52 protein-coding genes (1 of these 52 only partly in view) are annotated in these 56,055 nt (G+C 72.2%); 25 read left to right on the forward strand and 27 right to left on the reverse strand.

Features of this window, described 5'->3' with window-relative positions; genetic code table 11:
• The 3 genes from ACWCV3_RS12825 to glgB form a co-directional block, all read left to right on the forward strand.
• Nucleotides 1-351, forward strand: a 351-nt coding sequence (locus ACWCV3_RS12825) for an alpha-glucosidase C-terminal domain-containing protein (protein ID WP_451222394.1), incomplete at its 5' end; no start/stop codon positions are given.
• 94 nt (nt 352-445) lie between these two features.
• On the forward strand, nt 446-1,840 hold the full coding sequence (locus tag ACWCV3_RS12830; RefSeq protein ID WP_451222396.1) for a maltokinase N-terminal cap-like domain-containing protein: 1,395 nt from the start codon (nt 446-448) through the stop codon (nt 1,838-1,840).
• Between the two features lie 158 nt (nt 1,841-1,998).
• Complete coding sequence (glgB, locus tag ACWCV3_RS12835) at nt 1,999-4,236, forward strand: 1,4-alpha-glucan branching enzyme (protein WP_451222670.1); 2,238 nt, start codon at nt 1,999-2,001, stop codon at nt 4,234-4,236.
• 52 nt (nt 4,237-4,288) lie between these two features.
• Here glgB and ACWCV3_RS12840 read toward each other — a convergent pair whose 3' ends face one another.
• From ACWCV3_RS12840 to ACWCV3_RS12855, 4 genes are all read right to left on the reverse strand, one after another.
• Nucleotides 4,289-6,562, reverse strand: a complete 2,274-nt coding sequence (locus ACWCV3_RS12840) for a HelD family protein (protein ID WP_451222398.1) — start codon at nt 6,560-6,562, stop codon at nt 4,289-4,291.
• Between the two features lie 123 nt (nt 6,563-6,685).
• Nucleotides 6,686-7,018: a thioredoxin family protein gene (locus ACWCV3_RS12845; protein ID WP_451222400.1), complete on the reverse strand. Its 333-nt coding sequence runs from the start codon at nt 7,016-7,018 to the stop codon at nt 6,686-6,688.
• A complete protein-coding gene (locus tag ACWCV3_RS12850; RefSeq protein WP_451222402.1) occupies nt 7,015-7,443 on the reverse strand; it encodes a MerR family transcriptional regulator in 429 nt (142 codons plus the stop codon). Before ACWCV3_RS12850 ends, ACWCV3_RS12845 begins: the two co-directional genes overlap by 4 nt.
• A 213-nt stretch (nt 7,444-7,656) precedes the next feature.
• On the reverse strand, nt 7,657-9,348 hold the full coding sequence (locus ACWCV3_RS12855; protein ID WP_451222404.1) for an MFS transporter: 1,692 nt from the start codon (nt 9,346-9,348) through the stop codon (nt 7,657-7,659).
• A 131-nt stretch (nt 9,349-9,479) separates the two neighbouring features.
• On the opposite strand from ACWCV3_RS12855, the gene ACWCV3_RS12860 reads away from it, so the two are divergent.
• On the forward strand, nt 9,480-10,094 hold the full coding sequence (locus tag ACWCV3_RS12860) for a TetR/AcrR family transcriptional regulator (protein WP_451222406.1): 615 nt from the start codon (nt 9,480-9,482) through the stop codon (nt 10,092-10,094).
• A 153-nt stretch (nt 10,095-10,247) separates the two neighbouring features.
• Here the strand turns inward: ACWCV3_RS12860 and ACWCV3_RS12865 are convergent, their stop codons facing one another.
• Entirely contained in the window at nt 10,248-11,669 is a 1,422-nt protein-coding gene (locus ACWCV3_RS12865) for a cation:dicarboxylate symporter family transporter (RefSeq protein ID WP_451222408.1), read from the reverse strand.
• Nucleotides 11,670-11,791: 122 nt separating this feature from the next.
• On the opposite strand from ACWCV3_RS12865, the gene ACWCV3_RS12870 reads away from it, so the two are divergent.
• Together ACWCV3_RS12870 and ACWCV3_RS12875 are read left to right on the forward strand one after the other, a co-directional pair.
• Entirely contained in the window at nt 11,792-13,402 is a 1,611-nt protein-coding gene (locus ACWCV3_RS12870) for a sensor histidine kinase (protein ID WP_451222410.1), read from the forward strand.
• The gene (locus ACWCV3_RS12875; protein WP_451222412.1) at nt 13,399-14,088 is read left to right on the forward strand and encodes a response regulator; all 690 of its coding nucleotides are present in this window, start codon (nt 13,399-13,401) and stop codon (nt 14,086-14,088) included. The genes ACWCV3_RS12870 and ACWCV3_RS12875 overlap by 4 nt, the downstream gene beginning before the upstream one ends.
• 72 nt (nt 14,089-14,160) lie before the next feature.
• Here the strand turns inward: ACWCV3_RS12875 and ACWCV3_RS12880 are convergent, their stop codons facing one another.
• Nucleotides 14,161-15,186 (reverse strand): ATP-dependent 6-phosphofructokinase, encoded by a 1,026-nt coding sequence (locus tag ACWCV3_RS12880; RefSeq protein ID WP_451222414.1) that lies wholly within the window; start codon nt 15,184-15,186, stop codon nt 14,161-14,163.
• A 246-nt stretch (nt 15,187-15,432) separates the two neighbouring features.
• Here ACWCV3_RS12880 and pta point away from each other — a divergent pair, with 246 nt between their 5' ends.
• The 3 genes from pta (at nt 15,433) to pyk (ending at nt 20,267) form a co-directional block, all read left to right on the forward strand.
• Nucleotides 15,433-17,523: a phosphate acetyltransferase gene (gene pta / locus ACWCV3_RS12885; RefSeq protein ID WP_451222416.1), complete on the forward strand. Its 2,091-nt coding sequence runs from the start codon at nt 15,433-15,435 to the stop codon at nt 17,521-17,523.
• The gene (locus ACWCV3_RS12890; RefSeq protein WP_451222418.1) at nt 17,520-18,728 is read left to right on the forward strand and encodes an acetate kinase; all 1,209 of its coding nucleotides are present in this window, start codon (nt 17,520-17,522) and stop codon (nt 18,726-18,728) included. The genes pta and ACWCV3_RS12890 overlap by 4 nt, the downstream gene beginning before the upstream one ends.
• A 108-nt stretch (nt 18,729-18,836) precedes the next feature.
• On the forward strand, nt 18,837-20,267 hold the full coding sequence (gene pyk / locus ACWCV3_RS12895; RefSeq protein ID WP_451222420.1) for a pyruvate kinase: 1,431 nt from the start codon (nt 18,837-18,839) through the stop codon (nt 20,265-20,267).
• A gap of 91 nt (nt 20,268-20,358) precedes the next feature.
• On the opposite strand, the gene ACWCV3_RS12900 is transcribed toward pyk, so the two are convergent.
• The 4 genes from ACWCV3_RS12900 to ACWCV3_RS12915 form a co-directional block, all read right to left on the reverse strand.
• Nucleotides 20,359-21,690 (reverse strand): hypothetical protein, encoded by a 1,332-nt coding sequence (locus ACWCV3_RS12900; RefSeq protein ID WP_451222422.1) that lies wholly within the window; start codon nt 21,688-21,690, stop codon nt 20,359-20,361.
• Complete coding sequence (locus ACWCV3_RS12905; protein ID WP_451222424.1) at nt 21,680-22,231, reverse strand: DUF6114 domain-containing protein; 552 nt, start codon at nt 22,229-22,231, stop codon at nt 21,680-21,682. Before ACWCV3_RS12905 ends, ACWCV3_RS12900 begins: the two co-directional genes overlap by 11 nt.
• A 205-nt stretch (nt 22,232-22,436) precedes the next feature.
• Nucleotides 22,437-23,078, reverse strand: a complete 642-nt coding sequence (locus ACWCV3_RS12910; protein WP_451222426.1) for a DUF6230 family protein — start codon at nt 23,076-23,078, stop codon at nt 22,437-22,439.
• 613 nt (nt 23,079-23,691) lie between these two features.
• Nucleotides 23,692-24,660: a tetratricopeptide repeat protein gene (locus ACWCV3_RS12915; protein WP_451222427.1), complete on the reverse strand. Its 969-nt coding sequence runs from the start codon at nt 24,658-24,660 to the stop codon at nt 23,692-23,694.
• Between the two features lie 223 nt (nt 24,661-24,883).
• On the opposite strand from ACWCV3_RS12915, the gene ACWCV3_RS12920 reads away from it, so the two are divergent.
• The gene (locus ACWCV3_RS12920; protein ID WP_451222429.1) at nt 24,884-25,534 is read left to right on the forward strand and encodes a TetR/AcrR family transcriptional regulator; all 651 of its coding nucleotides are present in this window, start codon (nt 24,884-24,886) and stop codon (nt 25,532-25,534) included.
• Between the two features lie 6 nt (nt 25,535-25,540).
• Here the strand turns inward: ACWCV3_RS12920 and ACWCV3_RS12925 are convergent, their stop codons facing one another.
• From ACWCV3_RS12925 to ACWCV3_RS12940, 4 genes are all read right to left on the reverse strand, one after another.
• Nucleotides 25,541-27,241, reverse strand: coding sequence for an acyl-CoA mutase large subunit family protein (locus tag ACWCV3_RS12925; RefSeq protein WP_451222431.1), 1,701 nt, complete (start codon nt 27,239-27,241; stop codon nt 25,541-25,543).
• Nucleotides 27,242-27,315: 74 nt separating this feature from the next.
• Complete coding sequence (locus tag ACWCV3_RS12930; protein ID WP_451222433.1) at nt 27,316-27,654, reverse strand: DUF3817 domain-containing protein; 339 nt, start codon at nt 27,652-27,654, stop codon at nt 27,316-27,318.
• A 68-nt stretch (nt 27,655-27,722) separates the two neighbouring features.
• Nucleotides 27,723-28,232 (reverse strand): MarR family winged helix-turn-helix transcriptional regulator, encoded by a 510-nt coding sequence (locus ACWCV3_RS12935; RefSeq protein ID WP_451222435.1) that lies wholly within the window; start codon nt 28,230-28,232, stop codon nt 27,723-27,725.
• 11 nt (nt 28,233-28,243) lie between these two features.
• Entirely contained in the window at nt 28,244-29,482 is a 1,239-nt protein-coding gene (locus ACWCV3_RS12940) for an MFS transporter (protein ID WP_451222437.1), read from the reverse strand.
• Nucleotides 29,483-29,556: 74 nt separating this feature from the next.
• Between ACWCV3_RS12940 and ACWCV3_RS12945 the strand changes: the two genes are divergently transcribed.
• Nucleotides 29,557-30,534, forward strand: coding sequence for a DUF5937 family protein (locus ACWCV3_RS12945; RefSeq protein WP_451222439.1), 978 nt, complete (start codon nt 29,557-29,559; stop codon nt 30,532-30,534).
• Between the two features lie 101 nt (nt 30,535-30,635).
• Here the strand turns inward: ACWCV3_RS12945 and ACWCV3_RS12950 are convergent, their stop codons facing one another.
• A complete protein-coding gene (locus ACWCV3_RS12950) occupies nt 30,636-30,929 on the reverse strand; it encodes an MTH1187 family thiamine-binding protein (protein WP_451222441.1) in 294 nt (97 codons plus the stop codon).
• Nucleotides 30,926-31,270, reverse strand: coding sequence for a DUF3817 domain-containing protein (locus ACWCV3_RS12955; RefSeq protein WP_451222443.1), 345 nt, complete (start codon nt 31,268-31,270; stop codon nt 30,926-30,928). Before ACWCV3_RS12955 ends, ACWCV3_RS12950 begins: the two co-directional genes overlap by 4 nt.
• A 199-nt stretch (nt 31,271-31,469) precedes the next feature.
• Here ACWCV3_RS12955 and ACWCV3_RS12960 point away from each other — a divergent pair, with 199 nt between their 5' ends.
• The 4 genes from ACWCV3_RS12960 (at nt 31,470) to ACWCV3_RS12975 (ending at nt 34,126) form a co-directional block, all read left to right on the forward strand.
• Complete coding sequence (locus ACWCV3_RS12960) at nt 31,470-32,102, forward strand: AIM24 family protein (RefSeq protein WP_031181249.1); 633 nt, start codon at nt 31,470-31,472, stop codon at nt 32,100-32,102.
• A gap of 1 nt (nt 32,103) precedes the next feature.
• On the forward strand, nt 32,104-32,754 hold the full coding sequence (locus ACWCV3_RS12965; protein WP_451222445.1) for an AIM24 family protein: 651 nt from the start codon (nt 32,104-32,106) through the stop codon (nt 32,752-32,754).
• Nucleotides 32,751-33,557, forward strand: coding sequence for an AIM24 family protein (locus ACWCV3_RS12970; protein WP_451222447.1), 807 nt, complete (start codon nt 32,751-32,753; stop codon nt 33,555-33,557). The genes ACWCV3_RS12965 and ACWCV3_RS12970 overlap by 4 nt, the downstream gene beginning before the upstream one ends.
• A 92-nt stretch (nt 33,558-33,649) precedes the next feature.
• Nucleotides 33,650-34,126, forward strand: a complete 477-nt coding sequence (locus tag ACWCV3_RS12975) for a MarR family winged helix-turn-helix transcriptional regulator (protein WP_451222449.1) — start codon at nt 33,650-33,652, stop codon at nt 34,124-34,126.
• A 190-nt stretch (nt 34,127-34,316) separates the two neighbouring features.
• Here ACWCV3_RS12975 and meaB read toward each other — a convergent pair whose 3' ends face one another.
• Together meaB and ACWCV3_RS12985 are read right to left on the reverse strand one after the other, a co-directional pair.
• On the reverse strand, nt 34,317-35,273 hold the full coding sequence (meaB, locus tag ACWCV3_RS12980; RefSeq protein ID WP_451222451.1) for a methylmalonyl Co-A mutase-associated GTPase MeaB: 957 nt from the start codon (nt 35,271-35,273) through the stop codon (nt 34,317-34,319).
• Between the two features lie 52 nt (nt 35,274-35,325).
• A complete protein-coding gene (locus tag ACWCV3_RS12985; RefSeq protein WP_451222453.1) occupies nt 35,326-36,525 on the reverse strand; it encodes an acetyl-CoA C-acetyltransferase in 1,200 nt (399 codons plus the stop codon).
• A 149-nt stretch (nt 36,526-36,674) separates the two neighbouring features.
• Between ACWCV3_RS12985 and mce the strand changes: the two genes are divergently transcribed.
• The 5 genes from mce (at nt 36,675) to ACWCV3_RS13010 (ending at nt 44,436) form a co-directional block, all read left to right on the forward strand.
• The gene (mce, locus tag ACWCV3_RS12990) at nt 36,675-37,115 is read left to right on the forward strand and encodes a methylmalonyl-CoA epimerase (protein ID WP_451222454.1); all 441 of its coding nucleotides are present in this window, start codon (nt 36,675-36,677) and stop codon (nt 37,113-37,115) included.
• Between the two features lie 207 nt (nt 37,116-37,322).
• Entirely contained in the window at nt 37,323-41,168 is a 3,846-nt protein-coding gene (scy, locus tag ACWCV3_RS12995; protein WP_451222456.1) for a polarized growth protein Scy, read from the forward strand.
• A gap of 145 nt (nt 41,169-41,313) precedes the next feature.
• Nucleotides 41,314-42,249 carry a cellulose-binding protein gene (locus ACWCV3_RS13000; protein ID WP_451222457.1) on the forward strand — a complete coding sequence of 312 codons (936 nt, stop codon included), beginning with the start codon at nt 41,314-41,316 and terminating at the stop codon, nt 42,247-42,249.
• A 208-nt stretch (nt 42,250-42,457) separates the two neighbouring features.
• The gene (locus tag ACWCV3_RS13005; RefSeq protein WP_451222459.1) at nt 42,458-43,585 is read left to right on the forward strand and encodes an ABC transporter ATP-binding protein; all 1,128 of its coding nucleotides are present in this window, start codon (nt 42,458-42,460) and stop codon (nt 43,583-43,585) included.
• Nucleotides 43,582-44,436, forward strand: coding sequence for an ABC transporter permease (locus tag ACWCV3_RS13010; protein ID WP_451222460.1), 855 nt, complete (start codon nt 43,582-43,584; stop codon nt 44,434-44,436). Before ACWCV3_RS13005 ends, ACWCV3_RS13010 begins: the two co-directional genes overlap by 4 nt.
• Nucleotides 44,437-44,449: 13 nt before the next feature.
• On the opposite strand, the gene ACWCV3_RS13015 is transcribed toward ACWCV3_RS13010, so the two are convergent.
• Complete coding sequence (locus ACWCV3_RS13015) at nt 44,450-44,782, reverse strand: ATP/GTP-binding protein (protein WP_451222462.1); 333 nt, start codon at nt 44,780-44,782, stop codon at nt 44,450-44,452.
• Between the two features lie 243 nt (nt 44,783-45,025).
• On the opposite strand from ACWCV3_RS13015, the gene ACWCV3_RS13020 reads away from it, so the two are divergent.
• Entirely contained in the window at nt 45,026-46,054 is a 1,029-nt protein-coding gene (locus ACWCV3_RS13020) for an LLM class flavin-dependent oxidoreductase (protein ID WP_451222464.1), read from the forward strand.
• Between the two features lie 113 nt (nt 46,055-46,167).
• Here ACWCV3_RS13020 and ACWCV3_RS13025 read toward each other — a convergent pair whose 3' ends face one another.
• Nucleotides 46,168-46,560, reverse strand: coding sequence for an SCO5389 family protein (locus tag ACWCV3_RS13025; protein ID WP_451222466.1), 393 nt, complete (start codon nt 46,558-46,560; stop codon nt 46,168-46,170).
• A gap of 298 nt (nt 46,561-46,858) precedes the next feature.
• Here ACWCV3_RS13025 and nucS point away from each other — a divergent pair, with 298 nt between their 5' ends.
• Complete coding sequence (gene nucS, locus ACWCV3_RS13030) at nt 46,859-47,530, forward strand: endonuclease NucS (protein ID WP_451222468.1); 672 nt, start codon at nt 46,859-46,861, stop codon at nt 47,528-47,530.
• 12 nt (nt 47,531-47,542) lie between these two features.
• Here the strand turns inward: nucS and ACWCV3_RS13035 are convergent, their stop codons facing one another.
• The 3 genes from ACWCV3_RS13035 to ACWCV3_RS13045 all read right to left on the reverse strand — a co-directional run bounded on the left by ACWCV3_RS13035 (nt 47,543) and on the right by ACWCV3_RS13045 (nt 51,641).
• Nucleotides 47,543-50,032, reverse strand: a complete 2,490-nt coding sequence (locus ACWCV3_RS13035) for an ATP-binding protein (RefSeq protein WP_451222470.1) — start codon at nt 50,030-50,032, stop codon at nt 47,543-47,545.
• 257 nt (nt 50,033-50,289) lie between these two features.
• Nucleotides 50,290-50,613, reverse strand: coding sequence for an STAS domain-containing protein (locus ACWCV3_RS13040; protein WP_135789822.1), 324 nt, complete (start codon nt 50,611-50,613; stop codon nt 50,290-50,292).
• A gap of 179 nt (nt 50,614-50,792) precedes the next feature.
• Nucleotides 50,793-51,641: a 3-hydroxyacyl-CoA dehydrogenase family protein gene (locus tag ACWCV3_RS13045; protein ID WP_451222472.1), complete on the reverse strand. Its 849-nt coding sequence runs from the start codon at nt 51,639-51,641 to the stop codon at nt 50,793-50,795.
• Between the two features lie 189 nt (nt 51,642-51,830).
• On the opposite strand from ACWCV3_RS13045, the gene ACWCV3_RS13050 reads away from it, so the two are divergent.
• The gene (locus ACWCV3_RS13050; protein WP_451222474.1) at nt 51,831-52,403 is read left to right on the forward strand and encodes a cob(I)yrinic acid a,c-diamide adenosyltransferase; all 573 of its coding nucleotides are present in this window, start codon (nt 51,831-51,833) and stop codon (nt 52,401-52,403) included.
• Between the two features lie 103 nt (nt 52,404-52,506).
• Here ACWCV3_RS13050 and ACWCV3_RS13055 read toward each other — a convergent pair whose 3' ends face one another.
• On the reverse strand, nt 52,507-53,043 hold the full coding sequence (locus tag ACWCV3_RS13055) for a hypothetical protein (protein ID WP_451222476.1): 537 nt from the start codon (nt 53,041-53,043) through the stop codon (nt 52,507-52,509).
• Between the two features lie 155 nt (nt 53,044-53,198).
• Between ACWCV3_RS13055 and ACWCV3_RS13060 the strand changes: the two genes are divergently transcribed.
• On the forward strand, nt 53,199-54,371 hold the full coding sequence (locus ACWCV3_RS13060) for a sensor histidine kinase (RefSeq protein ID WP_451222478.1): 1,173 nt from the start codon (nt 53,199-53,201) through the stop codon (nt 54,369-54,371).
• Nucleotides 54,368-55,003: a response regulator gene (locus tag ACWCV3_RS13065; RefSeq protein WP_451222480.1), complete on the forward strand. Its 636-nt coding sequence runs from the start codon at nt 54,368-54,370 to the stop codon at nt 55,001-55,003. Before ACWCV3_RS13060 ends, ACWCV3_RS13065 begins: the two co-directional genes overlap by 4 nt.
• Nucleotides 55,004-55,195: 192 nt before the next feature.
• Here ACWCV3_RS13065 and ACWCV3_RS13070 read toward each other — a convergent pair whose 3' ends face one another.
• The 3 genes in view from ACWCV3_RS13070 to ACWCV3_RS13080 are tightly spaced (at most 56 nt apart) and all read right to left on the reverse strand, a layout consistent with a single transcriptional unit that may run on beyond the window.
• Nucleotides 55,196-55,396: a hypothetical protein gene (locus tag ACWCV3_RS13070; protein WP_451222482.1), complete on the reverse strand. Its 201-nt coding sequence runs from the start codon at nt 55,394-55,396 to the stop codon at nt 55,196-55,198.
• The gene (locus tag ACWCV3_RS13075; protein ID WP_451222484.1) at nt 55,393-55,815 is read right to left on the reverse strand and encodes a hypothetical protein; all 423 of its coding nucleotides are present in this window, start codon (nt 55,813-55,815) and stop codon (nt 55,393-55,395) included. The genes ACWCV3_RS13070 and ACWCV3_RS13075 overlap by 4 nt, the downstream gene beginning before the upstream one ends.
• A 56-nt stretch (nt 55,816-55,871) precedes the next feature.
• On the reverse strand, nt 55,872-56,055 hold the end of the coding sequence (locus ACWCV3_RS13080; protein WP_451222486.1) for a sensor histidine kinase. 1,265 nt of this gene lie beyond the right edge of the window; 184 of the gene's 1,449 nt are visible here — the last part of the coding sequence; its start codon lies off the right edge, out of view; it ends in the stop codon at nt 55,872-55,874.

Consider the following 56,055-nt stretch of genomic DNA (forward strand, 5'->3'; position numbering starts at 1 on the left):
GTCGAAGCCTCCATGTCCTCGCCGTCCAGCCTGCTGCACTGGACCCGCCGCATGATCGAGATCCGCAAGCAGAACCCCGCCTTCGGACTCGGCTCGTACACCGAGCTGGTCTCGTCCAACCCGGCGGTACTCGCGTTCCTGCGCGAGTACGAGGACGACATCGTGGTCTGCGTGCACAACTTCTCGCGGTTCGCGCAGCCGACCGAGCTGGATCTGCGCCAGTTCACCGGGCGGCACCCGGTGGAGCTGTTCGGCGGGGTGCGCTTCCCGGCCGTCGGCGAACTGCCGTACCTGCTGACGCTGGCGGGCCACGGCTTCTACTGGTTCCGGCTGCGCCAGGACGCCGTTTAGGTGCGAGCGAGCGGGGCGGCCACCGGTTTCCGCCGCCCCGCTCGGGGCACCGTTCACTAACACCCCGACGACCCGGGGAAAGGACGTGACGCCCATGGCGGAAACGGTCACCCCCTCCAGCACGTCAGGTACCACGACCGAACTGCTCGAGTCGCTCGAACCCCTGCTGCGCGAATGGCTGCCCCGGCAGCGCTGGTTCGCCGGGAAGGGCCGCGCGGTCACCGGTTTCGACCTGGTGGCCGCCACCGAACTCCTGCCTCCTGAAGGCAGGTTGGGGCTCTACCATCTGCTCCTGCGCGTTCGCCAGCCACCTGTGCCGGGCGCTCCCGCGCAGCCCGGCGACTGCTACCAGTTGCTGATAGGCGTGCGCGAGGCGCTGCCGCCCCGGCTGGCGCCCGCGCTGATCGGCCATGTCGTGGACGGCCCGCTCGACGGGCGCACCGTCTACGACGCCCTGTACGACCCCCGGCCGGCCGAGGTGCTGCTGGAGGCTCTGCGCACCGGCGCCCGCGTCGGCGCGCTGAGCTTCGAGCGGGACCCGGCGCACGAGATCCGGGACCAGCTGGTGGCCCGGCTGATGACCGCCGAGCAGTCCAACTCCTCGGTGGTGTACGGAGATACGTTCATCCTCAAGCTGTTGCGCCGGGTCACCCCCGGCGTCAATCCCGATCTGGAGCTGCCGCTCGCACTGGCCCGTGAGGGCTGCGCGCGGGTGCCCGCGCCGGTGGCCTGGCTGCGCGCCGACCTGGACGCCGAACCGTACGTCCTCGCGGTCCTCCAGCCCTTCATGAACGGCGCGACCGACGGCTGGGATCTGGCCCTGCGCGAACTCGCCAAGGGCGAGGACTTCACCCGCGAGGCGCGTGCGCTGGGCCGGGCCACCGCCGAGGTGCACACCGCCCTCGCCCGCGCCCTGCCGACGGTCACCCTGGGACATGCCCAACTGGAGCTGATGGCGGGCGGAATGACCGAGCGGCTGGCCGCCGCGGTGCAGGCGGTGCCCGCGCTGCGGCCGTACGAGGCCGGGTTACGCTCGGCGTTCGAGGCGCTGGCCGACCTGTCCCGCGAGGGGCGGACCTGGACCGCGCAGCGGGTGCACGGTGACCTGCACCTCGGGCAGTGCCTGCGTTCGCCGGGCGACGGCTGGTCGCTGATCGACTTCGAGGGTGAGCCGTCCCGTCCGCTGGCCGAGCGGCGCATGCCGCAGCCCGCGGTGCGCGACGTCGCGGGCATGCTGCGCTCCTTCGACTACGCGGCCCACACCGCGAAGACCCCGGCGCCCGAGTGGGCCCACGCCTGCCGGGCCGCCTACTGCACCGGGTACGCCGAGGTCACCGGCCGCGACCCCCGTACCGACCCGGTGATGCTGCGCGCGTACGAGACCGACAAGGCGATCTACGAGGTCCTCTACGAGGCCCGGCACCGGCCCGAGTGGCTGGCGGTCCCGATGTCGGCGGTGCGCCGTCTCGCCACGCCCGACCTGTCTTGAGCCCGACCCGACCCCGACCGGGAGACTCGTCCGTGACGTCCAAGAAGCCAGCCGGCCCGAAGAGCAAATCCGGCAAGAAGCAGGCCAAGTCCTCGCAGGCGGCACCGGTGCAGCAGGTCCGGGCGAAACCCGGCAGGCAGGCGGACTCACCGGAGGACCTGCCCGCCGTCCCGAAGGCGCGTGGGCCCGAGGCGCCCGCGGCGCCTGCCGTGTCCGCGGCCCTGGACCCGGCCGACCGTGAGCGCCTGCTCGCGGGCACGCATCACGACCCGCACGCCGTGCTGGGCGCCCATCCGGTGCCCGGCGGGGTCGCCGTCCGGGTGTTCCGGCCGTACGCGGAGGCGGTCACCGTCGTCCTCGAGGACGTGCGGACGGAGCTGCGCGACGACGGGCAGGGATTCTTCTCCGGCCTGCTCCCGCTGACCGGCGTCCCCGCCTACCGGCTGCTGGTGTCCTACGACGGCACGGTGCACGAGACCGAGGACCCGTACCGCTTCCTGCCCACGCTCGGCGAGCTGGACCTGCATCTGCTGGGTGAGGGGAGGCACGAGGAGCTGTGGCGGGCGCTCGGGGCGCGGGTGCTCACCCGGCAGGGCGTGATGGGGACCCGGTTCGCGGTGTGGGCGCCGAACGCGCTCGGGGTGCGGGTCGCGGGCGGCTTCGGCTTCTGGGACGCGTCCGGCTTCCCGATGCGTTCACTCGGCTCGAGCGGGGTGTGGGAGCTGTTCCTGCCGGGGGTCGGGGAGGGCGAGCTGTACAAGTACGAGATCACCCGCCCGGACGGCTCACGCACCCTGCGCGCGGACCCGATGGCCCGCCGTACGGAGGTGCCGCCGGCGACCTCCTCGATCGTGGACGTCTCGCGCCACGAGTGGGGCGACGCTCAGTGGATGGCCCACCGCGCGGACCGCCCGGTGCACGCGGCACCCTTCTCGGTGTACGAGGTGCACCTGCCGTCCTGGCGTCCCGGACTGACGTACCGGCAGCTCGCCGAGCAGCTTCCCGCCTACGTGGGCGATCTGGGCTTCACCCACGTCGAGCTGATGCCGGTGGCCGAGCATCCCTTCGGGGGCTCCTGGGGTTACCAGGTCACCGGGTTCTACGCCCCGACGGCCAGGCTCGGCACGCCCGACGACTTCAAGTACCTGGTGGACAAGCTGCATCAGGCGGGCATCGGGGTGCTGATGGACTGGGTGCCCGCCCACTTCCCGCGCGACGAGTGGGCGCTGGCCGAGTTCGACGGGCGCCCGCTGTACGAGCACGGTGATCCACTGCGGGCGGCCCATCCGGACTGGGGCACGCTGGAGTTCGACTTCGGCCGGCGCGAGGTGCGCAACTTCCTGGTCGCCAACGCGGTGTACTGGTGCGAGGAGTTCCACATCGACGGGCTGCGTGTGGACGCGGTCGCCTCGATGCTCTACCTCGACTACTCGCGCGAGGCGGGCCAGTGGACGCCGAACGAGTTCGGCGGCCGGGAGAACCTGGACGCGGTCGCCTTCCTGCAGGAGATGAACGCCACCGTCTACCGGCGCTGCCCCGGTGTGGTCACCATCGCCGAGGAGTCCACCGCCTGGGACGGCGTCACCCGGCCGACCCACCACAAGGGCCCGAGCGGCTTCGGCGGGCTGGGGTTCGGGCTGAAGTGGAACATGGGCTGGATGCACGACTCGCTGGCGTACATGAGCCACGAGCCGGTGCACCGCAAGTACCACCACCACGAGATGACCTTCTCGATGGTGTACGCGTACAGCGAGAACTACGTGCTGCCCATCTCGCACGACGAGGTCGTGCACGGCAAGCGGTCGCTGGTCTCCAAGATGCCGGGCGACTGGTGGCAGCAGCGGGCCGGACTGAGGGCCTACCTGGCCTTCATGTGGGCCCACCCGGGCAAGCAGCTCCTCTTCATGGGGCAGGAGTTCGCGCAGGGCGCCGAGTGGTCCGAGGCGCACGGCCCGGACTGGTGGCTGCTGGACCCGGCCTACGGCGCCGAGGCCGAGCACCGGGGCGTACGGGAGCTGGTCCGTGACCTGAACACCGCCTACCGGGCGACCCCGGCCCTGTGGGAGCGGGACACCGATCCGGCGGGGTTCGAGTGGATCGTGGGGGACGCGGCGGAGGACAACGTCTTCGCCTTCCTGCGCCGCGACGCCGAGGGCGGCCCGCTGCTGTGCGTCGCCAACCTCTCCCCGCTGGTCCGCCACGACTACCGCCTCGGCGTCCCCGATGACGTCCCCGCCTGGCACGAGACCCTCAACACCGACCTCGCCCGCTACGGCGGCGGGGACGTCGCGTGCCAGGGCACGGTCAAGCCGGAGCCCCAGCCCTGGCACGGCCGCACGGCCAGCATCCGCCTGACCCTGCCGCCGCTGGCCACGGTGTGGCTGCGGCCGGCCTGAGACCCCGACCGTCCGGGGGCCTGGACGGCGGCGGCCCCCGGACGGACCACGGTCATCCCTCGAGCGCCGCCGGGACCTCACCCGTGTGCAGCACACCGAGGCGCTGGGTGGCGCGGGTGAGGGCCACGTAGAGGTCGCTGGTGCCGTGGGCGGCGGGGTCGACGACCAGCACCGAGTCGAACTCCAGGCCCTTGGACTGGCGGGCGTCGAGCAGGACCACGTTCCGGGTCAGGTCGGGCTCGCCGCCCGCCGTGACACCGTCCAGTCCGGCGGCGAGCGTCTCGTGCAGGGCGCGCGGGGCGATGACCGCGAGCCGCCCCTCGGCGGGGGTCAGCTCGGCCACCGCCCGCGCGAGGGCGCCGGGCAGGTCGCCGGAGGCGTCGCGCACCCAGGGCCGTACGCCGGTGGAGCGGACCGAGCTGGGCGGCTCGAAGTCCGGGTGCTCGGCGCGGACCACGGCGGCGGCCAGATCCATGATCTCCGACGGGGTGCGGTAGTTGACCCCGAGCCGGGTGTGCTCCCAGCGGTCCTCGACGTACGGCCGGAGGATCTCCGACCAGGAGCCGACCCCGGACGCCTCGGCGGTCTGCACCGGGTCCCCGACCAGGGTCATGGAGCGGGTCGGGCTGCGCCGCATCAGCAGGCGCCACGCCATCGGGGACAGCTCCTGCGCCTCGTCCACGATGATGTGCCCGAACGCCCAGGTCCGGTCGGCGGCGGCGCGCTCGGCGGCGCTGCGGTGGTCGTCCTCCTCCTGCCGCTCCGCGAACCGCTCGGCGTCGATGATGTCGTGCGCCGAGAGCACCTCGGAGGACTCCGGGTCGTCCTCCTCCTTGTCGTCGAACTCGTAGGTGCGGGACGCGTACGACACGTCCAGCACGCCCTGCGCGTACGCGATCTGCGTCTCCCGCTCCCGGTCGGCGCGGGCGCGGGAGAGCCTGTCGTCCTCGCCGAGGAGTTCGGCGGCCTCGTCCAGCAGAGGCACGTCCGCGACGGTCCAGGCGTGGGTGACCCGGCGGCGCACCGCGTCGGCGTCCTCGGGCGAGAGGTGGCCGTCGGGCTCGGCGAGGAAGTCCGCGACCAGCCGGCGCGGGGTGATCCGGGGCCACAACTGGTCGATGGCGGACCAGACTTCGGGATTCTCCGCGAGTTCGTCGCGGATCTGGGTGATGTCGGAGGGGTCGAGCAGGCTGCTGCCGTCGTAGGGGTCGGTTCCCACGCGCTCGGCGTAGAGGTCGGTGAGGGTGTTGAGGATGTGGCCCTCGAAGTGCTCGCGGGCCGTGTTGTGCGGCAGCTTGGCCGCGCGGGTGCGGTCGCGGGCGGTGGCGACCAGGCCCTCGTCCAGCATCAGCACCTCGCGGTCGTGCTCGACGGCGATCACCGGGTCCGGCAGGGCCTGCCGCTCGGCCACCACGGCGGCGAGCACGTCGGCCATCTCCGCGCGGCCCTTCACCACGGCCGCCTCGGGGGTGTCGGTGGCGGTGGCCTTCACGCCGGGGAACAGCTCCCCGACCGTGGCCAGCAGGACGCCGGTCTCGCCGAGCGAGGGCAGCACCTCGCCGATGTAGCCGAGGAAGGCCGGGTTGGGGCCGACGATGAGCACCGCACGGCGGGCGAGCAGGTCGCGGTGCTCGTAGAGCAGATAGGCGGCGCGGTGCAGGGCGACCGCGGTCTTGCCGGTGCCGGGGCCGCCCTCGACCACCATCACGCCCCGGTGCGGGGCCCGGATGATGTCGTCCTGCTCGGCCTGGATGGTCTGCACGATGTCGTTCATGCGGCCGGTGCGGGCGGTGTTCAGCGCGGCGAGGAGGACGGCGTCGCCGGTGGGGTCCTCGTGGCCGGTGCGGGTGTCGTCGCCGAGGTCGAGGATCTCGTCGTGCAGCGCGGTGACGGTACGGCCCTCGCTGGTGATGTGCCGGCGGCGGCGCAGACCCATCGGGGTGTGGCCGGTGGCCACGTAGAAGGGGCGGGCGACGTCGGCACGCCAGTCGATCAGGACGGGCGTGCGCTCGGCGTCCTCGCGGCGCAGCCCGATACGGCCGATGTGGTGGGTGGTGCCGTCGGCGAGGTCGATCCGGCCGAAGCAGAGCGAGCCGTCGACGGAGTTCAGCGCGGCGAGCAGCCCGGAGCGCTCGGCGACCAGGATGTCCCGCTCCAGGCGGGCCTGCTGGGGCTTGTCGCCCTGCGCGAGGGCGTCCTGGACGCCGGTCTCCGCGTCGCCGCGCAGCTCGTCCACGCGCTCGTAGAGTCCGTCGATGAATTCCTGCTCGGACCGCAATTCATCGTCCGGAAATTCGGTGTTTGACAATTCCACTCCCGCCCGCATATACTGTGCTCATCAGGTCCTGCACGAATTCTTCGAAAAGAAGTCGTGAACAGCCCAATATACCTAAAGAAATCCCCCGGACGCCAATGCCCGGGGGATTTCTTTGCTCGCGGCACCCCTTGTTCAGAGCAGGTCGGCCAGCTCCTCCAGCAGCCTGCGCTCGGGCCGGGCGCCGACCATGGAGCGCACCGGCTCACCGCCCCGGAACACCAGGAGGGTCGGGGTGGAGAGCACCTGGTAGGCGATGGTGGTGCCGGGATTGCGGTCCACGTCGAGCTGGACCACCTTCAGCCGGTCGCCCTCCGCGAGGGCGATGTCCTTCAGCACCGGCGCGAGCTGCCGGCAGGGCCCGCACCAGTCCGCGGTGAACTGCACCAGCACCGGCAGATCGGAGCCGAGCACCTCCGCCTCGAAATCTGCGTCCGTGACCTCGTCGAGACCGCTGATGACACTCAAGTCTTTCGCCCTCCCAGTTCGCACACGGGTTCCGGACCCCCCGGAACCAGCGCATCGGCGGCCAGCCCGGCCCGCGCCTCCTCGGCCCGCCGCAGCTCTCCCGCGACCGTCTCCCGCACCGCCACCAGCTCCCCGATGAGCCCGTCCAGCTCATCCAGCTTCCGCCGGTACACCGCCTGCGACGCCGGACACGCGTCCCCCTCCGCGTGCCCGGCCCGCAGACACTCCACGAAGGGGCGCGTCTCCTCCAGCCCGAACCCGAAGTCCCGCAGGGTGCGGATCTGCTTCAGCAGTGCGAGGTCCCGCTCGTCGTAGTCGCGGTACCCCCTGGCATCCCGCCGGGCGGACAGCAGCCCCCGTGTCTCGTAGTACCGCAGCGCCCGCACGGTCGTCCCGGCACGCTCGGCCAGCTCACCGATTCGCATGGCTGCGACGGTAGGGGGTGACGTGGGCGTCAGGGCAAGGCGGTCAGGCGGGGGAACCGGCCCTGAGGTGGCCGGAGAGCACCTGGAGCGATGTCCAGGCCGCCGCGTCGGTTCCGTCGCCCAGGGGGTGGTGGAGGGCCGGGCGCTGGGCGCACATGCGAACGTGCCGCTCCGTCAAGCCCTGGAGCGGCACGTCAGCCGAAGTCGCCGAAGTCAGCGGGTGATCGCCTCGGCCGGGGTCTTCTCCGGAATTTCGTCCGCCTCCTCGGAGGCCTCCGCCGCAGGCGAAGCCTCCCGCCCCGGCAGCAGCACCGCCACCACGACCGTCCCGATCCCCAGGATCACCGCACCGATCAGGCTCGTATGGGCCACCGCGTCCGAGAAGGACGACCCCACGGCGTCGGCCATCCGGTGGGCGCCGGTCGCCAAGGACGACGCCTGCTGCTTGAGCTGGGCCGCCTGCTGCGGGTCCCCGGCCCCCGCCGCCTTCGCGGCCAGCGACTGGGCCTTCTCGCCGATGGCCTGGGCCACCGCGTAGCCCGCGCCCACCGAGTCCTGCGCCGTGGCGAGGGCGTCGGCCGGGAGGCCGGACCCCTTGGTCGCCGACGTCAGGTGGTCGTCGTAGGACGTGGCCAGCAGGGAGCCCAGGATCGCGATGCCGAGCGAGCCGCCCAGTTCCAGCGACGTGTCGTTCACCGCGCCGCCCACGCCAAGCTCGGACTCCGGGAAGGCGCCCATGATCGCGTCGGTGCAGGGGGACAGGGCGAGGCCGATGGCGAGGCCCAGCACCACGAGGGAGGGGACGAAGTCCCCGTACGTCGACCCCGCGTCCACCCCCGTCAGCAGCGCGAGCGCCACCGTGCCGGCCACCATGCCCGCGCCCACCGTCCAGCGCATGCCGACGCGCGGGGTGAGGTAGCCGGTGAGGGCCGAGCCGACGAACACCGCGCCGGCCAGCGGGAGCATCCGGACGCCGGTCTCCAGGGCGTCGTAGCCGAGGACGAACTGGAGGTGCTGGGTGAGGTAGTAGAACGCGCCGAAGACGGCCAGGAAGAAGAGGGCGACCGCGAGGTTGGAGCCCGCGAAGCGGCGGTCGGCGAAGCGGCGTACGTCCAGCACCGGGCGCGGGTGGCGCAGTTCCCACAGGACGAAGGCGATCAGGCCGACGCCCGCGACGACCGCCGCCGCCACCGCCTTGACGCCCCACCCGAAGTGCGGCCCCTCGATGATCATGTACACCAGCGCGGCGATCCAGAGGACCGAGAGCAGGCCGCCGACGTAGTCGATGCGGTCGTGGTGGCCCGCCTTGGACGGCGGTACGAGGACCAGCGCGCCGACGATCGCCAGGGCGGCCACCGGCACGTTGATCAGGAACGTCGAGGCCCAGCCGTGGTTCCGCAGCAGCGCGCCCGCCACGACCGGGCCGGCCGCGATGGCGAGGCCCGCGGTGGCGGTCCACAGGGTGATCGCCTTGACCCGCTCGGCGCGCGGGAAGGTCGCCGCGAGCAGCGAGAGCGTCGCGGGCATGATCAGCGCCGCACCGACGCCCATGACCGCGCGGGCCGCGATGACCGTGGCGGACGAGTCCGCGAGGTTGCCGAACACCGCGCCGCCGCCGAAGACGACGAGGCCGAGGATCAGCGCCCCGCGGCGGCTGTACTTGTCGCCGATCGCGCCGAGCAGCAGCATGAGCGCGGCGTACGGGACGGTGTACCCGTCGATGACCCACTGGAGGTCCGCGCTGGACAGCCCCAGGTCGCGGGTCATGTCGGGGGCGGCGACCGTGAGGGCGGTGTTGGCCATCACGATGATCAGCAGGCTGAGGCAGAGCACGAGCAGCGCCCACCAGCGCCGGGCGTACGGGCGCTCCATCCTCTCGACCGGTTCGTTCATGACGAGTCGCATGACAGCGGCTGACCTTCCTCGGCAACAGGCACAATTGGTACTTGCACAGTGGCGTGCAATTGCACAACCATGTGCAATGTACGACCTTGCACAGTGCCGTGCAAGTCGAGAAGGTGTGCACAATGACTGCCATGACCACGGGTAACGCCAGCCGCGCCGACACCAACAGGCGCCGCATCCTCGATGTCGCCCTCGCCGAGCTGCTGCGCGACCCGGACGCCTCGATGGACCAGATCGCGCGCGCCGCCGGTGTCGTACGGCGCACGGTGTACGGGCACTTTCCGAGCCGGGAGGCGCTGATCGGCACGCTCGTCGACGAGGCGGTGCAGGTGCTGACCGACGCGGACCTGTGCGCCCGGGACGACGGGACCGGGCCGGCGGACGCGGTGGCCCGGTCCGTGCTCGCGGTGTGGGAGATCGCCGACCGCTACCGTCTGCTGATTGCACTGGCCCAGCGCACGGTGACCGTGCAGGGCATCCGCGACCGTCTCGCCCCCTTGCGGGAGCAGAAGACGCGGGTGCTCCAACGCGGCCTGGACGAAGGGGTGTTCACCTCACCGCTGCCCGCCTCCGCGCTGGCCTTCGTGCACGAGCAGCTCCTCTTCGCGGTCATGGAGGCGGTGAACGAGGGGCTGCTCCCGCCCGAGGAGGCGGGACACGCGGCGGCGGTCACGGCGCTGACGGCGGCGGGCGTACCGAGCGGGACGGCGGCGGAGCTGGTGGCCCGAGCGAGCGGCACGGCATGAAAGACCGGCCGCCCGGCCCCGGTTCAGGCGGGGTCGGGCGGCCGGCGTCAGAAGTCCCTCAGGCGGGGCCCCGGAGGGCACCTCGGCCGGGGTTCTTCGTTCGGATCAGGCCGCGAGCCCGGCATGATCCGAACTGGGGGCCCTGGAGGCTCTTCACGCCTTGGCGAGTTCCTTCCCGTCCTCCTCGGGCGAGGCCGGGGACGAAGCCGGCTCGCCCTCGCGCCCCTCGTCCAGCAAGGTCGTCTCGTCGAAGGGCAGTTCACCCGCGAGCACGCGCCGCACCCGCTCCGGGTCGATCTCCTTCGTCCACGTACCGATCAGCACCGTGGCGACGGAGTTGCCAGCGAAGTTGGTCAGTGCCCGCGCCTCGCTCATGAACCGGTCGATGCCGACCACCAGGCCGATCCCGTCCACCAGAGCCGGCTTGTGCGACTGGAGACCGCCCGCGAGCGTGGCCAGGCCGGCGCCGCTGACACCCGCCGCGCCCTTCGACGCCAGCAGCAGGAACAGCAGCAGCGGGATCTGCTCGCCGAGGGACATCGGGGTGCCGAGCGCGTCCGCGATGTAGAGGGACGCCATGGTCATGTAGATCATGGTGCCGTCGAGGTTGAAGGAGTACCCGGTCGGCACGGTGATGCCGACGACCGCCTTGCTGATGCCGAGGTGCTCCATCTTGGCGATGAGCCGCGGCAGCGCGGACTCCGAGGACGAGGTCGACAGGATCAGCAGGAACTCGCGGGCGAGGTACTTCAGCAGCAGGAGGATGTTCAGCCCGGAGACGATCCGCAGCAGTGCGCCGAGGACCACGAAGACGAACAGCACGCAGGTGACGTAGAAGCCGAACATCAGCACGGCGAGGCTCTTGAGCGCGTCCAGGCCGGACGAGCCGACGACGGCCGCGATGGCGCCGAACGCGCCGATGGGCGCGGCCCACATGACCATGGCCAGGATGCGGAAGACCAGCCGCTGGACGTGCTCGATGCCGCGCAGTACGGGCTGGCCGGCCGGGCCCAGCGCCTGGAGCGCGAAGCCTGCCAGCAGGGCGACCAGCAGGGTCTGGAGGACCTGGCCCTCGGTGAAGGCGGACACGAAGGTGACCGGGATGATCGACAGCACGAAGTCCACCGGGGGCAGCGCCTCCGCGGAGACCTGCGCGTGGCCGCTCTGGCGGAGCGCGGCGGTCAGGTGCAGGCCCTCGCCGGGGTGCAGCACGTTGCCGACGACCAGGCCGATGGCGAGCGCCACCAGGGACATCACGGTGAAGTAGCCGAGCGCGATGCCGCCGACCGCGCCGACCTTCGCGGCCTTCCGTACGGAGCCGATCCCGAGCACGATCGTGCAGAAGATGACCGGCGAGATCATCATCTTGATCAGGTTCACGAACCCGGTGCCGAGCGGCTTCAGCTCGACCCCGGCGTCGGGCCAGATCAGGCCGACGGCGATGCCGAGCGCGACCGCCACGATGACGGCGATGTACAGGTAATGGGTACGGTCCCGCTTCACGGCGGGGGCGGCTGGTGCCGTACCGGGGGTGCTGGCGGCCACGACTGCTCTCCTTGACGTCTTCGTCGGCATGACCGGAGTGCGGCTCACGTCCGGGCTTTGCAGGGGATCGCGGAGACTATCTCCCGCCGTGTGAGCGCGGTCACCCTTCCGTTCATTTAGTTCACGCCCGAACGGACAGGCACACTGCTGACATGCGTGCCCCCGCCCTCCCCCGACCCCGCAGCCTGGCGGGCCAGCTCTTCGCCATGCAGGCGGTGCTGGTCGCGGTGGTGGTGGCCGGGTACGCGCTGTTCACCTATGTCAGCGACCAGCGCCAGGCACGGGACGCCGCGGAACGCCAGGTCACGGCGGTGGCCCGGTCCATCGCGGACGCGCCCTCGGTGCGGGCGGCGATCGCCGCGCCGGACCCCTCCGCCCAGCTGGAGCCGTACGCGCTGCGGGTGATGCGGGACGCCGACGTCGACTTCGTCACGATCATGGACCCGCGGGGCATCCGCTGGACCCACCCGACGCGGGACGAGATAGGCCGGCGCTTCCTCGGCCGGACCGGGCCCGCCCTGCGGGGGCACACCTTCACCGAGACGTACACCGGCACGCTGGGCCCGTCCGTGCGCGCGGTGACGCCGGTGACGGACGGGGGCCGGGTGGTCGGGCTGGTCAGCGCCGGGATCAAGGTGGAGGCGATCAGCGCGCGGGTCCAGGACCAGGTGACGGCGCTGCTCGGGGTGGCGGGGGCGGCGCTGCTGCTCGGGGCGGTGGGCACGTACGTGATCAACGCGCGGCTGCGGCGGCACACCCACGGGATGAACGCGGCCGAGCTGAGCCGGATGCACGACTACCACCAGGCCGCACTGCACGCGGTGCGCGAGGGGCTGCTGATGCTGGACGGGCGGTACCGCGTGGCGCTGATCAACGACGGAGGACGCGAGCTGCTCGGGGTCGGCGGCGAGGTCGTCGGCCTCCCGGTCGCCGAGCTGGGGCTGCCGGGGCCGCTCACCGGGGCGCTGCTGTCCTCGGAGCCCCGGGTGGACGAGGTGCATCCGACCGCGTCGCGCGTGCTGGTGGTCAACACCTCGCCGGTGTCCGGCGGGGAGCACCGGGGTACGGTCGTCACGCTCCGGGACGTGACCGAACTCCAGTCGCTCACGGGTGAGCTGGACTCCGAACGCGGATTCAGCCAGGCGTTGCGCTCGCAGGCGCACGAGGCGGCGAACCGGCTGCACACCGTGGTCTCGCTGATCGAGCTGGGGCGGGCGGAGGATGCGGTGGAGTTCGCCACGGCGGAGCTGGAGCTGGCCCAGACGCTCACCGATCAGGTGGTCGCGGCGGTGGGCGAACCGGTACTGGCCGCGCTGCTGCTGGGCAAGACGGCGCAGGCGCACGAGCGGGGCGTGGAGCTGGTCGTCTCGCCCGAGAGCCGGATCGACGACGGCGTACTGCCGCCCGGCCTCGCGGTGCGCGACCTCGTCACCATCCTGGGGAACCTGATCGACAACGCGGTGGACGCGGCGCAGGGCAGCGCGGGGGCGCGGGTCACGGTGACGGCGTACGCGGCCGGGGAGGCGCTGCTGCTGCGGGTGGCGGACACCGGCCCCGGCGTGGATCCGGCCCACGCCGACCTGGTGTTCCGGCGCGGCTTCACCACCAAGCCGGCCGGGCCCGGCGGACGGGGTCTCGGCCTGGCGCTGGCCCGGCAGACGGTCACCCGCCTCACCGGCACGCTGACGGTCGCCGAGGCGGAGGGCGGGGGCGCGGTGTTCGAGGCCCGGTTGCCGCTGGGTGCGCGGGGAGGGGACGTATGACCGACGAGCGGCCACCGGTCCGTGTCCTGGTCGTCGAGGACGACCCCGTGGCGGCGGACGCCCATGTCCTCTACGTCGGCCGGGTGCCGGGCTTCGTCGCCGTCGGCCGGGCCGGGACCGGGGCCGCCGCCCGCCGCGTCCTGGACCGCACCCCGGTCGACCTTTTGCTGCTCGACCTGCACCTCCCCGACGTGCACGGCCTCCAGCTCGCCCGTTCCCTGCGCGCGGCGGGCCACCAGGCGGACGTCATAGCGGTCACCTCGGCCCGCGACCTGGCAGTGGTCCGCGAGGGCGTCTCGCTGGGCGTGGTCCAGTACGTCCTGAAGCCGTTCACCTTCGCCACCCTGCGCGACCGTCTCCTCCGTTACGCCGAGTACCACGCGGCGGCGGGCGAGGCGAGCGGCCAGGACGAGGTGGACCGCGCGCTGGCCGCCCTGCGCGCCCCGGCTCCGGCGGCCCTGCCGAAGGGGCTGAGCGCGCCCACGCTGGAACGGGTCACGGGCGTCCTGCGCGAGACCCCTGCGGGCCGCACGGCGGCGGAGGTGGCGGAGGCGGTCGGCATCTCCCGCATCACGGCCCGCCGCTACCTGGAGTACCTGGTGGACGCGGCCCGCGCGGCGAGGCGCCCGCAGTACGGCCAGGTGGGACGCCCGGAACTGCGGTACCACTGGCTGCCCGAGCGGTGAGCGTGGCGGCTGGGTGCGGCCGTCCGGATCGGGCCGACCCCCGCGAGCCCGGCACGATCCGAACGAGAGGCCCTAGAAGACCGACTCCGCCTCGTCCATGCGGGAGACGGGGACCGTCTTCAGTTCCGTGACCGCTTCGGCGAGGGGGACCATGGCGATGTCCGTGCCGCGCAGGGCGGTCATGCCGCCGAACTCACCCCGGTGGGCGGCTTCCACGGCGTGCCAGCCGAAGCGGGTGGCGAGGACGCGGTCGTAGGCCGTGGGGGTGCCGCCGCGCTGGATGTGGCCGAGGATGACCGGGCGGGCCTCCTTGCCGAGTCGGCGCTCGAGTTCGAAGGCGAGGGCCGTGCCGATGCCCTGGAAGCGCTCGTGACCGAACTGGTCGATGTCACCCTTGCCGTAGTCCATCGTGCCGTCGAGCGGGTGGGCGCCCTCGGCGACGCAGACCACGGCGAACTTCTTGCCGCGGGCGAACCGCTCCTCGACCATCTTGACCAGGTCGGCCGGGTCGAAGGGCCGCTCGGGCAGGCAGATGCCGTGCGCGCCGGCGGCCATGCCGGACTCCAGCGCGATCCAGCCCGCGTGGCGGCCCATGACCTCGACGACCATGACGCGCTGGTGCGACTCGGCCGTGGTCTTCAGGCGGTCCATCGCCTCCGTGGCCACGCCCACCGCGGTGTCGAAGCCGAAGGTCCGGTCGGTGCCGGAGATGTCGTTGTCGATGGTCTTCGGCACACCGACGACCGGCAGACCCGCGTCGGACAGCATCCGGGCCGCCGTGAGCGTGCCCTCGCCGCCGATCGGGATCAGCGCGTCGATGCCGAACTCCTCGGCCATGTCCGTCGCCCGCTCGCACGCCTCGCGCAGCCGGTCGCGCTCCAGGCGGGAGGAGCCAAGGATGGTGCCGCCGAGCGCCAGGATGCCCCCGACCGCGTCGAGGTCGAGGGTGCGGTAGTGGCTGTCCAGCAGTCCCCGGTAGCCGTCCTCGAAGCCGATGACCTCGTCGCCGTAGTGCGCCACGGCGCGGTGCACGACCGACCGGATCACGGCGTTCAGGCCGGGGCAGTCGCCGCCTGCGGTGAGAACTCCGATGCGCATCGTGCTGTGTCTCCTGCTCGCTGTGGGTACCGGTGAGCCGCTCCGATTCTTTCACGGCCGCCGAACGGCCGACGACCACCGCCCTCACCAGCATGTTCGATCCCCCGTCAGGCTGACGGGCGCCTTATCCAGAGCCGCGGGTATTGTCAAGAGGGTTCCGCTCACCTCGGGTGGGCGATTTCTGTGCAGGCGTAAAGCGACGCCGGCTGAGGCGGGCGCCATGCGAGCAAGGATCGGAGAGCACGCGTGACACGCAGCGTGTACGTGACCGGGATCGACCGGGGCGACGGCCGGCAGGTCGTCGATCTGGGCGTCATGGAACTGCTGACCCGGCAGGTCGACCGGGTCGGGGTGTTCCGCCCCCTCGTCCACGACGGCCCCGACCGCCTCTTCGAACTGCTGCGCTCCCGCTACCGCCTCCAGCAGGACCCCGCCACCGTCTACGGCATGGGCTACCAGGAGGCGTCCACGCTCCAGGCCGAGCGCGGCACCGACGAACTCGTCTCCGCCCTGGTCGACCGTTTCCACCGGGTGGCCCGCGACTACGACGTGGTCCTCGTCCTCGGCACCGACTTCGCCGGCACCCAGCTCCCCGACGAGCTGGCACTCAACGCCCGCCTCGCCAACGAGTTCGGCGCGTCCGTGATCCCGGTGGTCGGTGCCCGCGGGCAGTCCGCCGAGTCGGTGTTCGCCGAGACCCGCAACGCCTACCGCGCCTACGCCGGCCTCGGGTGCGACGTCCTCGCCATGGTCGCCAACCGCGCCGCCCGCGAGGACCGCGACGAGATGGCCGGGCGGCTCACCGACCGCATGCCGGTCCCCTGCTACGTCCTGCCGGACGAGCCCGCCCTCTCCGCGCCGACCGTCTCGCAGATCGCGGCCGCCCTCGGCGCCAAGGTGCTGCTCGGCGACGACTCCGGACTCGCCCGCGACGCGCTGGACTTCGTCTTCGGCGGCGCCATGCTGCCCAACTTCCTCGCCGCCCTCACCCCCGGCTGCCTGGTGGTGACGCCCGGCGACCGCGCCGACCTGGTCGTCGGCTCGCTGGCCGCGCACAGCGCGGGGACCCCGCCCATCGCCGGTGTGCTGCTCACCCTGAACGAGGTGCCGAGCGAGGAGATCCTCACCCTGGCCGCCCGCCTGGCCCCCGGCACCCCGGTGCTGTCGGTGGCCGGCACCAGCTTCCCCACCGCCGGGCAGCTCTTCTCCCTGGAGGGCCGGATGACGGCCGCCACCCCGCGCAAGGCGGAGACCGCGCTCGGCCTGTTCGAACGGTACGTGGACACCGCCGACCTGGTCCGCCGGGTCTCCGCGCCCAGCGGCGGCCGGGTCACCCCGATGATGTTCGAGCACAAGCTGCTGGAGCAGGCCCGCTCCGACAAGCGGCGGGTCGTGCTGCCCGAGGGCACCGAGGAGCGCGTGCTGCGCGCGGCGGAGGTGCTGCTGCGCCGGGGCGTGTGCGACCTCACCCTGCTCGGCCCGGTGGACCAGATCCGCAAGAAGGCCGCCGACCTCGGCATCGACCTGGCCGACTCCCAGCTGATCGACCCGGCGACCTCCGGGCTGCGCGACTCCTTCGCCGAGAAGTACGCCGCCCTGCGCGCCCACAAGGGCGTCACGGTGGAGCTGGCCTACGACGTGGTCTCCGACGTGAACTACTTCGGCACCCTGATGGTGCAGGAGGGCCTGGCCGACGGCATGGTCTCCGGCTCGGTGCACTCCACCGCGGCCACCATCCGTCCGGCCTTCGAGATCATCAAGACCAAGCCGGACTCCGCGATCGTCTCCTCGGTCTTCTTCATGTGCCTGGCCGACAAGGTGCTTGTCTACGGCGACTGCGCGGTCAACCCCGACCCCGACGCCGAGCAGCTCGCGGACATCGCGGTGGAGTCGGCGGCGACGGCCGCGCAGTTCGGCGTGGAGCCGAGGATCGCCATGCTGTCGTACTCCACCGGCACCTCCGGCTCCGGCGCCGACGTGGACAAGGTGCGCGAGGCCACCGAGCTGGCCCGCGAACACCGGCCCGACCTGAAGATCGAGGGCCCGATCCAGTACGACGCGGCCGTGGACGCCGCCGTGGCCGCGACCAAGCTGCCCGGCTCGGAGGTGGCCGGCCAGGCCAGCGTGCTGATCTTCCCGGACCTCAACACGGGCAACAACACCTACAAGGCAGTCCAGCGTTCGGCCGGCGCCATCGCGGTCGGACCGGTCCTGCAGGGCCTGCGCAAGCCGGTCAACGACCTCTCGCGCGGCGCCCTGGTGCAGGACATCGTCACCACCGTCGCCATCACCGCCATCCAGGCGCAGGCGCCGACCGGAAAGGCCTCCCCCGCGTGACCGCCACTCGTGTACTCGTCCTCAACTCCGGTTCGTCATCGCTGAAGTACCAGCTCCTGGACATGCGGGACGGCAGCCGTCTCGCGGTGGGCCTGGTGGAGCGGATCGGCGAGCAGACCTCCCGGCTGCGCCACACCCCGCTGGCCTCCGGCGAGACCCGCGAGCAGAGCGGGCCCATCGCCGACCACGAGACCGCGCTGAAGGCGGTCGCCGAGGAGCTGTCCCGCGACGGCCTCGGCCTCGACTCCCCCGAACTGGCCGCGATCGGGCACCGGGTGGTGCACGGCGGCATGTTCTTCACCGAGCCCACCGTCGTCGACGACTCGGTGCTCACCGAGATCGAGCGGCTGATCCCGGTCGCCCCGCTGCACAACCCGGCCAACCTGACCGGCATCCGTACCGCCATGGCGCTGCGCCCGGACCTGCCCCAGGTCGCCGTCTTCGACACCGCGTTCCACACCTCGATGCCGGAGTCCTCGGCGCGGTACGCGATCGACCCGAAGATCGCCGACCGGTACCGCATCCGCCGCTACGGCTTCCACGGCACCTCGCACGCCTACGTGTCGCGGGAGACCGCGCGGCTGCTCGGCAAGGCGCCGGAGGAGGTGAACGTGATCGTGCTGCACCTGGGCAACGGCGCGTCCGCCTCCGCGGTGGAGCGCGGCCGGTGCGTGGACACCTCGATGGGACTGACCCCGCTGGAGGGGCTGGTGATGGGCACCCGGTCCGGTGACCTGGACCCGGCGGTCATCTTCCATTTGGCCCGTGTCGGGGATATGTCCATGGACGAGATCGACACTCTTCTCAACAAGAGGAGCGGCCTGTTCGGCCTGTGCGGGGACAATGACATGCGGGAGATCCGGCGCCGCGTCGACGAGGGCGACGAAGCGGCGGCCCTCGCCTTCGACATTTACATTCATCGCATCAAGAAGTACATCGGCGCCTATTACGCCGTACTCGGGCAGGTGGACGCGGTGGCGTTCACGGCCGGCGTCGGGGAGAACGCGCCGGCCGTGCGTTCCGCGGCGGTCGCGGGCCTGGAGGGCCTCGGCCTGGCGGTGGACGAGGAGCTGAACGCCGTACGGTCCGGCGACCCGCGGCTGATCTCGCCCGAGTCCGCGCGGGTGGCCGTCGCCGTGGTGCCGACCGACGAGGAACTGGAGATCGCGACGCAGACCTATGCGCTGGTCGGAAAGAAGAGCTGAGCATTACACCGCAGTAACACGCCTGAGCGCCTGTCCGCCCATTTGCATCGCCTGTATCTTCCGCCGGCCGGAATATTCCGCAGTGAAACAAACCGATAGGATCGCCTCATGCGCCGTTCGAAAATCGTCTGCACTCTCGGCCCCGCGGTCGACTCCCACGACAAGCTCGTCGCCATGATCGAGGCGGGGATGAACGTGGCCCGTTTCAACTTCAGTCACGGCACCCACGCCGAGCACCAGGCGCGGTACGACCGCGTCCGGGCCGCCGCCGAGGAGACGGGACGCGCCATCGGCGTCCTGGCCGACCTCCAGGGCCCGAAGATCCGGCTGGAGACCTTCGCCGAGGGTCCGGTGGAGCTGGAGCGCGGTGACGAGTTCGTCATCACCACCGAGGACGTGCCGGGCGACAAGCACATCTGCGGCACGACCTACAAGGGCCTGCCGGGTGACGTGTCGCGCGGCGACCAGGTCCTGATCAACGACGGCAACGTCGAGCTCAAGGTCGTGGACGTCGAGGGTCCGCAGGTCAAGACGATCGTCATCGAGGGCGGTGTCGTCTCCGACCACAAGGGCATCAACCTGCCCGGCGCGGCCGTCAACGTGCCCGCGCTGTCCGAGAAGGACGTCGAGGACCTGCGCTTCGCGCTGCGCATGGGCTGCGACATGGTCGCGCTGTCCTTCGTCCGGGACGCCACGGACGTGCAGGACGTCCACAAGGTGATGGACGAGGAGGGCCGCCGGGTCCCGGTGATCGCCAAGGTGGAGAAGCCGCAGGCGGTCGAGAACATGGCGGACGTCGTGATGGCGTTCGACGGTGTGATGGTCGCCCGTGGTGACCTCGCCGTCGAGTACCCGCTGGAGAAGGTCCCGATGGTGCAGAAGCGCCTGATCGAGCTGTGCCGGCGCAACGCCAAGCCGGTGATCGTGGCGACCCAGATGATGGAGTCGATGATCACCAACTCCCGGCCGACCCGCGCCGAGGCGTCCGACGTGGCCAACGCGATCCTGGACGGCGCGGACGCGGTCATGCTGTCGGCCGAGTCCAGCGTGGGTGCGTACCCGGTGGAGACCGTCAAGACGATGTCGAAGATCGTCAAGGCGGCGGAGGAGGAACTGCTCTCCAAGGGCCTCCAGCCGCTGGTGCCGGGCAAGAAGCCGCGTACGCAGGGTGGTTCGGTCGCCCGCGCGGCGGCCGAGATCGCCGACTTCCTGGGCGGCAAGGGCCTGATCGCCTTCACCAAGTCGGGTGACACCGCCCGCCGGCTCTCCCGCTATCGCGCGGCCCAGCCGATCCTCGCCTTCACCACGGACGAGGGCACCCGCAACCAGCTCACGCTGAGCTGGGGCGTGGAGTCGCACGTGGTGCCGTTCGTGAACACCACGGACGAGATGGTCGACATGGTCGACCAGGAGCTGGCCAAGCTGGACCGGTTCAACGTCGGCGACACGGTAGTCATCACCGCGGGTTCGCCCCCCGGTGTTCCCGGCACCACCAACATGGTCCGCGTGCACCACGTCGGCGGCGGCGACCGCAACTGACCCACCCGGACAGCACCGTGGCCCGGTCCCCCTCGGCGAGGGGGGCCGGGCCACGCTGTCGTGCGGCTCCCGGCGGGCTCGTGGTGGTGCTTCAGTCGGCGAACTGGTGGAGCTTGGGGATGGTCAGCGTGCCGCCGAACTGGCCGGCCTGCTTGACGGTGACGTCGGTGAAGTAGATGAGCGGGATGTTCAGCGGCGGCGGGCTGTCCGGGCTGAAGGTGATCGGGATCAGTCCGAACAGCTTGCCCGAGATGCTCTCGGTGTACATGGTGGTGTCACCGTCGCGGATCGTGGACGTCGTGCCCTTGCCGGCCTGGACGTGGTACGTCTTGCCGGACGCCTTGTCCTTCACCGTCTGGTGCAGGTCGCCGATGTCGGTGCCGTCGGAGATGACGTACTTCAGCACCTTCTTGAACTTGCCGCTCGCGGTCCGCACCTGGACCACACCCTGGTAGTCGGCGCCCTTGAGCAGCAACGAGCTGGCGTTGAGGGTCCAGGGGTCGTCCGGGAGCAGCACCTTGTTGTCCACACCGCCGACGGCTTCGGTGGCCTTCTCGCAGTCCTCCGCGCCGCCGGAGGCACTGGCTGAGGGGCTGGGGGTCGCGGACGCGGAGGGGGACGCCTCGGGGCTCTCCGATGCCTTCTCCCCGCCCTCGTCGGTGCTGGGGGCCGGAGTGCCGGTGGCCTTGGCACCGGGCTCGGCGGCCGGCTTCTCCCTGTCGGCCGCAGTGGCGGAGGGCGCCGAGGACGCCGAGGACGAGGGTGCGGGTTCGGATGCGGACGGCGTAGGGCTCGCCGACGGCGCCGGAGGCTGCTTGCCGCCGGTCAGCACGTCGCCGATGGTGTCCCCGAGCGAGCCGAGCACTCCTCCCACGCCGCCCGTCCCGCCCGCCGAGGGAGACCCGGCGGCAGCGGAAGGCTCCGCGGAGGACGCGGCAGCGGGTGCGGAGGAGGCGGGCACGGGTGCGGGCTCAGCCTTGTCGTCGGAACCTGAATCCGACGAGGAGGGGGCGGTACTCCCCGCTGCCTTGCCGCTGTCGCTCCTGGTGTCCTCGCCCTTGGCGCCGCCGCTCCTCGCGGAGTCCTTGTCCTCGGCGCCGTCCTTGGCGTCACCGGTCCCGCTGGCGGACGGCGAGGGGCTGGCCGAGTCGTCGGCCAGGTCGCCGCCGAGGGCGGCCACGCAGTCCTTGTACTCGTCCGCCAGCTTCGCGTTCGGCGGCTGGTCCCGTGCGACGGCCAGCGTGGGCGTGAACCCCATGCCCATCAGCACGGCCGTCGGCATGGCGGCCATGGCTATCGCCTTGCCGGCCGGCATGTGCAGCCGGGTCAGCAGCGGCTTGCGCTGCGCGGCGTGGCGGGGACCGGTTCTCCCCTGCTCCGGCGTCGTCTCCGCGATCCGGCCGCGAGCCTCGTCAGCCGACACGGTACCCCCCGTTGGAGTCGTCGGTCCGGGCGCTCTGCGTGGCTGCGCCCTCGGGCAGTGGGGCGTACTCGTCACCCGCGTGCGGAGCTGGTACGTACTCCGTGGTGCTGTCGGCCGGGACGCCCGCGGGCTCCGCGGCCGTGTTCCTGGCCGGCGCCCAGGCGATCGACAGCGCGCCGCCGAGCATCGCCAGCACGAAGCCGACGATGAAGCCACCGATGTTGGAGACCACCAGGGAGACCAGCGCCAGCAGGATTGCCGCGACACCCGCGAAGATCCGGGTCGCCTGCTGGAACCACATGGTCAGGCCAAGGGTGAACAGGAGAATCCCGATGATGAGCGAACCCGCGCCCGCGGTTGTCGACATGGAGATCGCCATGGTGCCCAGCTTGAGCGTGGCGTAGGGGAAGTAGGCGATCGGCACTCCGCCGAGCAAGGTGAACAGACCCGCCCAGAAAGGCCGGACGCCCCGCCAGTCACGGAAGCGCAGGCGCAGCCGGGTGAAGGTCCCGGCGCTCTGGACCGGAGTCTCGGCACTCATGGAAAACAGCTCCCTGGGTCCGGTGATAGTTCATACCGGCTAGGCCGTATGCGTGGAGAAGCCGGAAGGTCTGAGTCTGCGTGGGGGATGTCCGGTGCGCGGCACCGGACATCGATGGAGGGCCGGGGCGGGCGGGAGAGCTCGCGCTCCCCCGCCCCTCCCCGTCAGGCTCGGCCGACCGGGGATGACCCCGGGACCGGAGCCGTCAGTAGCACTCCATCTGCGGATCGGTGCCGAGGCGCATCTTCAGGCCGTTGAGCTTGAAGGTGCCCGCCGTGGTCGCCCACGCCGTCTGCTTGACACCGTAGAGGTCCGCCGACTCGGCCTGCTGGGCGAAGCCGCCCGGCAGGGTGGACTGGTCCTTGACCTCGGGACCGCGGGTCTTGTCCTTGACGGCGACACCGATGTCGATGTTCTTGAACTCCGCGTCGGCGTCGAGCTGGGCGACGTCGATGTAGAGGTTCTTCGCCGTGACCTTGTGGCCGGCATCCGGACCGGCGTCCAGACGGAGGTAGATCGTCTTCCCTATGAGGGGGATCTCCGTCTTGACCGACTGGCACATCTTGGTGATCTCGGCGTTGTCGAACGACGAGATCGCGACCGGGCGGACCGTCTTGGCCTTGCCCTCGGTGGTCGTGTAACCGCTGTCGATACCGCCGTACTGGGCGAAGCCCTCACCGTGGAGGTGCTGGGCGCCGACCTTGAACTCCTGGCCGGAGACGCTGAAGGACGCCGCGAGGGCACCCTGCGCGAGACCCACACCCACACATGCTGCGGCAGCGACGCTGGGCACCATGACCACAGCGAAGCGCTTCCATCTGGTCCCGCCACGCACCTGGGACTCCATAATTCCTCCTTCTCGGACGTACATCTCCTGTCCCGGAATCGCCCAACGGGCGGCTCGGCCGGGCAGGGATGGGAGAAGTGCTACGTCCTCGGGAAGGGGAGCGCCCGTGCTCGGCGGCACGAATCCGCGCCCGAACAACCGGCGTTCACCCCCGAGCGACAACCACTGGTCGCGCCTGACGCACATCACGCACAACCTTCGGGACAGGCTTCACCGGGACGGCGAAGACCCCCCTGCCCCAGAGCCGGCGCCACTGCCGCCGGCTCTGCTCGGTGGGGACCCAGAGTCTCCCGCTTCCCGGCCGGCTGCCGGGGTGCGGAAATGGACCGAGCGTGGCCGATCGTGGTGCATTCTCGCCGCCCGCACAAGGGGCGCCGTTACCGGCTAGTAACGGCGCGATAACCGAACAACGACCCAGTGGTCTCGGAGCGCGACGGACCGTGCCATCAATGGGCAGAGCAAAGCCGTTGATCCTCGGGCGAAGCCGGACAGATCAACGGCCTTGACTTACTCGGAGTAACAGGAGGTCGGTTTACCAAGTTTTGGTAAAGCGTGATCGCTCACGCACCGGACCGGCCATCCGGCGAGCCCGGCACCACGCCCCGACGCGGCGTCAGAACAGTGCCCGCGCCAGGGCCCTGCGCGCGGCCACCACCCTCGGGTCGTCGGCTCCGACGACCTCGAACAGCTCCAGCAGCCGTCGGCGCACCGCGTCCCGGTCGTCACCGGCGGTACGCCGCACGGTGTCGGTGAGCCGGCCGAAGGCGTCCTCGACGTGACCGCCCACCAGATCCAGGTCGGCGGCGGCGATCTGGGCCTCGGCGTCGGCGGGCTTATCGGCCGCGTCCCTGCGCACCGCCTGCGGGTCCATGCCCTGCACCCGCTGGAGCAACTCGGCCTGCGCGAGCCCGAGCTTGGCCTCGGTGTTGGCCGGGTCGTCGCTCAGCACGTTGCGGTACGCCTGGACGGCACCACCGAGGTCGCCCGCGTCCAGCGCCGCCACGGCGGCGGCCAGCAGGGCGTCGTAAGGCCCCTCCGGCGCCTCGGCGGGGGCGGCGCCCTGCGCGGCGTCCGGGTCGACGGTCAGACCGGTCAGGCCGAAGCGCTGCTCGGCGACCTGGACCAACTGGTCGAGGGTGTCCCGGATCTGCTGCTCGTCGGCCGCGCCCTGGAAGAGGGGCAGCGCCTGTCCCGCGACGACCGCGAAGACGGCGGGAATCCCCTGGACCCCGAACTGCTGCATCAGCATCTGGTTGGCGTCGACGTCGACCTTGGCGAGCAGGAAGCGCCCGTCGTACTCGACGGCCAGCCGCTCCAGCACCGGGCTGAGCTGCTTGCAGGGCTGACACCATTCGGCCCAGAAGTCGATGACGACCGGGACTTCGGCGGAGCGCTGGAGGACTTCGCGCTCGAAGCCCGCCTCATCGACGTCGATGACGAGGTCGGCCGGCGACACCGCGCCCGCACCGCCGTGCCGGGCGGCTTCGGCGCGCGCCTGCTCCGCCTTGGCCTTGGCCTCCTGGGCCGCCTTCACCGCGGCGAGGTCGACGACGCCGCTCATGGACATGTTCCGTGGCTGCATGCGTACATCCTCCCCCGTCGCGGCGCATGAAGGAAAAACACGATCGTGGTCGGCGATCGCGGCCGGCGCCGGGTCCCCACCCGCGCCTGTGGTCGTCGCCCGTGTACGTCCGTCACGAGCTTTCGCTACGAGTCGTAGCGTAATAGCAGTGAGAGGCTCCGCGACAGCGGTTTCCGGTGATCTCCCTCACGACGTGCCGAGGCGCCCGGTTAGGGTCCTCCTCATGCAGAGCCGCACCCCCGCCAGCCGTACCGGGCGCCCGCGCAGCGCCACCGCGGATGCCGCGATCCTGGCCGCGACGCGGGAGGGACTGGTGGAACTGGGCTGGTCCGGGCTCACCTTGTCGGACGTGGCCGCGCGGGCCGGGGTGGCGAAGACGACGCTCTACCGCCGCTGGTCGGGCAAGCACGAGCTGGTCGTGGACGCGGTGGCGGAGCTGTTCGACGAGCTGGCGCTGCCCGACCGGGGCTCGCTGGCGGCCGACATCGAGGGCGTGGTGCTCCAGTTCGCCGCGATCCTGGACCGCCCGGAGACCAAGTGCGGACTGATGGGCGTGGTCGCGGAGTCCACGCGGGACGACGCGCTGCGCGAGCGGGTGCGCACCTCGATCGTGGAGCGGCAGAAGCGGCTGGTGCTGGCCGGGCGGGCACGGGCCCAGGAGCGGGGCGAACTCCCGCCGGAGGCCGACCCGGAGGAGTCCGCGCGCACGGTCGACCTCATCTTCGACATGGCGGCGGGCGCGGTGGTGCACCGCACCCTGGTCAGCGGCAAACCGGCGGACGAGGAGTGGGCGCGCGGCTTCACCCACATCCTCCTCCTGGGCCTCACCACCCCGGCGCCGGACCTCACCCCGCCGGGGGACGTGGCGAGTTGACGGGGTCTAGAAGCCCGCCGGCTCCGTGTAGACCCCCCACTCGTCACGGAGCACCCCGCAGATCTCGCCGAGGGTGGCCTCCGCGCGGACCGCCTCCAGCATGGGCTCGATCATGTTGGCGCCGGAGCGGGCGGCGGCCAGCATGGCGTCGAGCGCCTTGCGTACGGCCGTGTCGTCGCGGGCGGCCTTGCGGTCGGCCAGGGCGCGGACCTGCTCGCGCTCGACCTCGTGGCTGACCCGGAGGATCTCCAGGTCCCCGGTGACGGATCCGGTGGCGACGTTGACGCCGACGACCCGCTTCTCGCCCTTCTCCAGCGACTGCTGGTAGCGGAACGCGGACTCGGCGATCTCGCCGGTGAACCAGCCGTCCTCGATGCCGCGCAGGATGCCGGAGGTGATGGGGCCGATGGGGTGCTGCCCGTCGGGGTGGGCCCGCAGGCCCCGCTCCCTGATCTGCTCGAAGATCTTCTCGGCGTCCGCCTCGATGCGGTCGGTGAGCTGCTCGATGTACCAGGAGCCGCCGAGCGGGTCCGCGACGTTGGCGACGCCGGTCTCCTCCATCAGCACCTGCTGCGTGCGCAGCGCGATCTCCGCGGCCTGCTCGCTGGGCAGGGCGAGGGTCTCGTCCAGAGCGTTGGTGTGCAGCGAGTTGGTGCCGCCGAGCACGGCCGCGAGCGCCTCCACGGCGGTGCGGACGACGTTGTTGTACGGCTGCTGCGCGGTCAGCGAGACCCCGGCGGTCTGGGTGTGGAAGCGGAGCCACTGCGCCTTGTCGGTCTTCGCCCCGTACACGTCCCGCATCCAGCGGGCCCAGATACGGCGGGCGGCGCGGAACTTGGCGATCTCCTCGAAGAAGTCCACGTGGGCGTCGAAGAAGAAGCTGAGGCCGGGTGCGAAGACGTCCACGTCGAGGCCGCGGGACAGGCCCAGCTCGACGTACCCGAAGCCGTCGGCGAGGGTGTACGCCAGCTCCTGCGCGGCCGTGGACCCGGCCTCGCGGATGTGGTAGCCGGAGACGGAGAGCGGCTTGTACGCGGGGATGCCGGCCGCGCAGTGCTCCATCAGGTCGCCGATGAGGCGCAGGTGCGGCTCGGGCTGGAAGAGCCACTCCTTCTGGGCGATGTACTCCTTGAAGATGTCGGTCTGGAGCGTGCCGTTCAGCACCGCCGGGTCGACGCCCTGGCGCTCGGCGGCGACCAGGTACATGCAGAAGACGGGGACGGCGGGGCCGCTGATCGTCATCGAGGTGGTGACGTCGCCGAGCGGGATGTCCCCGAAGAGGACCTCCATGTCGGCGGCCGAGTCGATGGCCACCCCGCAGTGCCCGACCTCGCCCAGCGCGCGCGGGTCGTCGGAGTCGCGGCCCATCAGGGTCGGCATGTCGAACGCCACGGACAGGCCGCCGCCGCCCGCCGCGAGGATCATCTTGTACCGCTCGTTGGTCTGCTCCGCGTTCCCGAACCCGGCGAACTGGCGGATGGTCCAGGTCCGCCCCCGGTACCCGGTGGCGTGCAGCCCTCGCGTGAACGGGTACTCCCCCGGCCACCCGATCCGCTCGAACCCCTCGTACACGTCACCGCTCCGCGGCCCGTACACCGGCTCGACCGCGTCCCCCGACAACGTGCTGAAATCCGCGTCGCGCTTCCGCGCGCGGTCATACCGGTCCTGCCACCGCCGGCGGCCTTCTTCGATCGCGTGAGCGTCCATACCCCCGAATTTACTTGGACGTCCTAGTAAATGTCGATGGGAAACCGCCGTACGGATGCGTACGGCGGTTCCGGTTACGCCTTGACGGCCGCCGGGGACGGCTGCGCGACCTTGGCCTCCAGCTCGCGGCTGACCTTCCGCTCCACGAAGAAGGCCGCGGTCGGGATGGTGCCCGCGATCAGTACCCAGAGCTGCTTGCCGACCGGCCACTTCGCCTTGGAGCCCAGGTCGAAGGCGAAGACCAGGTAGACCACGTACAGCCAGCCGTGGGCGATGCCGATGATCCGCGTGAAGTCGCCGGCGCCGTCCAGGTGGAGCAGGTACTTGGCGATCACGCCCAGGGTCAGCAGGACCAGCAGCACACCGGTGACGTAGGCCATCACCCGGTAGCGGGTCAGCACGCTCTTCTTCATGGGTACGAGCGTAACCACGCGTTCCGGGAGATCTTGCCCCAGGGTGGCCCCCGGAAGCCTCCCCCAGGTCAGGCGTCCTCGAAATCCCCCGCCGCCACGCGCAGCGGCCGCAGCAGGGTGAAGATGTCGCCGCAGCTCTCCGCGTCGTAGGCGCCGAGGCCGAAGTCCATGGCCATGAGGTCCCGGGTCGCGGCGTCGACGACCTCGCGGCCCTTGCCGGTGATCACGGCGAGGGTGCCGCGGCCGTCCTTGGGGTTGGGGCGCCTGGCGACCAGGCCGGTCCTGACCAGGCGGTCGACCGTGTTGGTGACGGAGGTGGGATGGACCATCAGCCGTTCGCCGATCTTGGACATGGGCAGCTCCCCCTCCTTGGAGAAGGTGAGCAGCACCAGCGCCTCGTAGCGCGCGAAGGTCAGCCCGTACGGCTTCACCACGGCGTCGACCTCGGCCAGCAGGATCTGCTGCGCCCGCATGATCGAGGTGATCGCGGCCATCGAGGGCACGCTTCCCCAGCGCTGCTTCCAGAGCTCGTCGGCACGGGCGATGGGGTCGAAGGGGAGACTGAGAGGCTTGGGCACGTCATCAGACCCTACCGGCCGGTCATATCGTGGGCAGCCCCGTCTCGGCTTTCGGTCACCCGGCACCCCGCGGCGAGCGCCACGCAGCAGGCCGTACCCACGACCCCCGCCGCCACGACCGCCGACCGCACCCCCACGGCCTCGGCCACCACCCCCGCCAGCGCCATGCCGACCCCCTGGATCGTCATCAGCCCGGCGCTCAGCAGCGTCATCGCCCGCCCCCGCAGTTCCTCCGGCACCGCGCGCACGAACCACTGGTCGAGCCCGAGGGTGTACGCCGAACAGGCCCCGGCCGGCACCAGGAGCAGCAGCGACGGCCAGAGTCCGGGAGCGAGGGCGTAGCCGAGGTACGGCACCACCGCGAGGCAGAGCAGCGGCAACACGATCCGCTCCCGCGCCGCCGTCCCGAGCCGCGCCCCCGCGAACAGTTCCCCGGCGACCGTGCCGGCCGGCAGCGCGCACATCAGCAGCCCGAGCCCGGTCGGGCCCGCGCCGAGGGTGTCGGAGTAGGGGGCGGCGAGCGCCTCGGGGAAGACGAAGAACATCGCGGGCACCCAGAAGACGAGCAGGAGCACGCGTACCCGCCGGTCGGCCAGCAGCGCGCGGGTCCCGCCGCCCCGCTCGCGGTCCCGCCGCCGCGCCGGGCGGCGCCGGGTGCCGAAGCGCAGCAGCGCGGCCGAGGCGAGAAAGGTGGCGACCGTGATCAGCAGCGCGTGCCGGGGGCTGACGGCGGTCAGCAGCAGCCCGCCGGTCCCGTACCCGGCGAGCAGCGCGCTCTGCGAGACGATCCGGATCAGGGACCGCCCCAGCACGAAGGCGTCACCGTCGCCGAGCACGTCCGCCAGGGTCGCCATCCGGGTGCCGGAGAACACCGGCGAGACGACGGCGACCGCGCAGCGCAGCGCCAGCAGCACCGCGACCCCCGTCCCCGGCACCACCATCACCGCCACGCACGCGGCGCACACCAGGTCGCACGCCACCAGCACCCGCCGGGCCGGGAACCGGTCGGCGACCGGGGCGAGCAGGATGCCACCGAGGGCGTAGGGCAGGAAGCCGACGGCGAAGGCGAGCGCGCTCATCAGGGGCGAGGCGGTGAGGTCGTAGACGAGGACGGACAGCGCGATCTCGCTGACGACCGTCCCTAGCAGGGACAGCACGTGCGCGGCGAAGAGGGCGCGGAACTCGGGGACGGCGAGGACGTGGCGGTAGCCGGTACGGGGAGCCACCGGGGCCGTGGGCGGTGCGGACATGCCGGGCAGCCTGACGGGGGCGGAGCCGCGCGGCGTAGAGTTTCGGCTCCGGCCGAATGTCAGGGGGAGCAGCCGTGGCCTCGCACCTGCACTTCTGTGAGGACGACTTCCTGAACTGCCGGTTCGCGGTCTCCCCGCTGTGGGAGACCCATGACGCGGTGCGCACGCTGCGCCGTCCGGACCGGCAGGGCTACCACGCGCCGTGGCTGCGCCGCATCCGCAAGGCCGCGGCCGGCCTGGATCTCGCTCCGCTGTGGCTGCTGATGCCCCGCCGGGGCCACTCGCCGGACTGGCTCGGGCCGCCGCCGATCGGCCCTGCGGCCACCTTCGAGGAGGAGATCGCGGCGGTCCGGGCGGCCGATCCGGAGGCGGCCCGCGAGGACACCGCCCGTTCGCTGGCCTGCACCCCGGGCGCGTCGGCCTCCGAGCGTGGACGCGCCTGGCTGGCGGATCCGGTGCGGATGGTGCGGGAGCTGGCGGACGCCCTGGATGCGGCCTGGCGGGTCCTGGTGGAACCGGAGTGGCCCCGGCTGCGGGCGCTGCTGGAGGCGGACGTCGCCTTCCACTCGCGCCGGCTCGCCGAGGTCGGTCTCGGCACCCTGCTGCCCGAGCTGGACGCCCGGCTGAGCTGGGACGGCCGCACGCTGACCCTGCCGGGCGGGGTGTACGAGCGCCGGCTGGACGGGCGGGGCCTGGTGCTGATGCCGAGCGTGTTCTGCTGGCCGGACGTGATCACCGGGTTCGACCCGCCGTGGCAGCCGGCCCTCGTCTATCCGGCGCGCGGTGTCGGCGGCCTGTGGGCGGAGCCGGGCGCCCGGACCCCGGAGGCGCTGGTGCGGCTGCTGGGCCGCAACCGTGCGGCCGTGCTCGCGGCGCTGGACGACCCGGCGTCCACCACGGCCCTGGCCCACCGCCTCGGACTCGCCGCGTCCTCGGTCTCCTCCCACCTGTCGGTCCTGCGCGGGAGCGGCCTGCTGACGGCCCGCCGGTACGGGCACCAGGTGCTGTACGAGCGGACGCCGCTGGGGATGGCGCTGGCGTCCGGGGGCTGACGGGAGGCGGGCGGGCCGGCGCCGGGCGGGGTGCCGCGGGTGCCCACCGCCGGACATGCGAACGCCCCGGTCCGGACGGGACCGGGGCGCGCGCGGTGGCGTCAGGCTCCCAGGTGCCGTTCCACGGTCTCGACCTTGGAGGTGAGGCCGTCGGTGACACCGGGGCGGATGTCGGCCTTGAGGACCAGGGAGACGCGGGGCGCGCGGGCCTCGACGGCGGCGACGGCGCGCCGGACGACGTCCATGACCTCGTCCCACTCGCCCTCGAGCGAGGTGAACATGGCGTCGGTGCGGTTGGGCAGCCCGGACTCGCGGACCACGCGGACCGCGTCGGCGACGTACTCCCCCACGTCCTCGCCGACACCGAGGGGTGTCACGGAGAAGGCGACGATCATGCGTTCACGGTTCCTTCCTGGCGGGCGCGGGCCGCGATGACGGCGCTCTCGGACTCCCGGCGCAGCTTGCGCTCGGCGAAGAAGCCGCCGGTGGGCAGCACCGAGAGGACGAAGTAGAAGGCGGCGGTGCCGAAGCCCCACCTGGTCCGGTTCCAGGCGTCCAGCCAGAAGACCACGTACAGGACGAAGAGCACGCCGTGGATCGCGCCCATCACGGGGACCGCGTTGAAGTCCGTGGTCCGCTTCAGTACCGAGCACAGCAGCAGGACGAGGAAGGACACGGCCTCCGGCGCCGAGATCAGGCGGAGGCGGCGGAGGGCGGATGCGGTCTTGAGGTCCACTGGTCACCTTCGGGGGAGCGTTTGCTGCGGGGCGGGGTCCGGCCGGTGGAGGGGCCGGCTCATGATCCGCTTTGTGAACGGAAGCACAAGCGTTCTCCCATTGTGGCAAACGGCGCCCCTAGGGGTGTGCTCAGGGTCGTTCTCCACCCGGGGGGCCTGTTCTCTCCACCCGGCCGCCCGCTACTTTCGCGGTGTGGCGATGTTCCGACTGCAGGGAAGCAAGGTCCTCGCCGTCGACGTGACCGGGGACGCCGTGAAGGCGAAGAACGGCTCGATGGTCGCGTACGACGGGCAGATGGCCTTCAAGAAGCTGAGCGGCGGCGGTGAGGGGCTGCGCGGGATGGTGACGCGGCGGCTCACCGGCGAGCAGATGACGGTGATGGAGGTGAGAGGACAGGGGACCTGCTGGTTCGCGGACCGGGCGTCCGAGATCAATCTCGTCGCCCTGCGCGGCGACACGCTGTACGTGGAGTCCAGCAACCTGCTGGCGACCGACGCGGGGCTGCGCACCGGCACCACCTTCACCGGGCTGCGCGGCGCCTCGCAGGGCAACGGGCTGTTCACCACGACCGTGGAGGGCACCGGGCAGGCCGCGATCCTGTCCGACGGTCCGGCGGTGGTGCTCCGGGTCAGCCCGCAGTACCCGCTGACCGTCGATCCGGGCGCCTACATCGCGCACCAGGGGAACGTACGGCAGTCCTTCCAGTCCGGCGTCACCTTCCGCACCCTGATGGGCGAGGGCGGTGGGGAGGCGTTCCAGATCCGCTTCGAGGGCGACGGGCTGGTCTATGTGCAGCCCAGTGAGCGGAACACGATCGCGGGGGACCTGTGACATGAGCTTCCGGGAGATCAACTCCAAGATGGTCGAGGCCCGGCTGGCGCCGGGACAGCGGCTGTTCAGTCAGCGCGGGGCGATGCTCGCGTACACCGGCGAGGTGTCCTTCACCCCGAACATGCAGAGCGGGCAGGGCGGGGTGATGTCGATGCTCGGGCGCCGGGTCGCCGGAGAGGCGGCTCCGCTGATGACGGTCGAGGGCAGCGGCACGGTCCTGTTCGGGCACGGCGGCCATCACGTGCACGTCATCGCCCTCACCGGCGACACCCTGTACGTGGAGGCGGACCGGCTGCTCGCCTTCGAGGGGTCGCTGCGGCAGGGCACGATGTTCCTCGGCTCGCAGGGCGGGGTGATGGGGCTGGTGCGCGGCCAGGCGACCGGGCAGGGGCTGTTCACCACGACCCTCCAGGGCCACGGCGCGGTCGCGGTGATGGCGCACGGCGGGATCTTCGAGCTGCCGATCACCCCGCAGCGCCCGGTCCACGTGGACCCCCAGGCGTACGTCGCCCATCACGGCGAGGTGCGCAACAGGCTGTCCACCGCGCTCGGCTGGCGCGACATGGTGGGGCGCGGCTCGGGCGAGGCGTTCCAGCTGGAGCTGAGCGGTCACGGCACGGTGTACGTCCAGGCGTCGGAGGAGAAGCTGTGAGCGGTTACGCGAGCGCGGGCGGGCCGGTCGTCCTCGACCCGGCGACGCTCCCCGCCGACGACAACGTGAACCCGTACACCTTCTGCGTGGAGCTCAAGGGCAGCCAGTGGTTCCTGCAGAAGGGGAAGATGATCGCCTACTACGGGGCGATCGACTTCAACGGCATCGGGCACGGCCGGCTGGACCGGCTGGTACGGACTTCCTTCCATTCGCCAATGCACGCGAGCGACTGGGTGGTGGCGGAGGGCTCGGGCAAGATGCTGCTCGCGGACCGGGCCTTCGATGTGAATTCGTACGACCTGGATGAGGGAAACCTGACCGTTCGCGCGGGCAACTTGATAGCTTTTCAGCCAAGCTTGGCACTCAAACAGTCGATCGTGCCGGGCTTTCTGACGCTCATCGGAACCGGAAAGTTCGTCGCCGCTTCCAACGGGCCGGTGGTCTTCATGGAGCCGCCGATCCGGGTGGACCCGCAGGCACTGGTCGGCTGGGCCGACTGCCCCTCCCCCTGCCATCACTACGACCACTCCTATCTCACCGGTGTGATGGGCGGTCTACGTGCGATGACCGGGATCGGCGGGGCTTCCGGGGAGGAGCACCAGTTCGAGTTCACCGGCGCGGGGACGGTGCTGATCCAGTCCAGCGAGACGCTGATGGCCGAGCGGCCCACGGGCGCCGTTCCGTCCGAGGCGGGGGTACCCGGAGGGGGCGCGGCAGGGCCGCTGGGGCCCGGAACGGGGGCTTCCGGGGTACCGCGCCTTCCCGGACAGCTGGGAGACCTCCAGCGTCGCTTCGGGCTGTGAGCGGTAGTCTGCGGAGTGTGACGTCGAACGCATGCGCACAGTCACATCACCCACAGTAGTTCGCCATTCAACTTCTTAGGTAGACTTCATTCATGGAGACCGAGACGGCCACGCACTGGCTGACCGATGCGGAGCAGTGCGCCTGGCGCACCCACCTGGAGGTCAACAGGCTGTTGACGTACCAGCTAGAGAAGGATCTGCAGCCGTTCGGCCTGACGATGAACGACTACGAGATCCTCGTCAATCTGTCCGAGTCGGAGGACGTGCGGATGCGGATGAGCGACCTGGCGGGTGCGACCATGCAGTCCAAGAGCCGCCTGTCGCATCAGATCACGCGTATGGAGAACGCGGACCTGGTCCGCCGGGAGAATTGCGAGTCGGACCGGCGCGGCCTCTTCGCCGTCCTGACCGAGCACGGGCTGGAGACGATGCGGAAGGTGGCCCCGCACCACGTGGCCTCCGTCCGCCGCAACTTCATCGACCTCCTCTCCCCCGACGCCCTCCAGGACCTCGACAAGTCCCTGAAGCCCATCGCGGAACACCTCAGGGACCAGCGCGGCCGCCCGTAGCTCCGGCTGCACGGGTCCGTACCGCGCCCGCCGAACGGCGACCCCGCGCCGGGCGCACGCCGGGCCCGGGCCTCGACCACCGCGGAGGCCACGCCCCGCCCACCCGACACACCGCACCGGTGCGAGGGAGGGCGGGGCGTTCTGCCGTCCGGGTGCCGGGCAGCGCCACGAGAGGCCCCGGCAGCCGGCGTCAGCTCCGGGTGAGGCCCTGGACCAGTTCGTCCGCCGCCCGGTACGGGTCCAGGTCGCCCGTGACGATGCGGTCCGCGAGGGCGGAGAGACGGCGGTCGCCGTGGAGGTCGCCGATGCGTTCCCGCAGGGTGGTGACCGCGATGGTCTCCACCTCGCGGGCCGCCCGGGCGCGGCGGCGTTCGGCGAGGACGGCGTGTTCCTCCATCCAGGCGCGGTGCTTCTCCAGGGCCTCCACCACCTCGTCGATGCCCTCGGCGCGGGCCGCGACCGTCTTGACGATCGGGGGGCGCCAGTCGCCGGGGCCGCGGGCCTCGCCGAGGCCGAGCATGTGGTTCAGCTCGCGGGCGGTGGCGTCGGCGCCGTCGCGGTCGGCCTTGTTGACGACGTAGACGTCGCCGATCTCCAGGATTCCGGCCTTGGCCGCCTGGATGCCGTCACCCATGCCGGGCGCGAGCAGGACCACGCTGGTGTCGGCCTGCGAGGCGATCTCCACCTCGGACTGGCCGACGCCGACCGTCTCGACCAGGATCACGTCGCAGCCGGCCGCGTCCAGCACCCGGATCGCCTGCGGTGCGGCCCAGGCGAGACCGCCCAGGTGACCGCGGGTGGCCATGGAACGGATGTAGACGCCGGGGTCGGAGGCGTGGTCGGACATCCGGACCCGGTCCCCGAGCAGCGCGCCCCCGGAGAACGGCGAGGAGGGGTCGACGGCGAGCACGCCGACCCGCTTGCCCTGCTTCCGGTAGGCGGTGACCAGCGCGGAGGTGGAGGTGGACTTGCCGACGCCGGGCGAGCCGGTGAGACCGACGACGTAGGCGTTGCCGGTCAGCGGGGCCAGCGCCGCCATCACCTCCCGCAGCTGCGGGGACGCCCCCTCGACCAGGGAGATCAGCCGGGCCACGGCCCGGGGCCGGCCTTCCCTGGCCTCGGCCACCAGAGAGGAGACGTCCCGCATCACACAGCTCCGTTCACTCGCATCGCTCACTCACCGCCGGAAAAGGAACAGCTCAGCCCTTGGGTACCCGCACGATCAGCGCGTCACCCTGACCGCCGCCACCGCACAGCGCCGCCGCGCCGACCCCGCCGCCCCGGCGCTTGAGCTCCAGCGCCAGGTGAAGCACCAGCCGGGCGCCGGACATGCCGATCGGGTGGCCCAGCGCGATGGCACCGCCGTTGACGTTCACCTTGTCCGTGGACACACCGAGGTCGTCCATCGACTGCACGGCGACCGCCGCGAACGCCTCGTTGATCTCGACGAGGTCCAGGTCGGCGACCTGGAGCCCCTCCTTGCCGAGCGCGTGCTTGATGGCGTTGGACGGCTGCGACTGGAGGGAGTTGTCGGGACCGGCGACGTTGCCGTGCGCCCCGATCTCCGCCAGCCACTGGAGGCCCAGCTCCTCCGCCTTCGCCTTGCTCATCACGACCACCGCGGCCGCGCCGTCGGAGATCTGCGAGGAGGATCCGGCGGTGATGGTGCCGTCCTTGGTGAAGGCGGGCCGGAGCCGGCCGAGCGACTCGGCGGTGGTGTCCCCGCGGATGCCCTCGTCCTTGCTGAACAGCACCGGGTCGCCCTTGCGCTGCGGGATCTCCACCGGGGTGATCTCGGCCTCGAACAGGCCGTTCTTCTGCGCGGCGGCGGCCCGCTGGTGGGACAGCGCGGCGATCTCGTCCTGCGCGGCCCGGCCGATGCCGAGGCGGGTGTTGTGCTTCTCCGTGGACTCGCCCATGGCGATGTTCTCGAAGGAGTCGGTCAGCCCGTCGTGGGCCATCGAGTCCAGCATCTCGACCGCGCCGTACTTGAAGCCCTCGCGGGACTTCGGCAGCAGGTGCGGGGCGTTGGTCATCGACTCCTGGCCGCCCGCGACCACGATGTCGAACTCACCCGCACGGATGAGCTGGTCGGCCAGCGCGATCGCGTCGAGACCGGACAGGCAGACCTTGTTGACGGTGAGCGCCGGCACGTTCATCGGGATGCCGGCCTTGACCGCCGCCTGGCGGGCCGGGATCTGGCCGGCACCCGCCTGGAGCACCTGGCCCATGATCACGTACTGGACCTGGTCGCCGCTGATCCCGGCGCGGTCGAGGGCCGCCTTGATGGCGAATCCGCCGAGGTCGGCCCCCGAGAAGGACTTCAGCGAACCGAGCAACCGTCCCATGGGCGTCCGCGCGCCCGCGACGATCACAGAGGTGGTCTTTCCAGAAGACATGAGCTGCGATCCCCTTACCGGCCTGCACAGCCGAGGAGTGAACGAGGGTTTACTTCGAATGTACTGACCGCTACCGGAGCCCGTCATCGCCATCGCGGTGTGATCGCGCGCACGTTGCGTAACCACCGCCCAGGCGCTGCACTGAAACCATGCTGACGCGAATCGACCACATCGGGATCGCCTGCCACGACCTCGACACCACCGTCGAGTTCTACCGGACGACCTACGGCTTCGAGGTGTTCCACACCGAGGTGAACGAGGAGCAGGGCGTCCGGGAGGCCATGCTCAAGATCAACGAGACCTCGGACGGCGGCGCCTCCTACCTCCAGCTGCTGGAGCCGACGCGGGAGGACTCCGCGGTCGGCAAGTGGCTGGCCAAGAACGGCGAGGGGGTCCACCACATCGCCTTCGGCACCGCGGACGTGGACGCGGACGCCGCCGACATCCGCGGCAAGGGCGTACGCGTCCTGTACGACGAGCCCCGGGTCGGTTCCATGGGGTCCCGGATCACCTTCCTGCACCCCAAGGATTGCCACGGAGTCCTGACAGAACTGGTCACATCGGCGGCAGTTGAGTCACCTGAGCACTGACTCCCGTACATAAGGGCCGGTAGGGTTGGGGGCGGTCGTCCCCGAACGCGGTGACGACCGATGCCGGGGTCCGGGTTTCGGGGGACGAGCGTCGGGGCAGCAGCCCGTGCTCCGCCGTTGATCTGACACCATTCCCCGGAGGGCCCCGTCCGGCGGATGGACGGTGCTCGTCGGAGAAATTCACCAGGGGACGGATGGGACCGCGCAGTGCGGGGCTACGAGAGCCAGGAGCGAGAGCCGGCGGCTGACGTCGACCACCTCTCTCGGTTCGAGGCCGAGATGAAGCGGCTGAAGACCGAGCGGGAAAAGGCGATCCAGCACGCCGAGGACCTCGGCTACCAGGTCGAGGTGCTGCGCGCCAAGCTGCACGAGGCGCGCCGCACCCTGATGACCCGTCCCGCCTACGACGGCGGTGACATCGGTTACCAGGCCGAGCAGATGCTCCGCAACGCCCAGGTGCAGGCCGACCAGTTGCGGCAGGACGCCGAGCGCGAGCTGAGCCAGGCCCGCGCGCAGACCCAGCGCATCCTCCAGGAGCACGCCGAGCACTCCGCCCGGCTCCAGGCGGAGCTGCACCAGGAGGCGGTCACCCGCCGCCAGCAGCTCGACCAGGAGCTGGCCGAACGCCGGCAGACCGTCGAGTCCCACGTCAACGAGAACGTGGCCTGGGCCGAGCAGCTCCGCGCCCGCACCGAGCAGCAGGCCCGCCGGCTGCTGGACGAGTCGCGCGCCGAGGCCGAGCAGGCCATGGCCGCCGCCCGCGCCGAGGCCGAGCGGCTGACCCACGAGGCCCGCGAGCGGCTGCGCACCGACGCGGAGGCGGCCCGTACCGAGGCCGAGCAGATCCTGCGCCGGGCCCGAACCGACGCCGAGCGGCTGCTGAACGCCGCCTCCTCGCAGGCGCAGGAGGCGACCGACCACGCCGAGCAGCTCCGCACCTCAACCGCCAGCGAGTCGGACGCCGCGCGCCGGCAGGCGGCCGAGCTGAGCCGTACCGCCGAGGAGCGAATGGCGGAGGCCGAGCGGGCGCTGCGCAGCGCCCGCTCCGAGGCGGAGAAGCTGGTCACCGAGGCGAAGGAGGCCGCCGCCAAGGCGCTCTCAAGCGCCGAGGCCGCCAACGAGACCCGGACGCGTACCGCCAAGGAGCAGGTCGCCCGGCTGGTCAGCGAGGCCACCAAGGAGGCCGAGTCCACCAAGGCGGACGCCGAGCAGATCGTCGCGGACGCCCGTGCCGAGGCGGAGAAGATCCTCACCGAGGCCGGGGAGAAGGCCCGCAGCGCCACCGCCGAGGAGACCGCGAGTCAGCTCTCCAAGGCGGCCCGGACGGCCGAGGAGGTCCTGAACAAGGCATCGGAGGACGCCCGCAGGACCACCAAGGCGGCCACCGAGGAGGCCGAGCGCATCCGCTCGGAGGCCGAGGCGGAGGCGGACCGGCTGCGTGCCGAGGCGCACGACATCGCCGAGGAGCTCAAGGGCACGGCGAAGGACGACACCAAGGAGTACCGGGCCAAGACGGTCGAGCTGCAGGAGGAGGCCCGGCGCCTGCGCGGCGAGGCCGAGCAGCTCCGCGCCGACGCGGTCGCCGAGGGCGACTCCATCCGCGCCGAGGCCCGCCGGGAGGCGGTCACCCAGATCGAGGAGGCGGCCAAGTCCGCCGAAGAGCTCCTCGGCAAGGCCAAGGCGGACGCGGACGAGCTGCGCAAGACCGCCACCACCGACAGCGAGAAGGTACGCACCGAGGCCATCGAGCGCGCCACCGCGCTGCGCCGGCAGGCCGAGGAGACGCTGGAGCGCACCCGCAAGGAGGCCGAGCGGCTCAAGGCCGAGGCCGAGGAGCGGGCCGAGACGGTCGGGGCGGAGGCCGAGAAGGCCGCGCGCGAGCTGCGCGAGGAGGCCGAGAAGGCCGCCGAGGCGCGCCGCGAGGAGGCCGCCGGTGAGCTGACCCGGCTGCAGACCGAGGCGCAGGAGCGGCTCGAGTCGGCTGAGCAGGCGCTGGCCGAGGCCCGCGAGGAGGCGTCCCGGGTCCGGCGCGAGGCCGGTGAGGAGGCCGAGCGGCTGCGGTCGGAGGCCGCCGAGCGCATCCGTGCGCTCCAGGAGCAGGCCGCGACGGAGGCCGAGCGGCTGCGCGACGAGGCCGCCGCGGACGCGTCCGCCTCGCGCGCCGAGGGCGAGTCGGTCGCCGTGCGGCTGCGGTCGGAGGCCGCGGCCGAGGCCGAGCGGCTCAAGGCCGAGGCGCAGGAGACCGCGGACCGGGTCCGCGCGGAGGCGCAGGCCGCCGCCGAACGGCTGGGAACGGAGGCGTCGGAGACGCTGGCCGCAGCCCAGGAGGAGGCCGCCCGGCGCCGCCGCGAGGCCGAGGAGCTGCTCGGTGCCGCACGTGAGGAGGCGGACCAGGAGCGCGAGCGGGCTCGTGAGCGGAGCGAGGAGCTGCTGGCCGCGGCACGTACGCGCGTGGAGGAGGCGCAGGCCGAGGCGACCCGGCTGGTTCAGGAGGCGGACCGCCGGGCCACCGAGATGGTGTCCGCCGCCGAGACCCACGCGGCGCAGGTTCGGGACTCCGTCAGCGGACTGCACGAGCAGGCGCAGGAGGAGATCGCCGGGCTGCGTTCGGCCGCCGAGCACGCGGCGGACCGCACCCGGCGCGAGGCCGAGGAGGAGGCGGACCGGGTCCGCACCGACGCCTACGCGGAGCGGGAGCGGGCGAGCGAGGACGCGACGCGGCTGCGCAGGGAGGCCAACGAGGAGTCCGAGGCGGCCAGGGCGCTCGCGGAGCACACGGTCGCCGAGGCGGCCGAGGAGTCGGAGCGGCTGCGCTCGGAGGCCGCCGAGTACGCGCAGCGGGTGCGTACCGAGGCTTCGGACAAGCTGGCGGAGGCCGACCAGGCCGCGTCCCGGACCCGGGCGGACGCCCGCGAGGACGCCAACCGCATCCGGTCGGACGCGGCGACGCAGGCCGACACCCTCATCACCGAGGCGAGTTCCGAGGCGGAGCGGCTCCAGCACGAGACGGCCGCGGAGGCGGAGCGGGTCCGCGCCGAAGCGGTCGCGGGCGCCGAGCAGTTGATCGCGGACGCGACCGGCGACGCCGAGCGGCTGCGCGCCGAGGCGGCGGAGACGGTCGGTACGGCGCAGCGGCAGGCGGAGCGGATGCGCGCCGAGGCCGAGCGGCTCCGGGCCGAGGCGGAGACGGAGGCCGAGCGGCTGGCCAACTCCGCGCGCGAGGAGGCCGAACGGACGCTGGACGAGGCCCGCGGCGAGGCCAACAAGCGGCGCTCGGAGGCGGCCGAGCAGGTCGACACCCTGATCTCGGAGACGGCGGCCGAGGCGGACAAGCTGCTCGCGGAGGCGCGGCAGCAGGCGCAGCAGGCCACCACGGACGCCGAGGGCCAGGCCGACTCGATGGTGGGCGCGGCCCGGGCCGAGGCGGAGCGGATCGTGTCCGAGGCGACGGTGCAGGGCAACTCCCGTGTGGAGAAGGCCCGTACGGACGCCGACGAGCTGCTGGTCGGGGCGCGCCGGGACGCGACCGCGATCCGGGAGCGGGCCGAGGAGCTGCGCGAGCGGGTCACCTCGGAGATCGAGGAGCTGCACGAGCGGGCCCGCCGGGAGGCGGCCGAGACGATGAAGTCGACGGGCGACCGCTGCGACGCGCTGATCACGGCGGCCGAGGAGCAGCTCGCCAAGGCGCAGGCGAAGGCCAAGGAGCTGGTGTCGGAGGCCAACTCCGAGGCGGGCAAGGTGCGGATCGCCGCAGTGAAGAAGGCGGAGGGTCTGCTCAAGGAGGCCGAGCAGAAGAAGACCAGGCTCGTCAAGGAGGCCGAGGACCTGAAGGCCGAGGCGATCCGCGAGGCGCGGCGCACGGTCGACGAGGGCAAGCGGGAGCTGGAGATCCTGGTGCGCCGCCGCGAGGACATCAACACCGAGATCTCGCGCGTCCAGGACGTGCTGGAGGCGCTGGAGTCGTTCGAGAGCCCGGCGGGCAAGGACGGCGGTGTCAAGGCGGGCGCGACGGTGGGGCCGCCCCGGTCGGGTGGCAAGAACTCCGACGGTTAGGACCGGGCATGGCAAGTTCTCGGGGGGTCAGCCACCCGAAAGAGGTGTCATTCTCCAGACCAAACACGTATCCGCTCGATGACACACCGCTTCGGCGCCTAGGATTCCTTCTATCACCTCACCGGTCTCATTCGACAGGAACCCCATGAGCGACACTTCCCCCTACGGCTTCGAGCTAGTGCGGCGTGGATACGACCGCGCTCAGGTGGACGAACGCATCTCCAAGCTCGTCTCCGACCGTGACAGCGCGCTCTCCCGGATCACCGCACTGGAGAAGCGCATCGAGGAGCTCCACCTCGAGACGCAGAACGCCCAGGCCCAGATCACCGACGCCGAGCCGTCGTACGCGGGGCTGGGCGCGCGGGTCGAGAAGATCCTGCGCCTTGCCGAGGAGGAGGCGAAGGACCTGCGCGAGGAGGCCCGGCGCGCCTCCGAGCAGCACCGCGAGCTTGCCGAGTCGGCGGCCCAGCAGGTGCGCAACGACGCGGAGTCCTTCGCCGCGGAGCGCAAGGCCAAGTCCGAGGACGAGGGCGTCCGGATCGTCGAGAAGGCCAAGGGCGAGGCGTCCCAGCTCCGCGCCGACGCGCAGAAGGACGCGCAGTCCAAGCGCGAGGAGGCGGACGCCCTCTTCGAGGAGACCCGCGCCAAGGCCGCGCAGGCCGCCGCCGACTTCGAGACCAACCTCGCCAAGCGCCGCGAGCAGTCCGAGCGGGACCTGGCGTCGCGCCAGCAGAAGGCGGAGAAGCGGCTCGCGGAGATCGAGCACCGCGCCGAGCAGCTCCGTCTGGAGGCGGAGAAGCTGCGCACCGACGCCGACCGCCGTGCGCGCCAGACCGTGGAGACGGCGCAGCGCCAGGCCGAGGACATCGTGGCGGACGCCAACGCCAAGGCGGACCGCATCCGTTCGGAGTCCGAGCGGGAGCTGGCGGCGCTGACCAACCGCCGCGACAGCATCAACGCCCAGCTCACCAACGTCCGCGAGATGCTCGCCACGCTGACGGGTGCCGCGGTCGCCGCCGCCGGTTCCCCGGTGGAGGACGAGCCGGCCGGCCGCGGGGTGCCGGCGCAGCAGACCCGGTGACGTCCGGGAGCGTCTGAGCTGAGCGCGGGCGAAGCCCCCTGCCGCCGGTGCGGCAGGGGGCTTCGCCCGCTTTCGGCGCCGACCGGACACACACGGTGATCCTTTGGCTTTACTTTCTCTTGAGCGGAACCGGGCACGCCCGGTTATCCTCCTAACCCTTACGGGGGCACGCGCCCCGCTGTCCTGAACCTTCCGATGGGTGCGGAGCATGATCGAGGCTGTTGGCCTGACCAAGCGGTACGGCGACAAGACCGCCGTGCACGACCTCTCCTTCCAGGTGCGCCCCGGCGCGGTGACCGGTTTCCTCGGGCCGAACGGCTCCGGCAAGTCGACGACCATGCGGATGATCCTCGGGCTGGACAACCCGACCGCCGGCTCGGTGACCATCAGCGGCCACCCGTACCGCAAGCTGCCCAACGCGCCCCGCCAGGTCGGCGCGCTGCTCGACGCCAAGGCGGTGCACGGCGGCCGCAGCGCCCGCAACCATCTGCTGAGCCTCGCCCAGCTCTCCGGCATCCCGGCCCGCCGGGTGGACGAGGTGCTCGGGGTCGTCGGGCTGCAGGAAGTGGCCCGCAAGCGCTCCAAGGGCTTCTCGCTCGGCATGGGCCAGCGCCTCGGCATCGCGGCGGCCCTGCTGGGCGACCCGCAGGTGCTGCTGTTCGACGAGCCGGTCAACGGCCTCGACCCCGAGGGCATCCTCTGGGTCCGCAACCTGATGAAGGCGCTCGCCGCGGAGGGCCGTACGGTCTTCGTCTCCTCGCACCTGATGAGCGAGATGGCACTGACCGCCGACCATCTGATCGTGATCGGTCGGGGCCGGCTCCTCTCCGACATGAGCGTCACCGACTTCATCTCGGCCAACTCGGCCGACTTCGCGCGGGTGCGCACCCCGGACGGCGAGCCGCAGCAGCGGGAGAAGCTGACCTCGGCGCTGACCGAGGCGGGCGGGCACGTGCTGCCCGAGCTGGACGGCGCGCTCCGGGTGACGGGGCTCGCGCTCCCCCGCATCAGCGACCTGGCGCACGAGACGGGCGTACGGCTGTGGGAGCTGTCGCCGCACCAGGCGTCGCTGGAGGAGGCGTACATGCGGATGACGCAGGGCGTCGTCGACTACCGCTCCACCGCCGACCAGCGCTCCGGCCTCCAGCAGCCGCTGCCGCCCGGGGTGCAGCCCCCGATGCCGGTGCCGGGTCAGGGCCAGCCGGGCTGGTACGCCCCGCCGCCGCCCCAGCCGGGCGCCCCGTACGCCCCGCCGGCGCCCACCGCTCCCGGCCCCCAGACGCCGAACCCGTACGCCGCGCCCGCCGAACCGACGAAGCCCGAGGACTCCCGATGAGCACCCAGCAGCCCCCGATGCCCGAGGCGTTCCCCGCGTCCGGCGGCCTCCAGTCCGGCTACAGCTCACCGATCCCGGTCACGTCCGCGCATCTCGGGCACGCGCTGGCCTCGGAGTGGACGAAGATGAAGTCGGTGCGCTCCACGATGTGGACGCTCGGCGTGTTCGTGCTGCTCGTGGTCGGGATCGGCGTGCTGGCCGCCGTGGCGGTCCGGGGCGCCGGTGAGCTGGACGGCCAGAACCCGCTGACCCTCGGTTTCTTCGGGCTGCTGCTCGGCATGATGTGCGTGATGACGCTGGGTGTGCTGACGACGGCCTCCGAGTACGGCACGGGCATGATCCGTACGACGATGACGGCGTGCCCGAGCCGGGGCCGGGTGCTGGCGGCGAAGTCGATCGTGTTCTTCGTGGTCGCCTTCGTGGTGACGCTGGCGACGGTGTCGCTGGTGGCGCTGATCCAGACCTCGATGCTGGAGGGCAACGGCACCCGCACCCCGTCCGGCGGGGAATGGCTGAAGGCCACGCTCGGCATCAGCCTGTACACCGCGCTGCTCGGTCTGCTGTCGCTGCTGGTCGGCTCGATGATCCGGCACTCGGCGGGCGCCATCACCATCATGATCGGCGCCGTGCTGGCCCCGCTGGTGATCGCGCTGTTCATGAGCGCCCGCTCGCTGGAGAAGGTGCAGCAGGCGCTGCTGGAGTACTCGATCCCGAGCCAGATGGGCGTGTTCTACGACAACACCCTCAGCCGCTCCGGGCCCTCGGGCTGGGAGCCGCTGTGGATCATTCTGGGGGTGACCGCGGCGGCGTTCGCCGGGGCGTACGCGCTGCTGCAGAGCCGGGACGTGTAGCCGCGCCGGCCTTTCAGAACCTGGGCGCGTTCCCGGACCGCCGTACCCGTGTGGTGCGGCGGTCCCGTGCGTTCCAGCACGCCTTGTGCCAGTGCCGCCGGTCGTCGACGCCCGCGTGTTCCGGCCAGGCCACCACGTGCGGGACGCCGGAGGGGATCACCTGGTCGCAGCCGGGGCAGCGGTAGGTCTTGCCGTCGGCGCTCGCCCCGGCGACATGGCGGACGCTCCACTCCTCGCCCTGCCAGGACTCGGTGGACTGCCATCCTCCGTACCGGCCCGACCGGTCGTCCTCGGCACCTCGGCCGGACGAGCCTGCCACCTTGGGTCGGTTGCGACGCGGGGACACGGGACACCTCTTGGGGCTATACAGGAAGCACGAACCGCGTCCAGCCTACGCGGGACCGGCCGGGGGGACGCGTAGGGCGCCGACCCGTACAAGTCCCCCTCCAGGCCGATCCATTCCAGCAGAGAAGCGACCATTCTGCAGACAATCCGCAAATCCCTCCACCAAGCCGTGTCCTGGGCACGTGTCATGTGGTTATGCCGGTCGGGGGAGCTCCCGGTCGGAGCCAAGGAAGCGGGAAATGCGATGCGCGTTGGAAGTTTTGTGCTGGCGGCCCAGTATCCGGGCCAGGGCGCCGGAGAGGCTCTGCACCGGGCGGTGCGCTCCGCCGAGGTGGCCGACGAGGCCGGGCTCGACACGGTGTGGCTGGCCGAGCACCACTTCGTTCCGTACGGCACCTGTCCGTCGGCCGTCACCCTGGCCGCGCTGCTGCTGGGCCGCACCCGCCGGGTCCGGGTCGGCACCGCGGTCAGCGTGCTGCCCACGGTCCACCCGGTGGCACTCGGCGAGCAGGCCGCGCTGCTGCACGTCGCCAGCGGGGGGCGGTTCACCCTGGGCGTCGGCCGGGGCGGGCCCTGGGTGGACCTGGAGGTGTTCGGCGCCGGGCTCGGGGCGTACGAGCGGGGCTTCCCGGAGTCGCTGGACCTGCTGCTGCGCTGGCTGCGCGAGCCGTCGGTCGGCGCCTCGGGCGAGCGGTACGCGTTCCGCGAGGTACCGGTGGTGCCGCGCCCGGCGGACGCGCTGACCGAGGCGCCGGGGCCGGAGGTGGTGGTGGCGTGCACCTCGCCGAAGAGCGTGCGGCTCGCGGCGGAGCGGGGTCTGCCGATGCTGCTGGGGATGCACGTCGGGGACGAGGAGAAGGCCGAGATGGTGGCCCTGTGGCGGCGTCATGCCCGCGAGTCGGGTCACCCGCCCGAGGCGGTCGCGGCCGCCGGCCATGTCTCGGCCGGGGTCTGCCAGCTCGCGGACAGCCGCAGCGACGCCGTGGAGGTGCTGCTGAAGGCGATGCCGGGCTGGCTGAAACAGGGCCTTGAGGCCCATGTGACGGTGGACGGCCGGGCGCGCGCGATGCGCGACCCGTACGCCTACACCGAACTGCTCTGCGGGCTGCACCCGGTGGGCACGCCCCGGCTGGCCGCGGATCGCCTCGCGGCCACCGCGGAGCGGACCGGGATCTCCCGCTTCGCCCTGCTGGTCGAGGGTTCCGGCGATCTGGACGCGACCGAGGAGAACCTGCGGCGCCTGGGCGCCGAGGTGCTGCCGCGTCTGCGCTGACCGCCACCGGCTCCCCGGCCGCCGGGAGAGCCCGCCGTACCCGTCCCGCATGCACCTCCCCCGGACGGGAACGGCAAGCCGGCGGCTCGTGGAGCCGACGTCGCGCGTGTGCGTCAGCAGTCCCGCATCTCCGGGGACTGGTTGAGGAGCTGGGCGCGCACCGAGGTGAAGCGGGCCAGCCGCTCGTCCACCGACGAGTCCAGCGGGAACACCGCCACCCGGTGGCAGTTCTGGAAGGCCAGGCGTACGCCGAAGTGGCGCTGGAGAGCGCCGCGGATGGCGTCACTGGCGAGCGCGCGCAGCAACTGGCCGCGCGCCTGCTCGTCCGGCGGAGGCGTCTGGTTGTCGGCGAAGGGTCCGCCGTCCACCTTCAGCTGGGCCACCAGGGAGCTGATCATCTCCCACGCGAAGGGCAGGGAGGTCCGGACGCAGTCGACGAATTCTGCTTCGTCGACCTCGCCTCGCTCGGCCTGTTCCAGTAGGGCCGGTGAGACGTCGAGCGACATGGGTTCTCCTCTCGCACCCCCGATGGACGGGGGTTGCCGGACAGATAAGGGAGTGCGCGACACCGGAGACGCTCCGTACCCCCACGCGGCCTCCCTGCTCCTACGGTAGGCAACCGTCGGTGACCACACCAGCAGAATGCGTATATGGAACGGTCGCCCTTCGGTCACAATCGGCCAGGGATGAACAAGAGTTATCGGGGACAATTGGGGTGGCCCGCCGGTCGGGCGTGGTGGCGGTCAGGTGGCGGGACGCGGGCGAATCGCGTGCACGGGTGCGTGTCGAGTAGCGTTGCCGACCATGCGTCTCGTCATTGCCCGGTGCTCGGTCGACTACGCCGGCCGGCTCACCGCCCACCTGCCCTCGGCCCCCCGCCTGATCCTGGTCAAGGCGGACGGCAGCGTCTCCGTCCACGCGGACGACCGGGCTTACAAGCCCCTCAACTGGATGTCGCCGCCCTGCACCCTGAAGGAGGGCACGGGTGACGAGGCGGACGTGTGGACCGTCATCAACAAAGCGGGCGAGAAACTGATCATCACGATGGAGGAAGTCCTCCACGACTCGTCCCACGAGCTGGGCGTGGACCCCGGTCTGATCAAGGACGGCGTGGAGGCGCACCTCCAGGAGCTGCTCGCCGACCGGATCGAGACGCTGGGCGAGGGCTACACCCTGATCCGTCGCGAGTACATGACGGCGATCGGTCCGGTCGACATCCTGTGCCGGGACGCCGAGGGCGGCACGGTCGCAGTCGAGATCAAGCGGCGCGGCGAGATCGACGGCGTGGAGCAGCTCACCCGTTATCTGGAGCTGCTCAACCGCGATCCCCATCTCGCTCCGGTGCGCGGGGTGTTCGCGGCCCAGGAGATCAAGCCCCAGGCCCGCGTGCTGGCCACGGACCGGGGCATCGGCTGCAAGGTCCTCGACTACGACGCCATGCGCGGCATCGAGGACGACAAGCTCCGCCTGTTCTGAGTCCCCCGCCTCTCAGATCACCGTCGGCTCGGTGCTCGCGTTCTCCGTGACCTCGGTGGAGGCGGGCGCTGACGCCGTGGCACCGCCGGCCGGGCCGCCGGCGGAGGTGGACGTCGTCGGGGGCGTGGTGGGGTCGGCGGAGGTGCTGGGGCCGCCGGGGTCCGTCGGCTCCGCCGTGGTCGGGTCGCCGGTGGGTCCGGTCGGGGACGTCGACGGCTTGCCGGTGCCGGTCGGCTGTCCCGACGGCCCGCCGGATTCGCCGCCGGGCGTCGGTTCGGGGCTGCTCTCGCCGCCGGTGCCCCGTGTGTCCGTCGGACCGGGGCTCGGGCTGCCGGTGGTGGCGGACGGCGAGGGGTCGTCCGAGGTGCCGGGGGTGCCGTCCGGGCCGGGGCCCACGGGGCGGGTGGTGGCGGCGCCGGCGGGGGTGGGTTCGTCCCGCTGCGGCACCGCGCCCAGCGTGCCGTCGTCCAGGTCCTGGGTCGCGGCCGGATTGCCGCCCACATCGCTCGCCGGGTTGCGTCCGGCGCCCTCGTCGGAGGTCATGCCGAGGGTGACGACGGTGCCGAGCACCGCGACCAGGAGCGCACCGGACCCGGCGGCCACCAGGTTGCGCCGGGCGATGGCCCGTACCCCGGCGCGCTCCTTCGCCGCGCCGGGCCGCCGGGCGGCGACGGTCTCCGGTCCGGGGCCGTGCGACGGGGTGAACGCGGCCGGGACCGGGGCGAGCGGTGCCGTGCGGGCGGGCACGGGCTCCTCGGCGGCCATCAGGGCGGCGAGGCCCGGCAGGTCGCCGCTGCGGTCCGCGACCAGGGCGAGCGCGCGACGGCCCGCGACGGTGCCCCGCATGTCGGAGAGCGCGGTGCGCATCCCGTGCGAGACCTCCAACTCCGAGCGTGCGCGGTCCAGTTCGCCACGGACCAGGGCGAGGATGCCCAGCTCGTGGTGGAAGTAGGCGCGCTCAGGGGTGTCCTGGGCGAGGCGGGCGGCCTCGGACCCGGCGCTCAGGGCCTGTTCCCAGGCGGTCCAGTGCAGCCCGGCGGCGAAGGCGGCGCCGGCCGCGTGGGCCAGCCGGACGGCGGTCGCCTGCTCGTCCTCGCCCCCGGCGGCCGGCTCGGTGCCGGGCAGCACGGTCTCCAGCGCGGTCAGCACCGCCGCGGCCTCCGCGCACACCCGCTCCGGGGTGACGGAGGGGTGGGCGGCCCACCAGGCGTAGTGCCGGGCGGCGGTACGGGCCTCGCCGGGGGCGTCCTCGTCGTATCCGGCGGCCTCCAGCTGGGCACGCACCCCGGCCGCGAGGCGGTAGCGGGAGCCGGCCGGGGAGACCAGCCCGCAGCCGAGGAGCTCGCCGAGCGCGGCGTCGGCGTGGGTGTCGCCGACCAGGGCCGGCAGATGCGCCGGGTGCGGCAGCTCGCCGCCCAGGGCGACGGCGAAGCGCAGCGCGGCGCGGGCGGAGGGCCCCAGCCGGGAGGCGAGCAGCGGCGCGGGCGCGGCGGCCTCCGCGAGGGAGGGCAGCGGCACCTCCTCGGCCTCCTCGTCCTCCAAGGGCAGGCCGACCACGGCGTCGGCGGGGCCGCGCACGTCCTCGAAGACGCCGTACTCGTCCACCACGCCGCCGCTGGCGCGCAGTTGCTCGCGCTGGCGGAGCAGGGCCCCGGCCTGGACGAAACGCAGCGGCAGGCCCTCGGACTCGAACCAGAGGTCGCCGGCCCAGACGGCCTCCTCCTCGGTGAGGTCGCGGCCCACCGACCGCTGGAGGATCTCCACTCCGGCGGCCCGGTCCAGGCCGGGCAGGCCGATCTCCTCGACGTCTCCGGCGGCCGCGGGGGTGTCCGGGGTGGCGGCGAGGAGGAAGGCGCACTCGGGGGCGGCTTCGAGCACTTCGGTCAGGGCGGCGCCGCCGAACTCCAGGTCGTCGATGAGGACGACGGCGCCGATCTCCTTGACGGTCTCGCGCAGTTCGTCCGGCTGGAGGCGATGGCGGGGCGCGTCGTAGACGGTGTGGAAGAGGTCGCGCAGCAGGTCGTCGGGGGTGCGGTGGAGGCCGTCGAGCCGGACCACGCCGTCGGGCGCGAGATCGGCGCAGTCCTCCGCGACGAGGTCGAGCAGGGCGGTGCGGCCGGAGCCGCCGGGGCCGGTGAGGCGGACGGTACGGCCGCGGGTGAGCAGCCGGACCAGCCGCTCGCGTATCTCCTGACGCTCCAGCAGCTCGGGGACGGGCGGGCGGTGTCCGGGCGGGGCGGGCGGCAGGGCGGCCCGCTCGTACTCGGCGCGGGCGGCCGGGGTGCGCTTGGCGGGGGTATCCGGACGCTCGTGCGGGGGGCAGGGCTCTATCTCGCTGCCGTCGACCGGGTTGACGGTGAGCAGGAAGTCGCCGCACACCAGCCGGGTGGTGCGGGCGGGCACGGGTCCGCTCGGGGCGAAGTCGGCGGTGAGGGGGTCCCGCGGCGGACGGCGGCTCAGTGCCTGACCGTGGTCCTCGGTTCCCGGAAGTATCGGGTCCATGGGTTCAAAGCCCCCAAAAGCGTCGTGTGCCGATCTCGGCCCCTCCCGGCCTGCCGCACATCGCGCTGTCGCTTCTGGTCCGGGCCCGCTCGCGGATTACACGAGGCGGCGGGCGACCGAACCCTAAACCGTCGGCAGGGGTCCCCGACAGGGCGGGGTGCCGGACGGCCCGAGAGATCCGGGAGATCACCTTCCGGTGAGGAATGTGCGCGACGCGCCGTTCGGGACGACTTGGAGCCTGCCCCGCTTCGGGGACCTCACACGCGGGGCAGCGACTCCACGCCGACTCCGCCCTCGATGGCGAGAATGCGGTGCAGCCGGGTGGCCACGAGGAGCCGCTGCATCTGCGGCGGCACCCGGCGCAGCACCAGGCGCCGGCCGCAGCGGCCCGCGCGCCGGTGCGCGCCCATGATGACGCCGAGTCCGGTGGCGTCCCAGGAGTCCAGTTCGGACAGGTCCAGCACCAGATCGCCGATCCCGTCGTCGACCGCGGCGTGGAGGGCCGTACGGGCGTCCGCCGCGCTGCGGACGTCGAGGCGCCCCCCGACGACCAGCTCGGCGTGGTCGCCCCTGATGTACATATGCGCTCCCCGTTGAGTGCGAGTGGCGTTCTCCGTGACGGTGCTGTGCAACGTCTGACTGTGTGGGTGTCGGCGCGGTTGCTGGTTGTAAGCGAACCGATACCGAATTCACCCTCGGGGGTGAACCCCCTGAGCGGTTGTACGGACGCGCACGGGATCGGCGGGTGATCCGGTCGCGATCAGTACGTGTAGAAGCCCTGCCCGCTCTTGCGGCCGATGTCACCGGCGTCCACCATCCGGCGCATCAGCTCCGGCGGGGCGAACTTCTCGTCCTGGCTCTCGGTGTAGATGTTGCCGGTGGCGTGCAGCAGGATGTCGACCCCGGTGAGGTCGGCGGTGGCCAGCGGCCCCATGGCGTGCCCGAAGCCCAGCTTGCAGGCGAGGTCGATGTCCTCGGCGGTGGCCACGCCCGACTCGTAGAGCTTGGTGGCCTCGACCACGAGGGCCGAGATGAGGCGGGTGGTGACGAACCCGGCGACATCACGGTTGACGACGATGCAGGTCTTGCCGACCGATTCGGCGAACTCGCGTGCGGTGGCGAGGGTTTCGTCGCTGGTCTTGTAACCCCGGACCAGCTCGACGAGCTGCATCATCGGTACCGGCGAGAAGAAGTGCACGCCGACCACGCGCTCGGGGTGCTCGGTGGCGGCCGCGATCTTGGTGATCGGGATGGCGGAGGTGTTGGAGGCGAGCACGGCGTCCGGGCGCACGATCTTGTCGAGCGCGCGGAAGATCTCGTGCTTGACCTCCAGCTTCTCGAAGACGGCCTCGATCACGATGTCGGCGTCGGCGACGTCGTCCAGGTCGGTGGTCGGGGTGATCCGGGCGAGGGCCGCCTCGGCGTCCGCCGCGTCCAGCCTGCCCTTGGCGACGAACTTTCCGTAGGAGGCGCGGATGCCGTCGGTGCCGCGCTTCAGCGCCTCGTCGGTGACGTCGCGCAGGATCACGTCCCAGCCGGCCTGCGCGGCGACCTGGGCGATGCCGGACCCCATGAGACCGGCCCCGATGACGGCGAGCTTCCCTGCCACTCCGACTCCCCTTACACGCTGTTTATGGTTCCTCTCGGCGGACATTAGCGGTCGGGCGGGGCGTTGAGGACCGTAAGTAATGCGTGTCACGGTCTCAGGGCGTGAGACACCCGTCACGTTCCGGTCGTGTCGCTCCGGTCCGTCAAATCCGCACCGTCTCGCGTTCTTTGGGGCAACTACGCTGGTGGCATGGTCAATCTGACGCGCATCTACACCAGGACCGGCGACCAGGGCACCACCGCCCTCGGCGACATGAGCCGGACCGCCAAGACCGATCTGCGGATCTCCGCGTACGCGGACGCCAACGAGGCGAACGCGGTGATCGGTACCGCGGTCGCGCTGGGCGGGCTGGACCAGGAGGTCGTCGCGGTCCTCACCCGGGTGCAGAACGACCTCTTCGACGTGGGCGCCGACCTGTCGACGCCGGTGGTGGAGAACCCGAAGTACCCGCCGCTGAGGGTCGAGCAGTTCTACGTGGACCGTCTGGAGGCGGACTGCGACCGGTTCAACGAGCGGCTGGAGAAGCTGCGCTCGTTCATCCTGCCCGGCGGCACCCCCGGCGCGGCCCTGCTGCACCAGGCGTGCACGGTGGTCCGGCGTGCCGAGCGCTCCACCTGGGCGGCGCTGGAGGTGCACGGCGAGACGATGAACCCGCTCACCGCGACCTACCTCAACCGCCTCTCCGACCTGCTGTTCATCCTGGCCCGCACCGCGAACAAGGAGACCGGCGACGTGCTGTGGGTGCCGGGCGGCGAGCGTTAGGTGTATTGACCCGGAGGGTTGTTGACGCGGCTGATCGGGGTGTGTGCCGGGCAGCCCCCGCGAGCCCGGCACGGTCCGGGCGAGAGGCCCCGGACGCCCCTGCCTAGGCCGGCTTCCTCTTCGGGAACACGGTGTAGCTGGCGGCGATCACCAGATTGGCGCCGACCAGCCAGCCCATCCGCAGCTGCCAGTCCCGCAGCGCGCCGGTGTTCCCGGCGTCACCGACGTACCAGACGGCGGCCTGGAGCAGGGCGGCGGCGACCACGGAGGCCAGGATCCAGCGGCCCGCCACCTTCCACTCGTGGACGGCGCGGGCCCATCCGTACCTGGGGGGTCTGACCGGCGGCGGGCCGCCCGCGAACCGGTGCGCGGCGCGGGCGTCGGCCCACTTGACGGTGGAGTGGCCCAGGCCGACGGTGAAGCCGATGTAGACGGCGGCGAGACCGTGGCGCCAGTCGGGCTCGGCGCCGTTCCTGAGGTCGATCGCGGTGGCCGTGAACAGCACCAGTTCGAGCAGCGGTTCGCACAGCAGGAGGGCGAGCCCGGTGCGCGGCATGCGCAGGCCGTACCGGAAGACCAGGCCGGCGGCCAGCAGTACCCAGAACGCCACCTCGCAGGCGATGACGAGTCCGACGATCACGCTTCACTCCTCTTGTCGTTCACCCTGACCAGCCTTCCTGCCGCCCGGTCGCGGGGCATCGTCGGCGGCGACGAGACCGGCGTAAACGAAAGAGGGATCCGGAACCCTCCCCGGGGTGGGGGCGTGGGGGTACGGGGGCGGTGTTGGATGGGGGCATGGATCTTCGGACGCCCCGCCCCCACCGCGACGACGTGCGCATAGCCGTCGGCGGGCTGCTGGGCGGGCTGCTGCTGTGGGCGCTCGGGACCCACCCGCGCGGAACGGCCGAGTCCCTCGTGCTGTGGCGGGCGTCCTGGGTCGCGCTGGTCCCGCTCGCGGTGACCGCCGGATGCGCCCTGCTGCGCCGCACCCGCCCGCGTACGGGCCTGCTGATCGGCACGGCCGCGCTGGCGCTGGACACGGCGACCGTCGGCAGCATCGTCACCGTCGTGCTGTACACCGACCTGGTGTACGCGACCGTCCTGTACGGCAGTCCCGCCACCGCCCGCCGGATGCCGTGGGCCGCCGGGATGCTCACGGTGCTGGGTGGGGTGGTACCCGCCGCCGTGGGACGCGATCCCCGGTGGCTGCTGGTCGGCGTGGCCGTCGGCGTGGTCGCGTTCGCCCCGGCAGCCACCGGCTGGGTGGTGCGCAACCACCGGGACGCGGCCGAGGCGGCCGGGCTGCGGGCCGAGCAGACCGCGCTGCTGGCGGAGGCGGACCGCGCCCAGGCGGTGACGGCCGAGCGGGCCCGGATGGCGCGGGAGCTGCACGACCTGGTCGCCAACCACCTCTCCGCCATCGCCATCCACTCCACGGCCGCCCTCTCCCTGGACGATCCGAAGACCTCCAAGGACGCCCTGGCGGTGATCCGGGAGAACAGCGTCGAGGGGCTGGCCGAGATGCGGCGGCTGATCGGTGTGCTGCGGGCCGGGTCGGCTGACCGGGAGCCCGCCGCGATCCCCTCCCTGGACGGGCTGGCCGCACTGGTTCAGGGCGCTCGCGCCAACGGGATGGAGGTCCGTCTCGAGGCGGGGCAGGGCGAGGTGCCCGCGCCGGTCGGCCTCGCCGCGTACCGGATCGTCCAGGAGTCGCTCACCAACGCGCTCAAGCACGCGGCCGAGGGGCCCGTCGAGGTCCGGCTGCGCCGGCGCGACGGCCGGCTCGACGTCCGGGTGGACAGCCCCTACCGGCCCGGTGACACTCCGCGCGCCCCCGGCTCCGGCGCGGGACTCACCGGGATGCGGGAGCGGGCGGTGCTGCTGGGCGGGGAGTTCGAGGCGGGGCCGGAGGGCGCCCGCTGGACCGTCCGTTCCGTGCTTCCGCTCACCGAAGGAGATGCCGCGTGATCCGGGTCGTGGTCGCCGAGGACCAGTCGGCCGTAAGGGCCGGCCTCGTGCTCATCCTGGGCAGCGCGCCCGGCGTGGAGGTGGCCGGGGAGGCCGCGGACGGTGTGCGCGCGGTGGAGCTTGCGCGGGAGCTGCGGCCGGACGTGGTGCTGATGGACGTGCAGATGCCGCTGCTGGACGGGGTGTCCGCGACCCGGCAGATCGTGGCCGAGGGGCTGGCGGACGTGCTGGTGCTGACCACCTTCGACCTGGACGAGTACGTCTTCGGGGCGCTGCGGGCCGGGGCGGCCGGGTTCATGCTGAAGCACGCCGAGGCGGCGGAACTGCTGGCCGCGGTACGGACCGTGGCGCGCGGCGAGGGTGTGGTGGCGCCGGCGGTGACCCGGCGGCTGATCGCCGAGTTCGCCGGGCAGCCCGCCCGGACCGCCGACCGGAGCGTGCTGGACGGGCTGACCCCGCGTGAGCGGGAGGTGCTGACGTGCGTCGGCGAGGGGCTGTCCAACGCCGAGATCGGGGACCGGCTGGCGATGGCGGAGGGCACGGTGAAGACCCACGTCAGCCGGCTGCTGGCGAAGCTGGGGCTGCGCAGCCGGGTGCAGGCGGCGGTGCTGGCACAGGAGTTGGGGGTCTAAGGGCTGTCCCGTAATCCCCGGTGGATGAGCGCGCGGCGGCGGATGCGGTGCATCGCAAGGCGGAGGGTCGTCCTCGTACTGGGCGTACGTGGGCGATCCGACAACGCGGCGAGGCACCGTGGCTGTCGTCGCGCGCCCGCCGGGGATTACGGGACAGCCCTTAGGGGCGCCCCTTCTCGGGCGCCCCCTCCCCTACCGGTCCGCGTCGCCGGCGGCGTCGCGGTCGGCCGCGGCGGCCGCCGACTCCGCCGCGTCGACCTTCTTCTTCATGTCCGAGTAGCCCGGAGGCGTGCTGGACCGGGTGGCGGCGCCGTCGTGGACGCAGGCCGTGGTCAGGGCCGCGAGGGCGGCCAGGGTGACGGCCGCCGCCGCGCGCCGGGTGCCGCGCCTCACTTGCCGCTGTCCTTCTTGCCGCCGTCGTTCGCGGCGCACCAGGTCTTGACCCCGGCGAGGTCCTTCTTGCGCTCCTGCAGGTCCTTCTTCAGGGACTCGCGGGTGTCGAGGCGGCCCTGGAGGAAGGTGGCGATCTCGGTGTGGCCGGCCTTCCTGGCGTTGTCGACACGCTGCTGGAGCCGGGCCACCGAGCCGCGCCGGGCCTTGCCCGCGTCGAGTCGCCTCAGGGCGCGGTCGATGCGCTTGCCGGCCTTCGGGGCCCGCTTGCACAGGGCCCGTGCGCCGTCACCGGCCGCCTTGGCGGCGGGCTTCGCCCCCGACGAGGCGTCGGCGGCGGAGGCGGCACCGGCCGAGCCCGCCAGCAGCGCCGCGGTGGCGAGGCCCGCGAGGAGGGTGCGGGTGCTTCGTCGTGCGTCCATGTACGTCTCCCTTTCAGGTCCGGGACGGGCCGTGGTGCCGTCCGTCGCCCCGGAGGCTAGGAGGTCTCTTTGGGGAAACCCTGTGACCGGTTCGCCCCGGCCGTCCCGATCAGCCAGTCCCGCCGCCCCGGCCTCCCGGTGCCGTCCAGTGGCATCCGAACCTCGAAGCGGGCGCCGGTGCCGTGCGGGCCGTCGGTGACACCGACGCTGCCCCGGTGCAGCGCGGCCTGCTGGGCGACG

This window comes from Streptomyces sp. NPDC001781, from assembly GCF_053596035.1.

What these genes read in the sequence shown, in the direction of transcription:
- ACWCV3_RS12930 (WP_451222433.1), bottom strand. Translation starts at nt 27,654, where the DNA reads ATGAAGAAGAGCGTGCTGACCCGCTACCGGGTGATGGCCTACGTCACC.
- mce (WP_451222454.1), top strand. Translation starts at nt 36,675, where the DNA reads ATGCTGACGCGAATCGACCACATCGGGATCGCCTGCCACGACCTCGAC.
- ACWCV3_RS12830 (WP_451222396.1), top strand. Translation starts at nt 446, where the DNA reads ATGGCGGAAACGGTCACCCCCTCCAGCACGTCAGGTACCACGACCGAA.
- ACWCV3_RS12920 (WP_451222429.1), top strand. Translation starts at nt 24,884, where the DNA reads ATGCAGAGCCGCACCCCCGCCAGCCGTACCGGGCGCCCGCGCAGCGCC.
- ACWCV3_RS12850 (WP_451222402.1), bottom strand. Translation starts at nt 7,443, where the DNA reads ATGCGAATCGGTGAGCTGGCCGAGCGTGCCGGGACGACCGTGCGGGCG.
- meaB (WP_451222451.1), bottom strand. Translation starts at nt 35,273, where the DNA reads ATGCGGGACGTCTCCTCTCTGGTGGCCGAGGCCAGGGAAGGCCGGCCC.
- ACWCV3_RS12875 (WP_451222412.1), top strand. Translation starts at nt 13,399, where the DNA reads ATGACCGACGAGCGGCCACCGGTCCGTGTCCTGGTCGTCGAGGACGAC.
- ACWCV3_RS13020 (WP_451222464.1), top strand. Translation starts at nt 45,026, where the DNA reads ATGCGCGTTGGAAGTTTTGTGCTGGCGGCCCAGTATCCGGGCCAGGGC.
- ACWCV3_RS13025 (WP_451222466.1), bottom strand. Translation starts at nt 46,560, where the DNA reads ATGTCGCTCGACGTCTCACCGGCCCTACTGGAACAGGCCGAGCGAGGC.
- ACWCV3_RS12915 (WP_451222427.1), bottom strand. Translation starts at nt 24,660, where the DNA reads ATGCAGCCACGGAACATGTCCATGAGCGGCGTCGTCGACCTCGCCGCG.
- ACWCV3_RS12940 (WP_451222437.1), bottom strand. Translation starts at nt 29,482, where the DNA reads ATGTCCGCACCGCCCACGGCCCCGGTGGCTCCCCGTACCGGCTACCGC.
- ACWCV3_RS13035 (WP_451222470.1), bottom strand. Translation starts at nt 50,032, where the DNA reads ATGGACCCGATACTTCCGGGAACCGAGGACCACGGTCAGGCACTGAGC.
- ACWCV3_RS12960 (WP_031181249.1), top strand. Translation starts at nt 31,470, where the DNA reads ATGTTCCGACTGCAGGGAAGCAAGGTCCTCGCCGTCGACGTGACCGGG.
- ACWCV3_RS13010 (WP_451222460.1), top strand. Translation starts at nt 43,582, where the DNA reads ATGAGCACCCAGCAGCCCCCGATGCCCGAGGCGTTCCCCGCGTCCGGC.
- ACWCV3_RS12860 (WP_451222406.1), top strand. Translation starts at nt 9,480, where the DNA reads ATGACCACGGGTAACGCCAGCCGCGCCGACACCAACAGGCGCCGCATC.
- ACWCV3_RS13050 (WP_451222474.1), top strand. Translation starts at nt 51,831, where the DNA reads ATGGTCAATCTGACGCGCATCTACACCAGGACCGGCGACCAGGGCACC.
- ACWCV3_RS12880 (WP_451222414.1), bottom strand. Translation starts at nt 15,186, where the DNA reads ATGCGCATCGGAGTTCTCACCGCAGGCGGCGACTGCCCCGGCCTGAAC.
- ACWCV3_RS13075 (WP_451222484.1), bottom strand. Translation starts at nt 55,815, where the DNA reads ATGGACGCACGACGAAGCACCCGCACCCTCCTCGCGGGCCTCGCCACC.
- ACWCV3_RS13040 (WP_135789822.1), bottom strand. Translation starts at nt 50,613, where the DNA reads ATGTACATCAGGGGCGACCACGCCGAGCTGGTCGTCGGGGGGCGCCTC.
- ACWCV3_RS12965 (WP_451222445.1), top strand. Translation starts at nt 32,104, where the DNA reads ATGAGCTTCCGGGAGATCAACTCCAAGATGGTCGAGGCCCGGCTGGCG.
- ACWCV3_RS12950 (WP_451222441.1), bottom strand. Translation starts at nt 30,929, where the DNA reads ATGATCGTCGCCTTCTCCGTGACACCCCTCGGTGTCGGCGAGGACGTG.
- pyk (WP_451222420.1), top strand. Translation starts at nt 18,837, where the DNA reads ATGCGCCGTTCGAAAATCGTCTGCACTCTCGGCCCCGCGGTCGACTCC.
- ACWCV3_RS13005 (WP_451222459.1), top strand. Translation starts at nt 42,458, where the DNA reads ATGATCGAGGCTGTTGGCCTGACCAAGCGGTACGGCGACAAGACCGCC.
- ACWCV3_RS12975 (WP_451222449.1), top strand. Translation starts at nt 33,650, where the DNA reads ATGGAGACCGAGACGGCCACGCACTGGCTGACCGATGCGGAGCAGTGC.
- ACWCV3_RS13060 (WP_451222478.1), top strand. Translation starts at nt 53,199, where the DNA reads ATGGATCTTCGGACGCCCCGCCCCCACCGCGACGACGTGCGCATAGCC.
- ACWCV3_RS12925 (WP_451222431.1), bottom strand. Translation starts at nt 27,241, where the DNA reads ATGGACGCTCACGCGATCGAAGAAGGCCGCCGGCGGTGGCAGGACCGG.
- ACWCV3_RS12865 (WP_451222408.1), bottom strand. Translation starts at nt 11,669, where the DNA reads ATGCCGACGAAGACGTCAAGGAGAGCAGTCGTGGCCGCCAGCACCCCC.
- ACWCV3_RS12910 (WP_451222426.1), bottom strand. Translation starts at nt 23,078, where the DNA reads ATGGAGTCCCAGGTGCGTGGCGGGACCAGATGGAAGCGCTTCGCTGTG.
- nucS (WP_451222468.1), top strand. Translation starts at nt 46,859, where the DNA reads ATGCGTCTCGTCATTGCCCGGTGCTCGGTCGACTACGCCGGCCGGCTC.
- ACWCV3_RS12905 (WP_451222424.1), bottom strand. Translation starts at nt 22,231, where the DNA reads ATGAGTGCCGAGACTCCGGTCCAGAGCGCCGGGACCTTCACCCGGCTG.
- ACWCV3_RS13000 (WP_451222457.1), top strand. Translation starts at nt 41,314, where the DNA reads ATGAGCGACACTTCCCCCTACGGCTTCGAGCTAGTGCGGCGTGGATAC.
- ACWCV3_RS12855 (WP_451222404.1), bottom strand. Translation starts at nt 9,348, where the DNA reads ATGCGACTCGTCATGAACGAACCGGTCGAGAGGATGGAGCGCCCGTAC.
- ACWCV3_RS12870 (WP_451222410.1), top strand. Translation starts at nt 11,792, where the DNA reads ATGCGTGCCCCCGCCCTCCCCCGACCCCGCAGCCTGGCGGGCCAGCTC.
- ACWCV3_RS12840 (WP_451222398.1), bottom strand. Translation starts at nt 6,562, where the DNA reads ATGCGGGCGGGAGTGGAATTGTCAAACACCGAATTTCCGGACGATGAA.
- ACWCV3_RS12985 (WP_451222453.1), bottom strand. Translation starts at nt 36,525, where the DNA reads ATGTCTTCTGGAAAGACCACCTCTGTGATCGTCGCGGGCGCGCGGACG.